The sequence below is a fragment of the Micromonospora phytophila genome, assembly GCF_023656545.1.
GTDB classification, from domain to species: Bacteria; Actinomycetota; Actinomycetes; order Mycobacteriales; family Micromonosporaceae; genus Micromonospora; species Micromonospora phytophila.
Genome location: NZ_JAMOKF010000010.1, coordinates 1 through 44,438 on the forward strand (window position 1 = coordinate 1; position 44,438 = coordinate 44,438).

A 44,438-nucleotide genomic window follows, 5' to 3' on the forward strand; every position below is an offset into this window, starting at 1 on the left:
CCACGTGGGCGGCGACGAAGTCGTCCCGGGCCACCTCGGCGAAGCCGCCCGGCGCGCCCGCGCCGTTGGCCGGATCGGACGCGGCCCAACGGGCCAGCGCGGCGTGCCGTTCGGCCAGCTCGGCCTTGCTCACCCCGGCGTACGCGGCCTCGCGCATCAGCGGGGTGGCGAAGGCGTACCCGGTGCGGGTGCGGTGCAGCATTCGGCGTTGCAGCAGCTCCTCGACGGCCCGGTCGAGTTCGACGGCGACGACCGCCGCCGGACGCCCGTCCCGGCCGGTCCGCTGTTCGCGCAGCGCCTCCAGCGTGCCGGCGGGCACGGTGTCGCCGACCACCGCCGCGTCGCGCAGCACCGACCGGGCGTCGGCCGGCAGCGCGTCGATGCGGGCGGCCAGCACGGCCGCCAGGTCGCGGGAGAGCAGCCGACTGCCGAGCGAGCCGGGCACCAGCCGCCAGCTGCCCGGGTTCGTGGCGTTCCGCTCCGCGACGGTGGTCAGCGCGCCCCGCTCCATCAGCAGGGTGACCAGTTCGGCCAGGTAGAACGGGTTGCCCTGGGCGGTGGCGAGGAGCCGGTCGGCGTCGGCCTGCGGCAGCCGCCCGCCGCCGAGGTAGCTGGTGAGCAGCCGGGCCGCGTCGGCGCCGCGCAGCGGCGGCAGCGCGTGCACCTCGGCGTCCGCGACCCGGGTCAGCGCCCCGGCGGTACGCACCAGCTCGGGGCGGCCGAGCAGCATCACCAGCACCGGACCGGTGAGCCGGGACAGGGTCACCCCGAGCGCCCGGATGGTCTCCCCGGTGGCGTCGTGCAGGTCGTCGACGACGACCACCAGGGGCGCCTCCAGGGCGAGGCCGCTGAGCAGGTCGGCGACGGCGTTCGGCACGGTGTCGGCGTCGGCGGTGGGGTGGGCGGTGCCCCACTCGCCCTGGTCGGTCGCGCCGCCGCTGGGCAGCTCGGCGTATCCGAGCAGGGCGAGCAGCTGGTCGGTGGCGACCGGAGCGGGGCCGGCGCCGGAGCGGGTGAGCCGCTGGCCGAGCCGGCGCAGCCGCTCCTCGACGGCGGGGCGGGTGAGCGCGGTGGCGGCGTCGTTGGGCAGGCCGACGGCGGCCCGGACCAGGTCGGCCAGGGGCGCGAGCCGGCGTCGCTCGCCGAAGGCGGCGCAGCGGACGGAGAGCACCCGGGCGCCGGTGTGCGCGGCGTACCGGCCGGCGCCCACGTCGTAGCCGGCGGCGAGGCGTTCCACCTCGGCGGCGAACCGGGACTTGCCGATCCCCGCCTCGGCGGTCATCAGCAGCACCCGGGGCTCGGCCCGGTCGATCACTTCGGCGAGCCGCCCGGCGATCCGCCCGATCTCGGTTTCCCGGCCGACGAACGGCGCCTCGTCACCGAGGCCGGACCGGGTGCCCGGGGCGTCCAGGAGACCGAGCAGCTCGTACGCCTCGACCGGCTCGCGCTTGCCCTTGAGCCGCAGCGGGCGCAGCGCCCGCCACGAGGCGACGTGCCGGGTGGCGGTGGAGGTCCGCGCCCCGGCGTAGACGGCGCCGACGGCGGCGGCGTCGGCCAGCCGGGCGGCGGTGTTCACGGTGTCGCCGATGACCGTGTATTCGATGGCGGCCTGGATGCCGGCAATCACGTCGCCGGTGTTCAGGCCGACCCGCAGGCCGAGCGGTGCGCCGCCGCCGCGTTCGTCGTCGAGTACCCGGCGGACGGCGCGCTGCATGGAGAGCGCGGCCCGCATGGCCCGCTCGGCGTCGTCCTCGTGCGCCACGGGCGCGCCGAAGACCGCCATGATCCCGTCGCCGGTCAGCTTGTCCACGTGCCCGCCGAAGGTCTTCACGGCGCCGGCCAGGGCGGCGAGCACCCGGTCGGTGACCGCGCCGACCCGTTCCGGGTCGAGGTCCTCCGACCAGGAGGTGAAGTCCGAGAGGTCGCCGAAGAGCACGGTGACGACCCGGCGCTCGGCGGCCGGCAACGTCGCGGCGGCCGGCAGCGCGGCACCGCAGTTGTGGCAGAACCGGGCGCCGGGCACGGCGACGGTTCCGCACACGGGGCAGGTCACGCTTGCTCCAACCCGCTCACCCCGGTGGCGGATTCCCCGGGGTCGACGCCGAGGTGTTCCAGCTGTGCGCGGACGGACCATTCGGCGGCCCACCACAGCGACCGGTCGACGTCCGCGTAGACCTTCGCCACCACCTCGGGCGCGGTGGTGGCGCCCTCGGCGACCGCCGTCCGGACCTGGTCGAGCCGGGCCCGGCGGTGGGCGAGGTAGAAGTCGGCGGCGGCGCCGCAGTCGGCCAGCGCCGGGCCGTGCCCGGGCAGCGCCGGGATCCCGCGGTACGCCGAGAGCAGCTCCAGGCTGGTCAGGTAGTCACCGAGATGACCGTCGGGATGGGCGACCACGGTCGTGCCGCGCCCCAGGATGGTGTCGCCGGTGAGGACCACCCGCTCGTCGCCGTGCTCCACCAGGAAACAGACGGAGTCGGCGGTGTGTCCGGGGGTGGGGAGCAGGTGGATCTCCAACCCGAAGCCGCCGAAGTGCTCGCCCGGGTCGGTCAGCGGTTCGCCGCCGATGGTGTGCGTCGGGTCGGCGGCGAGCACGTGGACACCGCCGAGCAGCTCGTGCAGGCGGGCCGAGCCCTCGGTGTGGTCCGGGTGCCCGTGGGTGATCAGCACGAACCCGACCGGCCCGTGCGCCGCGATCGCGGCCAGATGCTCCTCGTCGGCGGGCCCCGGGTCGACGACGACCGCGTGCTCCGCGCCCGGGACGCGCAGCAGCCAGGTGTTGGTGCCGTCGAGCGTCATCGGCCCGGGGTTGGGGGCCCGCAGCAGCGTTACCCAGGCCGGGAGCTCGTCGGCGAGCGCCGCCGCCGGCGCGGTGATGTGCCCGGTCATGGCTGCGATCGTACGGCCCCGCCCGCCACTCCCCGCGATCTTGCACGGTCGGCCCCCGGTTCGTGCCGGTTCACGGCTTTTGCCGGGGGCGAAGTGCAAGATCGCGGGAGACGGACGCGGGTCAGGCGACCTCGACGATGACCTCGACCTCGACCGGGGCGTCGAGGGGCAGCTCGGCGACGCCCACCGCGGAGCGGGCGTGCCGGCCGGCCTCACCGAAGACGGCGCCGAACAGGTCGGAGGCGCCGTTGATGACGCCGGGCTGCCCGGTGAAGCCGGGCGCGGAGGCGACGAAGCCGGTCAGCTTGACGATCTTGACGACGTTCTCCAGGCCGACCAGCGAGTCCACCGCGGCGAGCGCGTTGAGCGCGCACCGCTGGGCCAGGTCCTTGGCCTGGTCGGCGGAGACGCCGGCGCCGACCTTGCCGGTGGCGAGCAGCTTCCCCTCGGCGATCGGCAGCTGTCCGGAGACGTACACGTGCTGCCCGGACTGCACGGCCGGCACGTAGCTGGCCACCGGCGGGACCACCTCGGGCAGCTCGAACCCGAGCTCGGCGAGCTTCGCGTGCGGGCCGTTGCTCATGCCTTCGGCCGCTTCAGGTAGGCGACGAGCTGCTCCGGGTTCGGTCCGGGAACCACGGAGACGAGTTCCCACCCGTCCTCGCCCCAGTTGTCGAGGATCTGCTTGGTCGCGTGGACCAGCAGCGGGACCGTGGCGTATTCCCACTTCTGCATCGGTGGAGGGCTCCCTCGGTGACTTGACTCTTCCGAGGCACAGCCTACGGTCCGGCGGACGGCCGGGGCGCGGGACGCTGCTCCGGGGCGCTCGACTGTTCCCCGCAGGGCCCGCTGTGCTCGTACGGCTGGGGGCAGCGGGACCGGTTCGGCAGCAGCAGGTCGCAGAAGACCCGGTGCCGGTTGTTCTGGTCGTCGGCGGTGGAGACGGTCGTCTCCCCGGCGTCGAGTTCGGGCAGGAAGCTCAGCGACGTGGCGACCGTCCCGGCCAGCGCGGTGGCCGCCGTCAGGTCGGCCACCCGGATCGGCAGGTGGACGACGTAACCGGGCTCCTCCTCGTCCCGGCCGCGTTCGCCGGGGCGGCCGAGCGGCCGCAGCACCTCGACCGGTTCGGCGATCCGGCGGTACGACCGCTCGTTCATGGGCAGGCCACCGGGCGCACCCTCGGCCTCACCGGAGGAGCCGGGCCCGGTCCGCCGCACCCGGTCACCCGGGAACTGGGCTCGAGGGGTGTTGTCCACGTCGCGCATGCACTGCCTCCGGGCGTTGTACCTGGTCACGTCATCGCCTTGCGGCCCGGGACGTCGCCCCGGGACCGGCCCCCCGCGCCGGTGAGAACGTAGGACCGCGGCCGGAGTCCCGCCAACAGGACGCGCACGCCCGGTCACCAGGAGTCACATATGCGACACAGGCCTGGTAAGCGATCCGCCCCCACCCCGCCGCCCCGCAGCCGCCCGGATCGACCGCTACCCTTCCGGGCGGACGGGCGTTCAGGGCTCGCCTCCAGCTCGATCACGCTCGTCGCCAGGGGAGGCGACGACGCCGCACCCCCGGGGGATGAGATGACCCAACCACCCAGCGGTGGCCCGATCGGCTCGCCGGCCGGCCAGCCGGGCCTTCCGGCCGCTCCCGGCCCCGGCGCCGGCGGGCCCGGGGCGTCACCGACCCAGGACCCGTCGATGATCCCGCCACCCCCCGCCGGGTACCCGCCGTACCAGGCGCCCGGCGCCCCGAAGAAGAAGCGCGGCGTGCTGATCGCCTCGATCGCCCTGGCCGTGGTCCTGCTGCTCTGCGCGGGCGGCGGCGTGGTCGCGTTCCTGACGCTGCGCGACACGGAGACCGGCAAGGGCGCCGAGGAGCCCGCGGTGGCGGTCGAGGCGTTCCTCACCGCCGTCTACAAGGATCGCGACGCCACCAGGGCGGCCAGCCTGGTCTGTTCCTCGTCGCGCGACGAGAAGAAGATCGCCGCGAAGGTGGCCGAGGTGGAGAAGTACGTCTCGGCCTACCAGAACCCCCGGTTCCGGTGGAGCAGCCCGAGGGTGGACAACCAGACGGGCGACCGCGCCACCGTCACCACCAAGGTCACCATGACCACCGCCGACGAGAAGGTCGCCGACCAGGATCTGCGGTTCACGGTGGTGAAGAAGACCGGTTGGTGGGTCTGCGAGGTGGCCTGAGCCCACCCGGTGGATAGGCTCGACGGGTGCGAGCAGCTGAGCGGTCGGCCGACCCGGCCGGTACGGAGTGGCCGGCCCGCCTCCACGTGGTGACCGGCAAGGGTGGCACCGGCAAGACCAGCGTGGCGGCGGCGCTGGCCCTGGCGCTGGCCGCCGGCGGCCGGCGGACGCTGCTGGTGGAGGTCGAGGGGCGCCAGGGCATCGCCCAGCTCTTCGGCACCGAGCCGCTGCCGTACGAGGAGCGGCACCTGGCCGACGCGCCCGGCGGGGGTGAGGTGCGGGCCCTGGCGGTGGACGCCGAGGAGGCCCTCCTGGAATACCTCGACATGTTCTACAAGCTCGGTGCGGCCGGCCGGGCGCTGCGCAAGCTCGGGGCGATCGACTTCGCCACCACCATCGCCCCGGGCCTGCGGGACGTGCTGCTCACCGGCAAGGTGAAGGAGGCGACCACCCGCACCGCCGGCCAGCGGCGCGCGTACGACGCGGTGGTGCTGGACGCCCCGCCGACCGGGCGGATCGGCCGCTTCCTCAACGTGACCGCGGAGACGGCGAGGCTGGCCAAGGTCGGCCCGATCAAGACCCAGAGCGAGGGGGTCTCCGCGCTGCTGCGCTCCCCGATCACCGCCGTGCACGTGGTCACCCTGCTTGAGGAGATGCCGGTCCAGGAGACGGTCGACGCGATCGCCGAGCTGAACCAGCTCGGCTTCCCGGTGGGCCGGGTGATCGTCAACGGCACCCGGCCGCCGCTGCCCGTGGGCCGGGCGGTGACCGCGGCCGAGTTGAAGCGGGGGCTGGTCGCCGCCGGGCTGGCGGCGGACCGGGAGACCGTCGCCGGGCTGGCCGAGGAGGCACGTGACCAGGTGATCCGCCGCGAGCTGGAGGATTCGCTCCGGGGGGACCTGGTGGAGTTGGGGCTGCCGTTGACCGAGCTGCCGCTGCTGCCCGACGGGGTGGACCGGGCCGGCCTGGACCGGCTCGCCCGGGCTCTCGTCGGGGCCGATTGACTCACACCTGCCCTCGGCACGGGCGCGCGGACCGACCGGGCCCGATACGCTCGATTGGTGCCTTCCGAAGACGCGGCGCCGCAACTGGACGTCGACCAGATCCTCGCCGATCCGGGCGTGCGGATCGTGGTGTGCTGCGGGGCGGGCGGGGTGGGGAAGACGACCACCGCCGCCGCGCTGGCGCTGCGGGCCGCGGAGCAGCACGGCCGGCGCACGGTGGTGCTCACCATCGACCCGGCCCGCCGGCTGGCCCAGTCGCTCGGGCTGACCGAGCTGGACAACACCCCCCGCCAGGTCAAGGGGATCGACGTCGAGGTCAGCGGCGGTGAGCTGCACGCCATGATGCTGGACATGAAGCGCACCTTCGACGATGTGGTGCTCCAGCACACCGATCCGGCGAAGGCGGCGGAAATCTTCGCCAACCCCTTCTACCAGGCGATGAGCTCGACCTTCGCGGGCACGCAGGAATACATGGCGATGGAGAAGCTCGGCCAGTTGCACGCCCGGGGCGAGTGGGACCTGATCGTGGTGGACACCCCGCCGTCCCGCTCGGCGCTGGATTTCCTCGACGCCCCGGCCCGGCTCTCCCGCTTCCTCGACGGACGGATGCTGCGGCTGCTGCTGGCGCCGGCGCGTACCGGCGGGCGGAGCATGTTCAGCCTCGTCACCGCCAGCTTCGGGATGTTCTCGAAGGTGGTGCAGAAGGTGCTCGGCGCCCAACTGCTGACCGACCTCTCCGGCTTCGTCGCCGCGCTCGACTCGATGTTCGGCGGCTTCCGGCAGCGCGCGGAGCAGACGTACCGCATCCTGCAGGCGCGGGAGACGGCCTTCCTGCTGGTCGCGGCGCCGGAGCCGGACGCGGTCCGGGAGGCCGCCTACTTCGCGGGGCGGCTGCGGGAGGAGAAGATGCCGCTGGCCGGCCTGGTGGTCAACCGGGTGCACCGCCCGGCGGCGTCCGACCTCGACGCGGCGGAGAGCCTGGCCGCCGCGGAGCGGCTGGCCGAGGCGGGTGGGCACGAGGGCACCGTCGACGTGCTGCGGGCCCACGCCGCCCTGGCCCAGCAGGCGGTACGCGAGCAGCAGGTGGCGGCTCGGTTCACCGAGGCTTTCCCGGCGGTGCCGGCGGTGTCGGTGACGGCGCAGCCCGCCGACGTGCACGACGTCGACGGGCTGCGGACGATCGGCGCGGCGATCAGCCGACCGTGACCGGCGGTCAGCCGGCCGCGGTGACCAGGATCTTGTCCTTGCCGGTCTTGTCCTTGTCGTTCTTCTTCATGGCCGCCTCGAACATCTTGCGCCAGCTCGTCACCTGCGGGTGACGGCGCAGCAGCGCCCGGCGTTCGCGTTCGGTCATGCCGCCCCACACACCGAACTCGATCCGGTTGTCCAGCGCGTCGGCCAGGCACTCGTACCGGACTGGGCAGCTCCGGCAGATCCGCTTGGCCACGTTCTGTTCGGCGCCCTGTACGAACAACGCGTCCGGGTCCCCGTTCTGACACGCCGCCAGCGACGGCCAGTCAGTGATCATGCCCATGTGTACACGTCCCCCCTTGCAGTACCTACCGACCCCGTCGCGGACCAGCCGGCAATTCCCCCCGGTCGCCCGGCCGGCCTTCCCCAAGGCGGCACGGACGACATGTGGCGCTGTCGCCGCCACCATCATGCTCTGTAGTCGCCTGATTACGCAACGTTGTCGGCTAAATCCATCATTCCGGACAACCCCGGCTTCCCGGGCTCTCGATCGCCGGTTACCCCGCCGGAGTCCGTGAAAACGCTGCGGGTCCCCTCGCAGAAGAGGGAGACTCGGCGCCGGGTTCACGCAACCACACACCGGGGGTCGTGCGTTTAGCACAACGAGGTCGGCGCGCGCAGGAAATGGGGAAAGAACGCCCCAGCGCCCCTCGTTCCCTACTCGCGTACCCTGTCGAGGTGACCTGGATGCGGAAACGTGACCACAATGTGCTGACCAACGCCGCATCGCTGCTCGTCTGTGGGCTGCTGGCCGGGGTGGTGGTCGCGGCGGCGGCCTTCCCGGCGGTGGCCATGTCGGGGTTGGCGGCGAAGGCCGGCGCGGAGACGTTCGGCGCGCTGCCGAAGGAGCTGACGGTGGCCCGCGCGCCACAGATCAGCTACCTGTACGCCTCCGACGGCAAGACGCCGCTGGCGACGATGTTCGACGAGAACCGTCGCGACGTGAAACTCAAGGACATCGCGCCGATCATGCAGAAGGCGATCATCGCCGCCGAGGACCACGACTTCTACAAGCACAACGGGGTCGACCTCAACGGCATCGCCCGGGCGTTCGTCAACAACCAGTCCGGCGCGGCCAGCCAGCAGGGCGCCTCGACGCTGACCATGCAGTACGTCCGGCTGGCCATCGCCTACTCGGCGACCCACCCGGCCGACGTGGTCGCGGCGACGGAGGACACCAGCGCCCGCAAGCTGCGCGAGATGCGCTACGCCATCCAGATCGACAAGGAGCTCTCCAAGGACGAGATCCTGGAGCGCTACCTGAACATCGCCGCCTTCGGCAACGGCGCGTACGGCATCCACGCCGCCAGCCAGGTCTACTTCAGCAAGCCGCCGAGCAAGCTCAAGCTCGAGGAAGCGGCGATGCTGGCCGGGATGGTCAAGGCCCCGAGCACCAACGACCCGACCACCAAGAGCGGCTACGCGGCCGCGCTGGCCCGGCGGGACTACGTCATCGAGAACCTGGTCGAGATCGGCGCGGCCACCCGGCAGGAGGCGGACGCCGCCAAGGCGGCCAAGCTGGTGATCACCGGCAAGCGGACCCCCAACGGCTGCGTCGACACCAACGAGAAGGGCTGGGGCTTCTTCTGCGACTACTTCTACCGCTGGTGGATGCAGCAGGAGACGTTCGGCTCGACCTCGTACGACCGGGAGCGGCGGCTCAAGAGCGGCGGCTACTCGATCATCACCACCCTGGACCCGCAGGCGCAGCGCGGCGCGGACAAGGCGGTGCGCAAGGCCAAGAAGGAGACCGCCAAGGAAGCCGCCATGGTCGCGGTCGTCGAGCCGGGCACCGGGCGGGTCCGGGCGCTGGCGGTGAACCGCACGTTCAAGCTGGACGACCCGAGGAAGCCGGCCAACAAGGCGCACAGCGATCCGAAGCAGCGTCAGAAGGGCAAGCTCGGCAACTACCCGAACACCGTCAACCCGCTGCTCACCGGCGGCGACGGCATCACCGGGTACCAGGCCGGCTCCACCTTCAAGATCTTCACCATCGTGGCCGCCCTGGAGAAGGGCATCCCCCTCAGCTACACCATCAACGCCCCGCAGCAGTTCAAGTCGGAATACGTCATCCAGAGGAACTCTCCGGCGGCCTGCCCGGGCACGCACTTCTACTGCCCGACCAACTCCGGCAAGAAGGCCGGTGGCGTGCAGAACATGTGGAGCGCGTTCGCCCAGTCGATCAACACCTACTTCGTGCCGCTGCAACAGCAGGTCGGCGCGGACAACGTGGTGGACGTGGCCAAGCGGCTCGGCATCCAGTTCCGCACGACCGAGGACCTCCGGCTGGGCGGCACCAAGGAGGCGGCGCACGACTGGGGCGCCTTCACCCTCGGCGTCTCGCAGACCACCCCGCTGGAGTTGGCGAACGCGTACGCCACCCTGGCGGCGGACGGCCTGTACTGCGCACCGACCCCCGTGCAGCAGATCACGGACCCGGAGGGCAAGAAGCTCGACATCGCCAAGCCGAACTGCGAGCAGCGCGTCACCAAGGAGGTGGCCCGCGCCGCCGTCGACGCGGCCCGCTGCCCCGTCGGCGACAACTCCTCCACCAGCAGGTGCGGCGGCAACCGCACCGCCGCCGCGGTGAGGGGCATCGTCAAAGCGCCGGTGGCCGGCAAGTCCGGCACCACCGACTCGGAGAAGACCGCCTCGCTGGTCGCGATGACCAAGCAGTACGCGGTGGCCGGCATCATGGCCGACCCGGACTGGCCGCAGACCAACGTGAAGATGAAGCACAGCCCGCGCGACGGCATCAACCCGCCGGTCTACGAGACGCTGCGCGACGCGATGCAGGGCAAGGATCGGAAGAACTTCGAGCCCCCGGGCAAGAAGATCTCCGAGGGTGACCAGCGCCGGATCCCCGACGTGAAGTGCCTGGACGTGGACCAGGCGAAGTCCCGGATCAAGGCGGAGGGCTTCGACGCGGTGGTCTCCGACGTCAAGGTCCCGTCGAGCTGCCCCGTCGGGAAGGCCGCCGGCACCAGCCCGGACGGCCGGACCATCAAGGGCGGCGTGGTCACCATCCAGATCAGCAACGGTGGCGGCGCCACGGGCACCGGCACCACATCCGGCACCCAGGGCAGGCCGACCACTCCGGGCCGCCCGCCGAGCCGCCCCGGCGGCTGAGCCGGCCCGACACACGCACGGGCGGGCACCCCTCGCGGGGGTGCCCGCCCGTTTCGCGTACGCGGGTGGGTGAAGCGGCGGTCAGAGACCGAGCTGCCGGCGTACCTCGGCGGCCACCCGACCGCCCTCCGCCTGGCCGGCCACCGCGGCCTGGGCCGCCTTCATGGCCGGGCCCATCTGCGCCTTTCCGGTGAAACCGCCCGCGGCGAGCGCCCCCGAGACCAGCTCCGCCAGCTCCGCGTCGGAGAGCTGCTTCGGCAGGTAGCGCTCCAGCACCTCACCCTCGGCGGTCTCCTTCGCGGCCTGCTCCACGCGCCCGGCGTCGGCGAAGGCGACGGCGGCCTCCCGGCGCTTCTTCGCCTCCTTGGTCAGCACCGCGAGCACCTCGTCGTCGGTGAGCTCGCGCTTGGCCTTGCCGGCGACCTCCGCCGTGCCGACGGCCGCGAGGGCCATCCGCAGGGTGGAGGTGGTCAGCTCGTCGCGCGCCTTGAGCGCGGTACGCATGTCGACGGTCAGACGGTCCTTCAGCGTGCTCATGGACGGTCAAACTACCCTGATCGGCATGCGAAAGCGCACACTATTCCGGCTCGCGGCCGGAACCACCGCGATCGGCGCGGCAACCCTGGCGTACGCGTCGCTCGTCGAGCGCAACATGTTCACCCTGCGGCGGTACGACGTGCCGATGCTGCCGGCCGACGCCGAACCGCTGCGCATCCTGCACCTGTCGGATCTGCACATGATGCCCGACCAGCGGCGCAAGCAGGGCTGGGTGGCCTCGCTGGCCGCGCTCGACCCCGACCTCGTCGTGGTCACCGGGGACAACATGGCCCACCCGGGGGCCGTGCCGGGCGTGCTGCGCGCCCTGCAGCCGCTGCTCGACTTCCCGGGAGCCTTCGTCTTCGGCTCCAACGACTACACCGGGCCGGTCTGGAAGAACCCCTTCACCTACTTCCTGCCCCACCGGGAGTACACCGAGGGCGTCCAGCTGCCCTTCGAGGAGCTGCGCACCGTCTTCAGCGGCGCGGGCTGGGCCGACCTGAACAACGCCCGGACGACCCTGAAGGCGGGCGGCCGGCTGATCGAGCTGGTCGGCGTGGACGACCCCCACGTCGAGCGGGACGACTACCCGTCGGTGGCCGGGGCGGTGTCGTCCTCGGCCGACCTGTCGATCGCGCTCAGCCACTCTCCGGAGCCGCCGGTGCTCGACCAGATGGCCGCCGACGGCTTCGGGCTGATGCTGGCCGGGCACACCCACGGCGGGCAGGTCTGCGTGCCCGGTGTCGGAGCGCTGGTGACCAACTGCGGCCTGCCCCGGTCCATGGCCCGCGGCCTGCACCGCTGGCCCGGGTCGGACTCCTGGCTGCACGTCTCCGCCGGCCTCGGCACCCACCCGACCGCGCCGGTCCGGTTCGCCTGCCCGCCGGAGGCGACCGTGCTCACCCTCATCCCCCGCTGACCGCCGATTTGACCGTGCCGTGCTGACGGTGGGTCAGTTGGGGTGCCGCGCGCGCCGCCGAGGGCTGAATGGTCAGCGGAGGCGGCGGGCGCGTCTCCGGGTTCGGTGACGGGGGCGAGCCGGCCGCCGGCGGGCCCGGAGCCGGTGGGGGTACCGAGTTTGACCCTCGGAGGAGGTGGGCTACTATTTGTCGGCACGCCTCGGGGTGTGGCGCAGCTTGGTAGCGCGCTTCGTTCGGGACGAAGAGGTCGTCGGTTCGAATCCGGCCACCCCGACCAGAGGCCAAAAGGCCAGGTGAGATCACCTCTCACCTGGCCTTTTTGTTATGCCCTCGACACTCTGCCCCATCGGCTCAGGCCGCTGGCTCGTCGGCGCTTTCGTCCTCGTCAGCCCCGAAAGTCAGCGGAAAGTCAGCAAACGAGTCCCCTGACCTTCTCCGCGTCGGCCTCGAAGGCGTGCGTGTACCGGTCCGACCGCGGCGGTGGTGTGGTCATCCCGGTGCGGGTCGAGAACGGCGGCCACCCACCAGCCAGCCGCGTCCCCAACCTCACTGGGCAGAACACCTAGCGGTCATCGAGTTCGACCGTCGGTGAGAGCTCACGACACTGCCGAATTCCGCTCTTATGAATCAAGGCGGCCCGCAAGCGGGCCGCGCCGGCCCGGCCCCGGCCTGCTGGCGACCTCCGGCCGGCATCGGCCGGGCCGGCCGGCCACGCTGACGGACGACCAGGGCCTAGAAGACCTCGGGGCTCCGCCCCGAACCCCGACCCTCCTCAGAGATGCCGCCCACGGATCCCCTCGCCGGGCACCACAAGGGCTACCAGCCTCCCCGGACGGGGCCAATGTCGTTCGGCTGGTGACGCGCTCCACCTTGTCCCCGTCCGGGGAGGTGGACGGTCTGGCGACTGCCCGACGAGGAGATCCGCTACCTAGCCTTGGAGCCGCTGCGCCCAGTACACCTGTCCGTCGGGGCCCATGTAGACCAGGGACAACAGCAGGTCCGACATCGCAACCGGCGCGGTGGCTATCGTCTCCCGACCCGGATTTTCGGGGTACGGGAAGCGCGCGACGAACGTCAGCGGCGAAGCATTCTCGTCGGTCACGCCAAGTCTGTTGCCGTTGGTCCGCCCACCGGTCTCCCCGACTTTGATATAGCCTGCGCCTTCCAGCCAGGGATAGCGCTGGGCGATCTTGTTCTCGACTCCGGCGGTACCGACGCTGACGGCCTCCTCCCCTGGCGCAGACACGCCGAACGTCCCCGGCTTGTGCTTGGTGCGCTTGTCGATGAGGAAGATCGCGAAATAGCCGCCATCGAGTGGCTTGGGCGGGGCCTGCCAGGAAACCCGGCCGAGCACCAACTGGTCGCGTCCGGAGGCCAACGGCGCATGCGTCTCCTCACCGAGCGCAGCCTGAGCCTCCTCGTAGCTGACGAACCTGAGCGAGGACTCGATTACCAGCGCTTCCGGACCGTACGGCGGGTGGTTGTGCCACCACCGCCAAGCGACGACGGCCACCACCGCCAGGGTGATCGCCACCAGCGGTCGAGTTCTTCGCCACGTCACGCGCGATAGTGAACCACGCGATCACCAGATCCCGGGGGGCGCCCAAGCTGACAGTTGAGGCGCGCCTGGCACAGAAGGACTCCTGTCAGCCGACCGCAACCGAACAATCCTCGGCCATGATGCCAAGAAGATCGCAGATCGCCGCGTCAGCTTCCCCTTGGATGGGTGCTGCTTGATCACCGCTGCCGCCGCGCGCCTCCCCGCGCCAAAGCATGTCGGGTTCTGCTGCACGACCTCGGCGAGAATCTTGCTTTGCGCCTCATCGAGGGTGTTGTCCCGCGCGTTCACTTCGAGCCCACGCTGCTGCATCTGCTTCCGGAGCTGGCTGGCACGACTTGCGAACTCTTGCTCGGCCTGCTCACACATCGCAGACTGCTTGGTTGCGCCAACATGGCCGGCCGCGCCGACGGCGTACCCGCCCACCGCAAGAGCAACTGCCCCGGCGCTCACCAACGCGATCATCGATCGTCTCATTGCGCGGGATCGTATCGGCCCAGGTCTGGGCAACACATCTGCCCTCTCTGTTACTTGCCGCACGGGCCTCCACGGGCCAGTAGCCACGAGGCCGAGCGGTCACCAGCGGGCACGAGAGGTCTGCCGGCGCGTGGCCGCAGGCAGGCTTTTCGGGGCTTCACGTCCGGTTGAGCACGGTCTTTCAAACTGACGGTGCTGAGCAGGGGGATATGGACGGGGCGCGGGACGCCTACCAGCGGGTCCTGGGCGGCGGGGCGGCTCCTGGCCGGCGGGGTGGGGGCGTAGGCAGCGCGGCGGGCGGCTCTCGCGTCAGGGTCGCACCGTAATGATCCTTGCGGTCGACCTTTGCGCCAGCACCACGCGGCCGTCGGGGTTCGCCGCCATCAGCCAGATGTCGGTGGGGGTGCGACTGGGCACGTTGCTGAAGCTCGGGGGAAGCTCGACCAGGGGGGTCCGTCGGGGGTGGCGGCACAGGTAGTCGGCGCAGCTCAGCAGGACGGCCCGGCGAGGCTGCGGGGCCGACTGGCCGACCTGGACGCCCACGCGCTGCGGGGGGTTGCGCTCGATCCCTACGCCGTAGACGCCGCCCTGGGGGCGGTCGATGGTGGCCACCGGTTCGTCGCTGCCGCAGGTGTCCTTCAGGCAGTCGAACATGTCGTCGAAATGGAGCAGTGCCAGCTCTTCGTTGCTCGGCATGCCGGGTTGTCGGGGGTCGGACGGCGGCGCGAGGTGGGCGGAGTCGCAGGCCGTTGTCGTACACCAGCCGACCGAAACGGCGCCGGTGGACGGGGAGCGGAAGGCGATGACCGGCCGACCCGCGCGATCCGTGCCGACCGCGAGCAGTCTCTCCCGCCACGCCTCCTGCGTCCATTTCAAGGAGGTCTGCACAACCCCGAAGCTGATGACCGTGGGGCGCACGCAGAAGACGTCACGGCAAAGGCGCAACCCCAACTCGACCGCCGCCGGCTCCCGGGCCACGGACCCACCCCCCGACTTCTGGGGTCCCACCGGTATCGCGGTGCCGATGAGGATTTCCCCGCTGGGGGCCAGGGCGATCGCCGACGCCCGCGACCCGATGAGTGCCCTGTCCATGCCGTCCCGCCGCCGGCAGACCCGCTGCGCGTCGCAGTGCTCCAGTTGGTAGTCGCCGAGGGCGAACACCGAGCCGTCGGGTGCGACCACGGCGCCTCCCGTCCGATCGTCCACCGTCACCGACAGCTTGGTCCGCTGGATCGCACGGCACCAATCGTCGAGGCAGTCGTAGACGGTGGAGTGCCCCACGATCACCGGATGCCGACCCGCCGGCCAGCCCACGGCAAAGAGTTGGGTGAAGACCGGTAGTAGGCCGGGTTGCGATGCGCTGGGGTCGCGTGACTCCTGGACGGCGACCTCGGGCAGGCGCTCCGAGGCGACGACGCCACCGGCGAGCACCGTCGGCAACAGCAGCGCGGCGAGGGCGATCGGCAGGGCCATCCGGCGGAAGCGCCCCTGCACACGGCTCGTCTGCCATTCCTCCTGCTTCGCGCCCCAGAGCAGTTGGCCGGCGGGAAGCTTGCGGTATGCGGCTACCAGGGTGGACGCCTGTAGCGCGACCAGCGCGACCAGCACCACGTCCTTGATCAACCAGAGTGCCAGCCCGACCAGGTGTCCCTCAGCGGCGCGCTCGGTCCACGCCAGGGCCCAGCCGGCGAGCTGCGCCGGCGCGGCCAGACCGAGCAGCAGCAGAAAGCCGATGCGCCACACTCTGCCCCGCACGAGCGCCGACGCCGTCCGGTAAGCCGTCATGCCGCGGATGCCGTCGAAGACCGCGACCGGAACCACGAGCGCGAGTCTCACCAGGATCGGGGCGACAGACAGGGCGAGACCGACGGCGACCGCACCGAACACCGCGGGGTCAGCCGGTAGGGCAAGACCCAGCAGAAGAATGCCCGCCACTACTACCGCACCGGCTACGAGCAGGGCGCCGAAGGCGGTGGGCAGCACCGGCAGGGCCCGACGCAGCGGTCGGGGGGCTCCACGGCCGAGGACGAACACGCCCGCCGTCAGTGCCCAGGTCCAGAGAAGCGCGGTGACGGCAACCTCGGGCCAGCCGGCCGGCGCGAGAACGAGGATGCCGTTGATCACCTGCGAGGTCTCGGAACCGGTGGAGAGCCGCCAGATCGTCTGGAAGAGCGACAGCGGCACGAGCACCAGCACAAGTGACACAAGAAGGGCGCGCCGTGGCGTATGGATCACCAGCGCAGGGTACGAAGCCCGGCGCAACCGCGCTGTCCCGCAGGCGGCCCGCGCTCAGCGGTGTCAAACGTCGAGAGGCGTGACCAGCTCGGTCAGGCCCGGCCGGTCTCTGCCCGGGTTAGGTCTGCGCCAGGCGGCTTTGCGGCATTGGGGTTCCGGTCCCCTCGTGCTGCGCCTTCCCCGCGGCCGATGGCACATCGAAACACGCCAGCGCTCATGGCCGCCACAGAGACGAAGACGAGCGGGCTACGCGTCAGCGAAAAGTCAGCGAACGCCTGACACCGGTTCACCATCAACGAGGCGGAGACGGCTGCCGGCCCTGGGTCACCGCGAACGAACGACAGCAGCCGACAGGGGTAGTCAGCACCGACGACTGTTCGGGACGAAGAGGTCGTCGGTTCGAATCCGGCCACCCGACCAGAGGTAAGCAAAGTCGAGGCCCCTCCACGGAGGGGCCTCGACTCGTTCTCTGGCAGGACTGGCGGTGGCCGGCGTTGTTCCGCCAGGCCGCGGAAGGACATTCCGCGGCCCACGACCGCGCTCCCGCTACTTCATGTCGATGGTGATCGCCTCGATCTGGCGGTTCTGCCCGACCGTGCCGGCCAGCTCACCGCCGCAACGCTGCCCCTGCCAGCCGATGTTCTGCACGTGGGCCTCGTAGCAGATCCGGTAGAGCCGGGCGGTGATTTTGATCCCCTCGACCTGGAGGTTTCCGCCCATGGTGCCGGCCATCTCGTTGTCGCAGCGCTGTTCCTGCCAGCCGATGCTCTGCACGTGCGCGAAGTAGCAGACGTCGCCGCCCGAGCCGTAGACCGCGAACGCCTCAAGCTGTCGGTTCTGGCCGACTGTGCCGGCGATCTTCCCGTCGCAGTACGGGTACAGCCAGCCCTGGATGTTCTGCAGGTGGACGGCGTAGCAGACGGAACCCTGCGCGGTCAGCGTCTCACGCTGGGCCACCTCCGCCCGCAGCGCCTGCTGCATCGCCAGAGTCTCCTCATCGGTGACCAGGGCGGACTCCCCTGTGGTCACGCCGGCCGCCGACGCGCTGCCAGGCGTCGCCGGCCAGACCAGCGTCAGCGCCAGCATGGCGGCCCCGATCGCTAGCTTCGTCCTGTGCAATGCCATGAGACAACCCCCGTGGTGTCGATGGGACCTTGCAGGTGCGGCGCTCGCCGCACCATGTGTGGATAGATCGCAGGCGATATGATCCGCCGAGACGTGCCCGTTGCGTGCCCCATCTGACGTCGCTCAGGGCCAGCCTTTGCCACGACCGCCGGTCGCCACGGAATTCGTGAGCGCCTCAGTCGCCGGACCAGCCCCAGAAGTAGATCTCCTCGGGCCGGCCGGCCCCGTCGTGCAGCACGGCGCAGCGGCCGAACCAGCGGCGTTCGGCCAGGTCGTCGATGGCCTTGAGGTGGTCGCGGGTCAACACCTCCGTGCCGGCGCAGCGCAGGGCTTCGGCGCCGCTCACGGGTTGGACCGTGCCGTAGTCCGGCTTCTCACCGTCGGCCAGGACGTGGGACATGTCCAGGATGGAGTGGGTGCCGGACTCCTGGACCCACTCGTCGGCGAACAGCTCCCGCATGGTCGCCGGCCGGTGGGGGTGCGCGTTGGCGGACTCACCGATCTCGCCCCGCGCCCACCAGTAGTCGCCGTCGGCGAAGACCTTCTCCCGCAGCGCGTTTAGGGCGGTGTCGAGATCGGGTTGGTAGGCGACGAAGTATCTCCAACTGGACGCACCCATGGCTGCCCCTCCTGTGCCGAACCGGACGGGCGGAACCGTAGCGGGGGCCACCGACACCGCCGCCGATGCGGGCTTCGGTGGCCCCTCGGGCTCAGTCCTGCCGCTCGGTGCGGGCGATCTCGGTGAACGCGGCGGTCAGGTAGCCGTCGAGCGGCCGCCCCGTCGCGGCGAGCAGGTCGGCCACGAGCAGCGGCGCGTGCCGCGCCACGGCCGGCGGGTCGGGCGGGGACTCGTCGCCGTCCGGGTCGTACACGCCTAGGGCGCCGGCCAGCAGGACGAGCACCACGTGCGGGTCGACGTCCGGCCGCCAACCCGCCGCACCCCGGACGCAGCGTTCGAGCACCTGCCGGACGTCGTCGCCGTCCAGGCCGTCCGGGTGGCTCTCCTCGAGCAGCAGCCGGACCACCGCGCCGAGGACCAGGCCGGACCGTTCGGCCGTGCCGAGCCGGGCGACGGCCCCGTCGTACGCCTCGGGGTCGCGCTCGCGGGCGGCGGCGACCGCGTCGGTGGCGGCGACGGCGATCTCGCGGGCCGGTGCGGGCAGGTGTCGCCAGGTCGTGGTCATCGGGACCAGCATCCCAGACACCACCGACACGGCCGGTGGCGTTGGTCACCGGTCGGCTGGCGGCCACGCGGGCGCGCCGGTAAACGGCTCGCTCGACGTCGTACCCGGGGCAGAGAATCGCGGGATGCTGCGTCGCGCCCTGCCCCGCCGTCCGGAAGCCCGGCGGATCCTCGTCGGCACCCTGCTGTCGGCCGTCGGGCGCGGCCTGACCCTGCCGTTCCTCTTCATCTACCTGACCGACGTCCGGGGTCTCACCGACACCCGTGCCGGCCTGGTGATCGGCTGGTACGGCGCGGTCACCCTGGCGCTGTCGCCGCTCGGCGGAACGCTCATCGACCGGTTCGGCGCGCGTCGGGTCGTCCTGCCGTGCCTGCTGGTCGAGGCGGTGGGCACCGGCTCGCTGGCGCTGGTCGACTCGACGGCCTCGGCCTTCTTCGTGATCACCCTGGTCGCCGTCGGCAGCTCGGCGATCTGGTCCGGGCAGAACACGATCCTCGCCTCGCTCACCGACGACGGCGAACGGCAGCGGGTCTTCGGTTTGAACTTCGCCCTGCTCAACCTCGGCATCGGCATCGGTGGCCTGACCTCCGGCGCGATCATCGACACCGCCCGCCCGGTCACCTTCCAGGCGGTCTACCTGATCGACGCGGTGAGCTACCTGATGCCCGCGCTGATCCTGCTGAGCCTGCCGCGGGTCGGCCACCGGCTGGCCGCCGCTCCGCGCGGCGACCGCCCGCCGGCCGGCGGCTACCTCACGGTGCTGCGGGACCGGCCGTTCCGCCGGCTGGTCATCTTCGGCCTGGTCCTGACCACCTGCGGCTACGCGCAGATCGAGGTGGGCTTCGCCGCGTACGCCGTGCGGGTGGCGGACGTGACGCCGCGCGTGGTGGCCTGGGCGCTGGCCGGCAACACGCTGATGATCGTGCTCTGCCAACTCCTGGTCATCCGCCGGATCGAGGGCCGGAGTCGGACGGGCGCGCTCGTCGCCGTGGGCGCGGTCTTCGCGGCGGCCTGGCTGGTCCTCGGCGCGGCCGGCCAGATCGGTACGGGCAACGCGCTGGTCGCGGCGCTCGGTGTGGTGGCCTGCGCGACGATCTTCGGCTTCGGCGAGACGATGCTGGCGCCGGTGATGCCCGCGCTGACCAACGCGCTCGCCACCGACGAGCTGCGGGGCCGGTACAACGCGATGAGTTCGATGATCTTCGGCATCAGCGGCGTGATCGGCCCGGTCACGGCCGGCCCGCTGATCGGCGCGGCCGACGGCCGGATCTGGGTGGCGGCGGTGGTCAGCGGCTGCCTGGTCGCCTCCCTGGTGGCGCTCTCGCTGCGCCGCCTCCTCACCCCCGCCCAGGACGGCCGCATCCCCACCCCCACCACGCCCCCGGCACCCGCCCACGCCCCCGCCTGACGCTCCCCTAGACGCGGAAAGAGTGGCTGTCCCACTAGGGACAGCCACTCTTTCCGTTGGTGCGCTCGCTGCCGCGTCAGGCGGCGGGAACCTCCGCGGTGGTGCGGATGCGGTCCAGCGCCGGGGCCGAGACGGGGGACTTCGCGGTCAGGTACGCCACGAACGCGTCCAGGTCGATCATGCCGGTGACCGGGTTCGTGCCGCCCTTGAGGACGGTGAAGCCGTCGCCGCCGCCGGAGAGGAAGTTGTTCACCGTCACCCGGTAGGTGCCGGCCGGGTCCACGGCGACGCCGCCGAGGGTGAGGCTGCCCCGGACCACCCGGGTGCCGGCGCACGCGTCGGCCGTGGTGCCGGTGGTGCCGGCCGGGTCGACGACGTAGCCGACGGTCGAGGACGGGTAGAGCGTGCGGCCCGTGACGAACTGCTGCTCGAGCAGGCAGTAGAGCTGCGCGCCGGTGAGGTCGAGCGTCACCAGGTTGTTGGCGAACGGCTGCACCGTGAACGCCTCCTCGTAGGTGACCGGGCCGGCGTCGAGGTCGGCGCGTACGCCACCGGGGTTCATGAAGGCGGCGACCGCGCCCTGCTCGTCGTCGGTGGCGGCGAGCTGCGCGTCGGCGATCATGTTGCCCAGCGGGGACTCGCCCCTGGCCGTGCCGAAGAGGGTCTCCTGGGTGCGGGTGATCGCCTCGGTGGTCTGGCCGACGACCTTGGTGGCGACGGGGCCGAGCACGGCCTTGTAGCGGGTGATCAGCTCGGTCTGCGCCGGGTCCTTGGCGACGGTCCGGTCGACCACGACGTTCTCGGCCGTGGCGGTGAGCACGTCACCGGTGCGCCGGTCGATCTTCAGGTCGATGTCGGTGACCAGGCGACCGAACGAGCTGGCGCTGGTGACCAGCTTGCCGTTGACGTTGCAGTTGTACGCCTGGTGGGTGTGGCCGCTGACGATCACGTCGATCGACGGGTCCATCCGGTTGGCGATGTCCACGATCGGGCCGGTGAAGCCGGTGCAGTCGTTGATGCCACCGGTCGAGTCCTGGGTGCCACCCTCGTGCAGCAGGATGACGATCGCCTGGACGCCCTGGCGGCGCAGCTCGCGGGCGTACCGGTTGGCGGTCTCCGCCTCGTCGGAGAAGGTCAGGCCGGCGACGCCTTGCTGGCTGACGATCTGCGGGGTGCCCTCCAGGGTCATCCCGATGAAGCCGACCTTGACGCCCTGCACCTTGTGGATGGCGTACGGGGCGAGCAGCGGTTGGCCGGTCGCGGTCTTGAACGCGTTCGCGGACAGGTACTGGAAGTCGGCGCCCTCGTACGGGGTGCCGTCGGCGCAGCCGTCGACCGGGTGGCAGCCGCCGTTCTGGATGCGGAGCAGCTCGTCGGCGCCCTCGTCGAACTCGTGGTTGCCGACGCTGGCGTAGTCGAGCCCGGCCAGCGACAGCGACTCGATGGTCGGCTCGTCGTGGAACGCGGCCGACAGCAGCGGGGAGGCGCCGATCAGGTCGCCGGCGGCGACGGTGATGGCGTTCTCCTCCTCGACGGCGCGCTTGCGCAGCTCGGCGAGCTGGGTGGCGAGGTACTCGGCGCCGCCGGCGGGCTGCCCGGCGATGGTGCCGCTCGAACCGGACGGCGGCTCGAGGTTGCCGTGGAAGTCGTTGAGGGCGAGCAGCTTGACGTCGACCGGCGGGGGACCGGCCGGCTCGGCCTGGCTGGGGGTGGCGGCGACCGTGCTCAGCGCGGTGACCGCGAGCGCGGCGAGGCCGATGGCGGCCCGACGCATCCCGGGGACGGACATGGAACTCCTCGTGAGGTTCGGCGTTGGACTCCCCGGACGACTCTTCGTCCGGTGACCCTGATCCGTGCCGTGACAGGGGTCGTTGCAGGTGGCGGCGATCGGGGTGTACGCCGCCGCCCCACCGAAGGACAGCCTCTCATCTACGGCGCGATCGGTCGACCGGGGAAGTCCAGCAGAGCTGGGGATACGGCAGAGGTCTGCCGGATCATTCGGACATGACGACCGGATGACGTTCCGCATGCTGGCTTCTGTCGGTGGCGCCGACTAGACAGAGGACGTCACCTGCGACGAAAGGACGACACGGATGAACGGGGCAACCCCGACGGTCGGGACGGTGCGGTCCGCCGACGGCACCACCATCGCGTACGAACGGTCGGGTGAGGGCCCGCCGATCATCCTGGTTGGTGGGGCCTTCAACGACCGCTCGACCACCCGCCCGCTGGCCGCCGCGCTCTCGTCCCACTTCACCGTCCACGGCTACGACCGGCGGGGCCGGGGCGACAGCGGCGACACCGCCCCGTACGCGATGCAGCGCGAGATCGAGGACGTGGCCGCCCTGATCGGGGCCGCCGGTGGCTCGGCGTACGTCTACGGGCTCTCCTCGGGCGCGATCCTCGCCGCCTACGCGACGTCGGAGGGGCTGCCCGTCGCCGGGCTCGCGCTCTTCGAACCGCCGTTCCAGGTGGGCGAGGGCGACGGCGCGAAGGCGGGGCTGGCGGGCCGGCTGACCGAGCTGGTGTCGGCGGGTCGGCGCGGCGACGCGGTCGAGCTGTTCCTGACCGCCGCGGTGGGGCTGCCCGCCGAGGCGGTCGAGCCGATGCGCGGCCAGCCGGAGTGGTCCTGGTTGGAGGGTATGGCGCACACCCTGCCGTACGACACCACCGTCACCGGCGAGGGCGCGCTCCCCACCGACCGGCTGGCGGCCGTCACGGCGCCGACCGTGCTGATCGACAGCACGGGCAGCCCGGCCTGGCTGCGGGACGCGACCCGGGCCGCCGCGGCGGCGATCCCCGGCGCCCGGCACGTCAGTCTCGACGGCGGCTTCCACGAGGTGCCGCCCGACGTCCTCGCCGCCGAGCTGCGACGCTCCCTGCTGGGCTGAGCGCCCCGGTCACCGGTCGGGGTCGCGTTCCCCGGAACGCGACCCCGCCGGCTCGACGCCCGGGGCCACCCCGTCAGCACGAGCCGACGTGGGCGGGTGGCTTCCGCTGGGGTTGCGGCAGGCCGGCGACCAGTTCCGCGACGGCGGCCGGTGTCCAGTGCCCGGCCACCCCGGGCAGGCCCGACAGGTAGCCGGCGGTGCGGGCCGCGCCCCAGCCGTGCGCCTCCCGGATCCCGCTGGCGATCATGGCGAGATAGACGGGGGCCGGCGGATTCCACGGCACGTCGGAGGCTCGGCCGGGAGCGGTGAAGGTGAGCAGCGGGATTCCGTCCAGCCGCCCCGGGCAGACCAGCGTCTCGTACCGGCCGGGGCCGAGGGTGGCCCGACCGGTGGCGACCGCCTCGTCGATCAGGTCGAGGTCGCCGCCGGGCTCCCGGTACATCTCCTGGGCGGCCACGTCGGCGAACTGCCCGACGTCGAGCAGGTACGCCCGCGCAGCCGCCGCGCCGGGCAGCGTCGGGTCGAAGAAGGCCATCCCGCCGGTCCAGGCCCGGGACTCGCCGGCGAAGTAGACGCCCCCGGCCAGCGACGCCGGCGCCGTACGCCTCGGTGGTCGCGGGTCACGGCAGCCCGGGTAGGTCCGACGCCCGCCCGGCGGGCAGCCCCCGGACAGGTAGAACCCAAGCCGGGCGGCGTGCATGTTGGACCCGTATGCGACGTACCAGACCTCCCGCACCGGGTCCTGGTCCGCGACCCGGAGCTGCGGAGCCGGTGCCACGAGGACGTCCGCTCCGGGTGACTCTCCCGGCCCGGTCCCGGCGTCCTGCGGGCGGATCCGGTGGTGGTCCGTGGACAGGCTCAGCTGCTCGACCATGGCGACCATCCTGCCGGCCCGCTCCGACAGCGCCCCGGCCGGCAGAGCCAGCGGGCGGGGCCCCGACGGGCGGAGACGGCAGGCGGGGGCGGCGGGCAGTGACGGCAGGCGGGGGCGGCGGGCGGGGCCGACGGGCGGGGCGGCAGCTCGCCGCAGCGGCGCGCGGTGCCGTCGGCCACGGCCGCCCGCCCGCAGCCTGTCAGTAGCCGCAGGTCATGCCGGCGGTGTGACTGACCTGCACGACATGCGTGACGCAGCCGTCCCCGTCCACCCGGTGCAGCAGCAGGGCGGTGGGCTCGGCGACCCAGCCGATCTGCTCCTCGGGGCTCATCGTGAGCGTGCTCTGCCGCCACGTGCTCGGCGCGACGGTGAGCACCGTGCCGGCGAAGGCCGTCGTCACCGGGCGGTGCACGTGACCGGCGAGCACCCGTACGACATGGGGGTGCCGGCCGATCACCTCGGCGAGCGCGTCGCCGTCGGCGAGCCGGACGGCGTCGGCGGCCGGGATGCCGACCGGGACCGGCGGATGGTGCAGGCAGACGACGGCCGGCACCTCCGGCCGACCGGCCAGCACGCCGTCCAGCCAGCCCAGCTGCTCCTCGCCGAGCCGCCCGCCACCGGCGCCGGGGATGAGCGAGTCGAGCACCACGACCGTCACCTCCGGGTGGTCGACGTGGTAGTACGCGGAGAAGCCGCCGCCCAGCCACGGCGTGCCCCCGAAGGCGTCGAGCATCGACTCCCGGTCGTCGTGGTTGCCCACGACCAGGTGCACGGGGAGCGGGAACCGTCCGATGATCTCGCGAAGCGCGGCGTACTCGTCGGGGCGGCCCTGGTCGACCAGGTCGCCGGTGACGACCACGCAGTCCGGGCGGGGGTTCAGCGCGAGCACCCGGCCGAGGGCGCGGTGCAGCCCGACGGCGGGTTCGGCGGCGAGCGCGCCGGTGGTCACGTGCGGATCACTGAGCTGGGCGATGAGCATCGGTGCCTCCACTCGGCCGGGAACCTCACGCTATCGCCGCGACCCCCCGTCGCGGGGCCCTGCTTACCCACAGGCCGTGTCCACAGGCTGTGGATGGCACATGTGTACGAAGAACCGTGGACGATCTTGCTCCCCGGCGGGCCGGCACCCGGCTGAGTACCCTTGATCGCGGGCCCGGTGCCGGCCGGATCCCCTCCCTACCTGGAACGACGTGCGAGTGGATCACCAACGAGTCATCCGTGACGTCACGGTCCGCCTTCCCATGGCGTCGACCGCCGTCGAGGCGTGCCAGTGGACCGTCACCGCCCTCGCCCGGCACGCGCCGGCCACCATCTCCGTGCTGCTCCAGGTCCACGACCGGCTCCGCTGCGTCGCCGCCACCGGCTCCTGGCAGGTCTTCTCCACGGTGCCCCCGAAAACCGGCATCGTCGGCCGCGTCTACGCCTCCGGCGAGACCGCCGTCGTTCCCGACGTGGCCGACGACCCCGACTACCTGCCGATCCGCCCCGACGTCACCGCCGAGGTGTGCGTACCGGTGCTGGACCCGGCGGGCCGGCCGATCGGGGTGCTCGACCTCCAATGGTCCGATCCGGTCGACCTGGCCCCGTGGCGGGAGACCGCCGAGCGGTTGGCCGCCCGGCTCGGCGCCCGGATCGTGGCGCTCGGCGGCCCACCCGCAGAGAGCCGCAGCGAGAAGCTGCTCCGACACGCCAGCGCGCTGACCTCCGCGCCGACCGAGTGGGACCTGATGGCCGCCGCGCTCGCAGCGGCCCGGGACGTGTCGACCCTCTCCGCCGCCGTACTGGTGCTCGTTGGGCGGCAGGGGCCCCGGCTCGGCGCGCCGACGGCCACCCCCGGCGACCTGGAGTCCCGGATCCGGGCCGAACTGGCCGAGGCGGGCACCGCGGCGCTCGGCGGGATGATCAGCCGCGCCCAGGGCAACGGCGCGGGCTACACCCTCGGCGAGGCGGGTCACCCGCCCACGGTGGACCACGAGCCCCTGGCCCGCGCCGGCGTACGCACCCTGATCTCGGTGCCCGTCGGCACACCGGCCGCCGGTGGGGTGCTGCTGGTCGCCGACGAGCGGCTGCTGCGCCCCGACCCGACCACGGTCAACCTGATGGAGCTGCTCGCCGGCCAGGCGTGGAGCTGCCTGGACCGGCTGCGCACCCTGGCCCGGCTGCGCGAGCAGGCCAGCTCCGACCCGCTGACCGGATTGCGGCACACCGGGCCGTTCGGCCAGCGGATCGCCGCGGCCACCCCCGGGCGTACGGCCCTGCTGGCGATCGACGTGGACGGCTTCAAGCACGTCAACGACACCTACGGCCACCAGGCCGGCGACCGGGTGCTGGTCGGTCTGGCCCGGGCGCTGGAGGGGGCGTTGCGGCACGGCGACGAGCTGTACCGGATCGGCGGCGACGAGTTCGTGGCGGTGATCGAGGTGAGCCGCCCGGAGGAGGCGGTCCGGATCGCGGAGCGCCTGACCGAGGCGGCGAGACGCATCGGCCGCACGATCAGCGTGGGCGTCGCCCTCCCCCGCGCCGGCGAGTCCCCCGAGCTGACCCTGCGCCGCGCCGACCAGGCCCTCTACGCGGTCAAACGCCACGGCCGCGACGGCGTCCGCCTAGCCGCCGCCTGACCCCAACCCCCACCCCACGGTCGCGCCGATCACGCAGTTGTGGTGCCCCGTAAAAGGGACGACTCGCCACCTTCCGCCCACCACGACTGCATGATCGACGTGGTTGGGCGGCACGGACGGGGGCGTCAGGGGCGGGTCAGTTCCTTGGCGAGGAGTTCGGCGATCTGGGCGGTGTTCAGGGCGGCGCCCTTGCGGAGGTTGTCGCCGGTGACGAAGAAGTCCAGGGCACGGGGGTCGTCGACGGCGCGACGGATCCGGCCGACCCAGGAGGGATCGGTGCCGACCGCGTCGATCGGCATCGGGAACTCGCCGGCGGCCGGGTCGTCGACCACGATCACGCCGGGGGCGTTGCGGAGCACCTCCCGGGCTCCCTCGGCATCCACCTCGGTGGCGAAGACGGCGTGCACCGCCACGGAGTGGCCGGTCACCACCGGCACCCGTACGCAGGTGGCGGAGACCTTCAGGTCGGGCAGCCCGAGGATCTTGCGCGACTCGTTGCGCATCTTCATCTCCTCGGACGACCAGCCGCCGTCGGCCGGCGAGCCGGCCCAGGGCACGACGTTGAGCGCGAGCGGCGCCGGGAAGGGGCCGAGCTCGTCGCCGACCGCCTGGCGCACGTCGCCGGGCCGGGATCCGAGCACCCGGTCACCGGCGATCTTGGCGAGCTGGGTGTGCAGGGTGTCCACGCCGGCCTGGCCGGCCCCGGAGACCGCCTGGTAGGAGGCGAGCACCAGCTCGCGCAGCCCGTACTCGCGGTGCAGTGGGGCGACCGCGACGATCATCGCCAGGGTGGTGCAGTTGGCGTTGGCGATGATCCCCTTCGGCCGGTTGCGCGCCTGCTCGGGGTTGATCTCCGGCACCACCAGCGGGACGTCCCGGTCCATCCGGAAGGCGCCGGAGTTGTCCACCGCGACGGCCCCGCGGCTCACCGCGATCGGCGCCCACCGCGCGGAGACCTCGTCCGGCACGTCGAACATCGCCACGTCGACGCCGTCGAACGCCTCCGGGGTCAGCGCCTGGACGGTCAGCTCCTCGCCCCGGCAGCGCAGCCGCCGCCCGACCGACCGTTCGGAGGCGAGCAGCCGGATCTCGCCCCAGACGTTCTTGCGCCCGGTGAGCAGCTCGCACATCACGGTGCCGACGGCACCGGTCGCTCCGACCACGGCCAGGGTGGGCAGCGACGCCATGGGCGCTACCGCCCCGTCCCCGCGTAGACGACGGCCTCGGTGTCGCCACCGAGGTCGAAGGCGTCGTGGATGGCGCGCACCGCGGCGTCCAGGTCGGTGTCGCGGCAGACGACGGAGACCCGGATCTCCGAGGTGGAGATCATCTCGATGTTCACGCCGGCCGCGCCGAGGGCGGCGAAGAAGCCGGCCGCGACACCCGGGTGCGAGCGCATGCCGGCGCCGATCAGCGAGACCTTGCCGACGTGGTCGTCGTAGAGCAGGCCCTTGAACTTGACCGACTCCTGGATCTTGCTGAGCGCGGCCATGGCGGTCGGGCCGTCGGTCTTGGGCAGGGTGAAGGAGATGTCGGTGCGCCCGGTGCCCTCGGTGGAGACGTTCTGCACGATCATGTCGATGTTGATCTCGGCGCCGGCCACGGTGTCGAAGATCCGCGCGGCGGCGCCCGGCTCGTCGGGCACCCCGACGATCGTGATCTTGGCTTCACTGCGGTCGTGGGCGACCCCGGTGATCAGTGCTTGCTCCACGGGAAGGTCCTCCATCGATCCGGTGACCATCGTGCCGGTGTTGGTCGAGTATGACGAACGGACGTGGATCGGCAACCCCGCCCGGCGGGCGTACTCCACGCTACGCAGGTGCAGCACCTTCGCGCCGCAGGCGGCCAGCTCCAGCATCTCCTCGTAGGTGATGTGCTTGATGTGCCGGGCGTTCGGCACGATCCGCGGATCGGCGCTGAAGATGCCGTCGACGTCGGTGTAGATCTCGCAGACGTCGGCGTGCAGCGCGGCGGCGAGCGCCACGGCGGTGGTGTCCGAGCCGCCCCGGCCCAGCGTGGTGACGTCCTTGGTGTCCTGCGAGACGCCCTGGAAACCGGCGACGATGACCACGGCGCCCTCGTCGAGCGCCCCCTTGAGCCGGCCGGGCGTGACGTCGATGATCCGCGCCCTGCCGTGCACCGAGGTGGTGATGACGCCGGCCTGCGAGCCGGTGAACGAGCGGGCCTCGTACCCCAGGTTGTGGATGGCCATGGCGAGCAGCGCCATGGAGATCCGTTCCCCGGCGGTGAGCAGCATGTCCAGCTCGCGGCCCGGCGGCAGCGGGCTGACCTGGTTGGCCAGGTCGAGCAGCTCGTCGGTGGTGTCCCCCATCGCGGAGACCACCACCACGACGTCGTCGCCGGCCTTGCGGGCGGCGACGATGCGCTCGGCCACCCGCTTGATCCGTTCGGCGTTGGCGACGGAGGATCCGCCGTACTTCTGCACCACGAGTGCCACGACAGTGCACTCCCTCCCAGCGACGGCCCTGAGCGTGCCGACGCCGCCGGGTTGGCCTCCGGCGGCGCGTGTCAGACGGCTTCAGGGTATCGGGCGGCCCGCATCGCCGGGTCAGGTGATCCCACCATCCGGCCCGGCCGGCCCGGCGGCGTGGCGCGCGACACGCCGGGCTGGTGGCCCGACGGGGGTGTCCGCGTGTCGGCCCCGGGCCGCAGAATGGCCCCGTGCACGCCCACCTCCGCCCGACCGGCCCCGCCGGGAACGCGACCCGTCCGCCGGCTCGCCCGCTCCGGCGCCTGACCGGCCCGCTCGCGCTCGCCCTGCCGGCGCTTCTCGTCGCCTGCACCGCCGATCAGCCGGCCGACCCCCCGCAGACGCCCGCGACGACCCCGGTGCCGGCCGGGTTGGACGCGGCACGGGACGAGCTGGCCGCGCTCGCCGCGGCCGCGCAGGACCGGCACCTGGTCGCCACCTACACGCTGCGCTCCCCCGGCGCCCCGGACCGCGCGATCCTGGTGACCAGCGCGAACGACGGCACCTGGCGGGTCGACGTCCCGGGCGGCGCGCTCGGCGGCACCGCGGACGTCTCGCTCGCCGCCACCGCGGACGGGCTGTTCCAGTGCGGCCTGCCGTCCGCCGGCCGGCCCGAGCCGGCGGCCTGCGTACGCCTCGGCGACCCGGACGACACGGTGCCGCGCCGGCTGGACCCCCGGGTGCAGCACCCCTTCACCGACTGGCTGGCCGTGCTCACCGACCGGCGGGCCCCGCTCGCCGTGTCACCCGCGCAGCCACCGCCCGGGGCGGCCGGCGCCTGCTACTCCGTCGAGACCACCTCGGCCTCGATGAACGCTCCGCTCGACGTGGGGATCTACTGCTACGACCCGGACGGCACGCCCACCGCGGTACGCGCCGCGTTCGGCACGCTGACCCTGGCCGGGCCGCCCGCGCCGGCCCCGGCCACGGTGCAGCTGGCCGGGCCGGTGGTCGACGGCGAGCCGCTCGGCTCGGCGACGCCGGAGCCGAGCGGCACCCCGAGCGCGGGAACGTCCTGACCCCGGCGAGCGTTACGGGTGGTTTTCCCCACATTTCGGCACCCCTGGCCGAATGCACGAAACGCCCATACGGGACGCTCTTCCCATGGCCCACCTCACCCCGCTGCTGGCGTTCCGCTGGAGCCCCCGGTCCTTCGACCCGACCGCCGAGCTGGCCCCGGCCGAGGCGTCCGCGCTGCTCGAGGCGGCCCGCTGGGCGCCCTCGGCGGGCAACGCCCAGCCCTGGCGCTTCGCGCTCGGTCGCCGCGACGACGAGACGTGGAAGCGGATCCTGGTCAACCTGCCCGGGCGCGACCAGCGGTGGGCGGCCCGCGCGTCGGCCCTGGTGCTGGGCGCCCACCTGACGGCCGGGCCGGGCTCGACCGGCCACGCCCCGTACGACCTGGGGCAGGCCGTCGCACACCTGACCGTGCAGGCCACCGCGCTGGGGCTGCACGTCCGCCAACTGCACGACCTCCACGCGGCCGGCCTGACCGCCGACCTCGACCTGCCGGTCGGCGTACGGCCGCACGTGGTGGTGGCGGTCGGGCAGGTCGGCGACCCGCTCAGCCTCCCCGCCGACCTGCTGGCGTCGGAGACCGGCCTGCGCCGTCGACGCCCCCTCGCCGAACTCCTGCTCGCCTGAGGCCTGCCGCCCCCACTCGCCGGCCGGGCCGGCCACCCCTGGCCGGCAGCCGCTCCACCGGCTGCGAGTCGGGTCTCATACTCCGGACCTGCCTTCCCACACCCCGTCTCACCACGTAGGGTGACCCTGTCATGTGGCGGGCGTACCTCCTCCTTGGTCGCCGCGACGAGGCCTGACCGGCCGGCACCTCGTCGCGGAGTTGAACCGCGCCGTCCAGCACATCCGAACTTCTTCTCGGCACCGCCCGGGCATCGTCGCCCGGCACCTCGCCGACACCTTCCGATTGCTGACGCCCGACATGACCCACGGGAGCACTCCGCCATGGCTCAACCAGCCACCGACGCCGAGACCGATCCGATCGCCCGGCAGCGCCCCAGCCGGATGCCGTACCACCGCTACCAGCCCTACCGAGAGCAGTTCGGGATCGACCTGCCGGACCGGCGCTGGCCGACGCGGCACGTCGACGTGGCGCCGCGCTGGTGCGCGGTGGACCTGCGCGACGGCAACCAGGCGCTGATCGACCCGATGTCCCCGGAGCGCAAGCGCCGGATGTTCCAGCTGCTGGTGCAGATGGGCTACAAGGAGATCGAGGTCGGCTTCCCCTCGGCCAGCCAGACCGACTTCGACTTCGTCCGGCAGCTGATCGAGCAGGACCTGATCCCGGAGGACGTCACCATCCAGGTGCTGACCCAGTGCCGGGAGCACCTGATCGAGCGGACCTTCGAGTCGCTGCGCGGCGCGCGCCGGGCGATCGTGCACTTCTACAACTCGACCTCGACGCTCCAGCGCCGGGTGGTCTTCGGGCTGGACCGCGACGGCATCACCGACATCGCCACCCAGGGCGCGCGGCTGTGCCAGAAGTACGCGGAGATCCACACCCCGGACACCGAGATCCACTACGAGTACTCCCCCGAGTCGTACACCGGCACTGAGCTGGAGTACGCGCTGGAGGTCTGCGCCAAGGTCATCGAGGTGGTCGACCCGACCCCGGACCGCAAGCTGATCGTCAACCTGCCCGCCACCGTCGAGATGGCCATGCCGAACGTCTACGCCGACTCGATCGAGTGGATGCACCGGCACCTGCCCCGCCGGGACAGCGTGGTGCTGAGCCTGCACCCGCACAACGACCGGGGCACCGGGGTGGCCGCCGCCGAGCTGGGCCTGCTGGCCGGCGCGGACCGGATCGAGGGCTGCCTGTTCGGCAACGGTGAGCGCACCGGCAACGTGGACCTGGTGACGCTGGGCCTGAACCTCTTCTCCCAGGGCATCGACCCGATGATCGACTTCTCGAACATCGACGAGGTCAAGCGGGCCGTCGAGTACTGCAACCAGCTGCCGGTGCACGAGCGCCACCCGTACGCGGGCGACCTGGTCTACACCGCCTTCTCCGGCTCGCACCAGGACGCGATCAAGAAGGGCTTCGACGCGCTGGCCGTGGACGCGGCGGCGGCCGGGGTGCCGGTCGACGAGCACACCTGGGCGGTGCCCTACCTGCCGATCGACCCGAAGGACCTGGGCCGCACCTACGAGGCGGTCATCCGGGTCAACTCGCAGTCCGGCAAGGGCGGCGTCGCGTACATCATGAAGAGCGAGCACCAGCTCGACCTGCCGCGCCGGCTCCAGATCGAGTTCTCCGGGGTGGTCCAGCAGGTCACCGACCACGCCGGCGGCGAGGTCGACCCGGGCACCATGTGGGAGATCTTCGCCGGCCACTACCTGCTCGACCACCAGGCCGACCCGGCGCTCACCCTGGACGGCTACGCCATCGGCACCGTCGAGGGCAAGGTCGAGATCGAGGCCGAGGTCGGTCTCGGTGGGGAGCGCCGGTCGCTCGCCGCGGTCGGCAACGGCCCGATCGACGCGTACGTCAACGCGCTCCAGTCGGTCGGCGTGGCGGTACGGGTGCTCGACTACCACGAGCACGCGCTCTCCTCGGGTGGGGACGCCCAGGCCGCGGCGTACGTGGAGTGCGAGGTCGACGGCCGGACGGTCTGGGGCGTCGGCACCGACGCCAACATCGTCACCGCCTCGGTGAAGGCGGTCACCAGCGCCGTCAACCGCGCCCGCGCCGACCGGGGCTGACCAACCCGCAGTCCCGCGCATCGGGGTGTCGGACCGGCTCCGACACCCCGATGCCGGTCTCGTCGGGGTCGAGGGCGTGCGCGACCGGCGTTCAGACCGGGATGACCTCGACGGGCCGGTCATCGGCGAGCACCACCGCCTGGGCCACCACCACCCGCTGGCCGTCGAAGGTCATCGCCGGGGAGCCGTGCAGGCGGTAGCCCTCGGCCAGCGCCTCGCTGACCCGCCGGCAGAAGCTGGCGTCGTCCGGGCCGGTGAGGAGGCGGTAGCGGAGGCGGACGCCGTCGTGATCGGTCATCCGGTGACCGTAACAAGGCCACTCCGACCCGTTTCCGGGCGACGATCAGCGGCCGGCAGGGTCAGCGGCGTCGCCCGGGTGGGGTGGACGTGGGCACGGCGGGGGCACGGCTACGACGGGGGCGCCTGGCGCGGTGGGCGGTGGATGAGCAGGCCGGCCAGGGCCGCGCCGGCCAGCAGCAGCCCGGCGCACCAGAGCATCGCGCCCCGGTAGGCGCTGGTCAGCTCGTCCCGCTGCGCGTAACCGGTGCCGGAGAGCCCGACCAGCAGCGGGAGGGCGGCCACCGCCAGCAGACCACCGGCCCGGGACGCGGCGTTGTTGAAGCCGCTCGCCACCCCGGCGAACCGGTCGGAGACCGCCGCCAGCACCGAGGCGGTCAACGGCGCCACCACCAGGGTCAGCCCGGCCCCGAAGAGCAGCACCCCGGGCAGCACGTCCCGCCAGTACGAGGCGCCCTGACCCACTTCGCGGAGCAGCAGCAGCCCGGCGGCGGCGATCACCGGCCCGACGGCCAGCGGCAGCCGGGGACCGATCTTCGCCGACAGCGCGCCGGCCCGGGCGGAGCCGGCCAGCAGCAGCACGGTCATCGGCAGCAGGGCGATCCCGGTGAGGAGCGCCGACCAGCCGACCACGTTCTGCAGGTAGACGGCGAGGAAGAAGGTGAACCCGCCGAGCGCCGCGTAGACCAGCACGGTGAAGAGGTTCAACACCGAGAAGAGCCGGCTGCCGAACAGCCCGGTGGGGAGCATCGCGCTGTCGCCCCGGCGGTGCTCGACCAGCACGAAGAGCACCGCGGCGACGACCCCGACCAGCGCCGCCACCAGCACCGGCGCCGAGTCGACGCCGCGTGCCGGGGCGTCGATCAGCGCGTACGTCAAGCCGGCCAGGGCGACCGCGCCGAGCAGCGCGCCGGCCACGTCGAACCGGCGGCGCCGGTGCCCCGGGCCCTCGGTCCGGGAGGCCGCCTCGTCGCGGCTCTCCGGCACCCAGCGCAGCGCGTCCAGCATCACCAGCACGGCCACCGGCAGGTTGATGAAGAAGATCCACCGCCAGGAGAACGCGTCGATCAGCCAACCACCGATGAACGGGCCGAGCGCGGTGGAGACACCGGAGAGGCCCGCCCAGGCCCCGATCGCCCGGCCCCGGTCGTCGGGGTGGAAGCTGGCCTGGAGCACCGCGAGCGAGCCCGGGGTGAGCAGCGCGCCACCGGCGCCCTGGAGGAAGCGGGCCGCGACCAGCTGGGTGGTGTCCTGGGCCAGACCGCAGAGCAGCGAGGCCGCGGTGAACCAGACCACCCCGAGCAGGAAGATCCGCCGCCGGCCGAAGCGGTCCCCGAGCGCCCCGCCCAGCAGCACGAACGCGGCGAGCATCAGCAGGTAGCCGTTGACCGTCCATTGCAGACCCGGCACGGTGGCCCCGAGGTCCTCACCGAGCCGGGGCAGCGCCACGTTGACCACGGTGCTGTCCATGAAGACGATCCCGGAGGCGAGGACCGCCGCGAACAGGGTGCCCCGTCCGGCGTTCGTGCCCATCCGCAGCCCTGGACCGGATTCAGTCATGGCGTCCAATCTTCCCTGCACGATATGAGAGACGCCACGAAACGCCGAAAGCCCGTCCGGGTACTGTGCGGGATCGCCGGGAGCCCCCAAGCTGGAGAGGTGTCGACTGTGCGTACCAGATCAGGACCGCGCGCCGCGGTGACGGCCGCGCTCGCCGCGGCGCTGGCGCTCGGTGCGGCCGGCTGCGTTCCGGTCGACGAGCCGGAGCCTCCGCCGAGCAGCAGCGGGGGCAACGCGGCGCAGAAGCTGGGCCAGCTCACGGTGGCCGGCGCCGGGTCGATGCGGGGCTACAGCCGGGAACGCTTCCCGCACTGGCGGGACACCGGCAAGAACTGCGACGTCCGCGACACCGTGCTGCGCCGCGACGGCGAGGACATCAAGCTCTCCGGCTGCAACGTGGTCGCCGGCCGCTGGGAGAGCGTCTACGACGGCCGGGCCTTCACCGACCCGTCCGACGTGGACGTGGACCACATGGTGCCGTTGGCCAACGCGTGGCGCTCCGGCGCCGACGAGTGGGACGACGCCAAACGCGGTGATTTCGCCAACGACCTCGACCAGCCGCAGCTCATCGCGGTTTCCGCGAGCTCCAACCGGGCAAAGGGTGACCAGGATCCGTCCCAGTGGAAGCCGGCGAATCGGTCGTACTGGTGCCAGTACGCCGAAAACTGGGTGACGGTCAAGCACCACTGGCGGCTCACGGTGACCAGCGCCGAGAAGGCCGCCCTGACCGACATGTTGGAGGGTTGCACATGGGCGAGCAAGCCGTGACCGGAGCCGGGGCGACTCCTGCCCCGGAGCAGGTGCCGGACGCCGGCGGCGACGACGCGGCGGCGGCCACCGGCAGCCCACCGGCCGGCGCGACCTCGGCCGGCATGAGCGCGGACGGTGCGACCGCCCCCGCCGTGCCGGGCGCCGGGATGAGCGCGGACACCCCGGACGCGCCCTCGGCCGCGGTGCCGGGTGCCGGGATGAGCGCCGACGCCTCGGGGGCAGGTGGACCGCAGAGCCGGACGGCCGACATCGTGCCCGGCCCGGGCGGGGTGATGACCGACGAGGTCGGCGTGGTCACCGGCGAGCTGACCCTGCGTACCGAGCAGGCCGACGGCCAGGTGACGCTGAAGGTGCAGTACAAGGACGCCGACGAGTGGTACGCGGTCACCGGCGGCCGGGCGGCACTGGCCGACCCGGCGGGGCTGGACGCGGTGCACACCGTCGCGGTCGCCCTGCTGCACCGCCCCGAGGGCTGACCACCCCGGTCGGCGGCCAGCGGGCCGCCGACCGGCGAGTGGGTCAGACGTACGAGCCGGGCTCGCTGGGGGCGGAGACGACGTGCGGCTCCTCGCCCTCGCCCGCCGGACGGGTGATCTGCGCGCTGACCTTGTGCGGACGCAGCTCGCCGGTCGCGATCTGCTCGGCCCAGTGGCAGGCCACCCGGCTGGCGCCGATCTCCCGCAGCACCGGCCGCTCGTCGGCGCAGCGGGTCGGCTGCGCCCACGGGCAGCGGGTGTGGAACCGGCAGCCCGACGGCGGGTTGGCCGGTGAGGGCAGGTCACCGGCGAGCAGGATCCGCTCCCGGCGGTCCTCGACGTCCGGGTCCGGCACCGGCACCGCCGACATCAGCGCCCGCGTGTACGGGTGCAGCGGCTCGGTGTAGAGCCGGTCGCCCGGCGCCTCCTCGACCAGCGCGCCGAGGTACATCACGCCGATCGTGTCGGAGATGTGCCGGACCACCGCGAGGTCGTGCGCGATCACCAGGTAGGTCAGGCCGAGGCTGTCCTGGAGTTCGTCGAGGAGGTTGACCACCTGGGCCTGGATCGACACGTCGAGCGCGGAGACCGGCTCGTCGGCGACGATCAGCTCGGGCCCGAGCACCAGCGCCCGGGCGATGCCGATGCGCTGCCGCTGACCGCCGGAGAACTCGTGCGGGTAGCGGGAGAGCGCCCAGCGGGGCAGCCCCACCGCGTCCAGCGTCTCGCCGATGATCTTCCGCCGCTCGTCGCGGCTGCCGCCGATCCCGTGGGTCTGCAACCCCTCGGTGAGGATCGACTCGACGTTCTGCCGGGGGTCGAGGCTGGACATCGGGTCCTGGAAGATCATCTGCATCCGGCGACGCATCGTGCGCAGCCGGCCCGCCGGCAGCGTGGTCAGCTCGACGCCGTCGAAGCTGACCTCACCGGAGGTGGGCGGGGTGAGCTGGAGCAGCGCCCGGCCGAGCGTGGACTTGCCGCAGCCGGACTCACCGACCAGCCCGTAGGTCTTGCCGCGCGCGATGCGCAGGTCGACCCCGTCGACCGCCTTCACGTGGCCGACCGTCCGGTCGAAGATCACCCCCCGCTTGATCGGGAAGTGCACCTTCAGGTCGCGGACCTCGACGAGGATGTCGCTCTCGGTCACGGCTTCTCCTCCTCGCGCGGGGCGGGCACCGGGCTCGCGGTCGCCTCCGCCGCGGCGGAGGCGAGCGGGTCGTCCACGACCGGGGCGGTCGCGGCCGGGGTGGGCACGGTGCCGGGCGCCGGCGCCGGGTTGACGCAGCGGTAGCTGCGACCGTCATGGGCGAGGACCAGCGCCGGGGGCTCGCCCACGCACTCGTCCACGCGGCGGGCGCAGCGCGGGGCGAAGGCGCAGCCGTCCGGCCAGGGCAGCACGTCGCGGACCGACCCGGGGATCGGGTTGAGCCGCTCGCCACGCCCGGCGTCCAGACGCGGCACCGAACCGAGCAGCCCCACGGTGTACGGGTGCCGCGGCTCACGGAAGAGCGGCCGACGGCGGGCCGTCTCCACCACCCGACCGGCGTAGAGCACGTTGACGGTGTCGCACATGCCGGCGACCACACCGAGGTCGTGCGTGATCATGACGAGTGCGGTGCCCGAGTCCCGGACCAGGTCCTTGAGCAGCTCCAGGATCTGCGCCTGGATGGTGACGTCCAGCGCGGTGGTCGGCTCGTCGGCGATCAGGAGCCGGGGCTGGCAGGCCACCGCCATGGCGATCAGGGCCCGCTGCCGCATGCCACCGGAGAGCTGGTGCGGGTACTCCTTCAGCCGCCGCTTCGGGTCGGGGATGCCGACCCGGTCCAGCAGCGCCGCCGCCTCCTTCTCGGCCGCCGCGCCCTTCATCCCCCGGTGCCGGGTGAGCACCTCGGTCACCTGCAACCCGATCGGGATCACCGGGTTCAGGGAGGAGAGCGGGTCCTGGAAGATCATCGCGATGTCCCGGCCGCGGATGTCCCGCCGCGACCGGTCGTCGAGCTGGAGCAGGTCGGTGCCGTCGAAGACGGCCTTGCCGCCGACCCGCAGCCCCGGCTGCTTGGGCAGCAGGCCCATCAGGGCCAGCGACGTGACGCTCTTGCCGCAGCCGGACTCGCCGACCAGGCCGACCACCTCGCCGGCGTCGACCGAGAAGGAGACTCCGTCGACGGCGTGCACGGTGCGCTGACCGCGCCGGGCGAAGGTGACGGAGAGATCTTCCACATCAAGCAGCGCCATGCTCTGCCGGCCTTTCGTTCGCGACTGCGGGGCTCGCAAGCTCACTTCTCGTGCTCATGCGGCACCTACTTCCGCAGCTTCGGGTCGAGGGCCTCGCGCATCGCCTCGCCGAGCAGGGTGAAGCCCAGCGCGGTGACGATGATGGCGAGGGCGGGCAGGACCGCCAGCCGGGGAGCGGAGTCGAGGTACTGCTGCGCGTCGGCGAGCATGACGCCCCACTCGGGGATGGAGGCGTCGTTGTTGCCGAGCCCCAGGAAGGAGAGCGCCGCGGCCTCGATGATCGCGGTGGCCAGGGTCAGGGTGGCCTGCACGATGACCGGGGCGAGCGAGTTCGGCACCACGTGGGTCAGCGCGATCTTCGGCTTCTTCACGCCCAGCGAGACGGCCGCCAGGACGTAGTCGCTGTTGGCCTGGGAGATCATCGAGCCGCGCAGCAGCCGGGCGAAGACCGGCACCGACACCACACCGACCGCGATCATGACCGTGGTCAGGCCGGCGCCGAGCAGGGCGGCGATGCTGATCGCCAGTAGCAGGCTTGGCATGGCCAGCAGCATGTCGATGAAACGCATCAGCACGTTGTCGACGGCCCGGCCCCAGCGGCCACCGAGGCCGGCGGCGGCGCCGGCGACGCCACCGATCAGCGAGCCGACGGCCAGACCGATCAGGGTGGAGACCACGCCGACCAGCAGGGTCTGCCGGGCACCGACGATCATGCGGCTGAACTCGTCGCGGCCGATGTGGTCGACGCCGAACCAGTTCTCCGCCCGTGGTCCGGGGAAGTCGCCGAGGCGGATCTCGCCCTTCCAGAGCTGGGCGTCCGGGGCGTACGGGACGAAGAACGGCCCGAGGACGGCGACCAGCAGGAACAGGCCCAGGATGACCGCGCCGACGATCGCCGCCGGGTTGCGCCGCAGCCGGCGGAACGCCTCCTTCCAGAGGCTGACGCCGCGCTCGTCGTCCCGGGCGGCCAGCTCGGAGAGCCGGTCGATCTTTTCCTTCTTCTTGCCGGTGGTGATCGTCATCGGACCCTCACCCTCGGGTCGATCAGGCTGTAGGAGAGGTCGACCAGGAGATTCACCAGCACGTACACCACCGCGATGATCAGGATGAAGCCCATCAGCACCGGATAGTCGCGCTGGCTGATCGCCTCGTAGATGAAGGCTCCGATGCCGCTGAAGGCGAAGACGGTCTCGGTGAGCACCGCGCCGGAGAGCAGGCCACCGGTGAGCAGGCCGATCGAGGTGACCACCGGCAGCATGGAGTTGCGCAGCACGTGCCGGCGCCGGACGGTGCTCTCGGTCAGGCCCTTGGCCTCGGCGGTGCGGACGAAGTCCTCGTTGAGCACCTCCAGCACGCTGGCCCGGGTGATCCGGACGATGATCGCGAGCGGGATGCTGGCCAGCGCGACGGCGGGCAGCACCAGGTGCCAGAGCGCGTCGGCGGCGGCGTCCCACTCGCGGGTCATCAGCCCGTCGAGGACGAAGAAGTTGGTGATCCGGGTCGCGCCGAGGGTCGGGTCCTGCCGGCCGCTGGCCGGGAACCAGCCGAGGTTCTCCGCGAAGATCGCCTTCAGCACGTACGCCAGGAAGAAGACCGGGATGCAGATGCCGATCAGCGAGCCGCCGACCGAGGCGTGGTCGAGGAAGCGCCCCCGCCGGCGGGCGGCCAGGTAGCCCAACGGGATGCCGATCCCGATCGCGAGCAGCATCGCCGCGATGGACAGCTCCACCGTGCCGGGGAACCGCTCGACGAACTCGGTGACGACGGTCCGCTTGGTGGAGGTGGAGGTGCCGAGGTCGAGCCGGATCAACCGCCGGACGAACCGGCCGTACTGCACCAGGATCGGCTCGTCCAGGCCCATGTTGCGGCGGATGGCGGCACGCATCTCGGGCGTCCCGCGCTCGCCGAGGATGGCGGTCTCGGGACCGCCGGGCAGTCGACGGAGCCAGATGAAGAGCAGGAGGGAGAGCCCGAACAGCGTGGGTATCAGCTGCAGCAGGCGTCTGACGATGAACCGGAACACGGCGGCCTCGAAGTGGGTGCGGAGGGTTGCGGGCGGACGCCGTCGAAACGGCGCCCGCCCGCGTTCCTTGCGTGCGTCAGATCAGGACTTGAACTCGATGGTGGCGTACCGCTCGTCGGTCAGCGGGCTCGCCTTGACCCCGGTCACGTCCTTGCCGAACACGATCGCCGGCGGCGAGTGCGACACCGGGACACCGGGCAGGAAGTCCATCACGGCCTTGTTGAGGGCCTTGTACTTCTCGGTCCGGGCCGCCGCGTCGGCGGTGGTGTCGGCGTCCTTGAACTGGTCGAACAGGGCCTTGTTGGTGTAGCCCCACTCGTCCTTCGGCCGGTCGAAGAAGGTGCCGATGAAGTTGTACGCGTCGCCGTAGTCACCGGTCCAGCCGAGGAAGTGCAGGTCGTGCTTGCTGCCGGAGGTGGTGGCGTTGAGGTAGTCCGGGCTCCACTTCAGCGGGATGGCCTGGACGTTGATGCCGACCGCCTTGAGGTCCGCCGAGAGCAGCTCGAAGATGTCCTTCGGGTTCGGCATGTACGGCCGGGTGACCTCGGTCGGGTAGTGGAACCGCAGGGTCAGGTTCGTCGCGCCGGCCTCGGCCAACAGCTGCTTGGCCTTCTCCGGGTTGTAGTCGTACTTGGTGACGTCGCCGTTCCAGCCCTCGACGGTGTCCGGCATGAAGTTCTCGGCGACCTTGGCGCCCGGGGGCAGCTTCGAGTCGACCAGGGCCTGCCGGTTCAGCGCGTGCGCGATTGCCTGCCGGACCTTGACGTCGGCGAGCTTCGGGTTCCCCTTCTGGTTGATCGCCAGGTAGAGGATGTTGAAGGCCGGGCGGGTCAGGACGTTGAAGCCCTCGCCCTTCAGCGGCTCGACGTCGGCCGGGCCGACCAGGTCGTACCCCTGGATGTCGCCGGAACGCAGCGCCTGCTTGCGCGCGTTCTCGTCGGAGATGGTCTTGAAGATGAGGGTCTTCAGCTTGGCCTTGTCGCCGGCGTAGTCCTCGTTGCGCTCCAGGGTCAGCGTCTTGTTCGCGACGTCCCAGGACTTGAACTTGAACGGACCGGTGCCGGTCGGGTGCTCCGTCGCGTAAGACGGGTACTTGATGTCCTCCGCGGTGCCGCCCACGTTGCTGGCGTCGTACTGCTCCAGCGCCTTCGGGCTGTGGATGGAGAACGACGGCAGCATCAGCGCGGCCGGGATCTTGCTGGAGACCCGGGTGAAGGCCAGGTCGACCGTGGTGGCGTCCTTGGCGGTGCAGGACTTGAAGAGGCTCGGCGGCAGCTCCGGGTCCTCGTTCTTGGCGAAGCCGCCCATGACGTCCTGCCAGTAGGCGGTCACGTCCGGGCTCTGCATGAGGCCCTTGGCGTTGTACCAGCGGTCGAAGTTCTTGCAGACCGCCTCGGCGTTGAACTCGGCGCCGTCGTGGAACTTCACGCCGGACCGCAGCTTGAAGGTCCAGGTCGTGCCGGCGGCGTCCGGAGTCCAGGACTCAGCCAGACCGGGGGTGACCTTGGTGCCACCCTCCTCCGGACGGACCAGCGTCTCGAAGACCTGACGCGCCACACGCAACGACTCACCGTCGCTGGCGAAGCTCGGGTCGAGCACCTTCGGGTCTCCGGCTACGCCGAAGACGAGAGTGTCCTTCTTGCTTCCACCGGAACTGTCACCGCGGTCGCTCTCGGCGCAGCCTGCTACCGCGAGGGCCGCGACCGCGACGGCCGCGATCGCGGCCTTCGGCCTGGATGCACGCATGGTGCTTCTCCTTGGGGGTACGGACAACGTGGTGACAGGGGTCACCGATGGCGGTGACCTTAGCCCCCGTTCGGACCGCCGGGAAACCAGCGAAGAAGCGGTTGGTACCGGATCGTGTCTTTCCTGTTGCGGCCAGCGCCGACAGCTGCCGCAGACCACCATCAAAGGGGCAGTTTGTCCGGGTTCAACGATGCAGATTTGTTACATCGATCGGCACCTGGCTCGTTCACATGTCAGAGCACAAAGTGGACGAAACGGGCCGCGTACGACGGTGGCCGGCACCGGGGGATCCGGTGCCGGCCAACGACCGCGACTCAGACGGCCCGACGGCCCTCGAAGGCCCGGCCGAGAGTAATCTCGTCGGCGTACTCCAGGTCGCCGCCGACCGGCAGGCCGCTCGCCAACCGGGTCACCGCGATGCCCATCGGCTTGACCATCAGCGCCAGGTAGGTGGCGGTCGCCTCGCCCTCGGTGTTCGGGTCCGTCGCCAGGATCAGCTCCCGCACCACGCCACCACTGAGCCGGGTCATCAGCTCGCGGATGCGGAGATTGTCCGGCCCGATCCCCTCCAGCGGGTTGATCGCGCCGCCGAGCACGTGGTAGCGGCCCCGGAACTCACCGGTCCGCTCGATCGCCACCACGTCCTTCGGCTCCTCGACCACGCAGAGCACCTCGTCGGTGCGGCGCGGGTCGCGGCAGATCCGGCACTGGTCGGACTCGGCGACGTTGTAGCAGGTGGTGCAGAACCGCACCAACTCCTTGACCTTGCGCAGCGCACCGGCCAGCCGGTTGACGTCGGCCGGGTCCGCGGACAGGACGTGGAAGGCGATCCGCTGGGCGCTCTTCGGGCCCACGCCCGGCAGCCGACCCAGCTCGTCGATCAGGTCCTGGATGGCACCTTCGTACATCTGCCGGCTCAGAAACCGGGCAGGCCGAGGCCGCCCATGCCGCCGGTGACCGGGCCCATCTTCTTCTCGGTCAGCTCCCGGGCCGCCTCGGCGGCGTTGTGCAGGGCCGCGACGACCAGGTCCTCCAGGGTCTCCACGTCCTCCGGGTCGACCGCCTTCGGGTCGATCTTGATGCTCTTGATCTCACCGGAGCCGGAGACGGTCGCGGTGACCAGGCCGCCGCCCGAGGTGCCGGTCAGCTCGGCCTCGGCCAGCTCGGCCTGGGCCTTGGCGATCTGCTGCTGCATCTTCTGCGCCTGCTTCAGCATCTGCTGCATGTTCGGCTGTCCACCTGGGCGCACGGATGGCTCCTTCTCGCACTCGTCTGCTCGCTCGGCCGCCGACCAGCCTAGCGGCTGTGAGCAGCCTCGCCCCGCCCGGTGCTTTCCGCGCCGGGCGTCGCCGCCGGATGATCGCAGGACCGACCGGAGGGAGCCCGAGGATGTCCGTCGAGCACGCCGTCACCGTCCTGCGACAGCAGGCCCGGTCCTGCGCGGCCATGGACGCCGGCCTCTACCACGACCTGCTGGTCCGCGCCGCGGACGACGTCCGGGCGGGCGGCCCGACCGCCGCGGTGATCCAGGGGTACGACACCCTGCCCGTCGACGCGGTCGTGCCGCTGCGGATCCTCGGCGGCGTGCACGCCCTCGTGCTCACCGGGCAGGCGCCCGACCTGACCCGCTTCTACCCGTCCGCCGGCGGCACCTACTTCCCGGCGGACGCGGACGCCGCCTGGTCCGCGTTCCGGGCGCTCCTCGCGCAGCGGCGGGACGCCGTACGAGGTTGGCTGCCCCGGCCCCCGCAGACCAACGAGGTCGGGCGGGCCAACCTGCTGCTGGCCGGGCTGCTGCACGCCCTGGCCGGAACGGGTGACCTGCCGGTCCGCCTGATCGAGTTGGGAGCCAGCGCCGGGTTGAACCTGCGCGCCGACCGGTTCCGGGTCGAGGCGGACGACTTCGCCTGGGGCCCCGTCGACTCCCCGGTGCGGCTGCCGGGCGCCTGGCGGGACGGCGTGCCCGACTGGCTGCGGGACGCCGCACGGGCGTACCCGGAGCTGACCGTGGTGCAGCGGCTCGGCTGCGATGTCACGCCGCTCGACCCGGGCAGCGCCCAGGGGGCGCTGGCGCTGCGCGCGTACCTGTGGCCGGAGCACACCGCGCGGGCCCAACGGCTGGACGGTGCCCTGGAGCTGGCCCGGCGGGTGCCGGCGCGGGTGGAGGCGGTCGGCGCGGCGGACTTCCTGGCCGGCGTCGCGCCGCGTTCCGGCACGCTGACCGTGGTGTGGCACTCGGTGATGCGGCAGTACGTGCCGGCCGACGAGTGGACGCGGGTCACCGCCGAGCTCGACCGGCTGGCCCGCGCCGCGACCGCGGACGCGCCGGTGGCCCACCTGCTGTTCGAGCCGTACCCGACCGAGGGTCGGCACCACTTCCAGCTCCGCGCCCGGCTCGGCGCAGGTGACGAACGGCTGCTCGCCGTCGCGCACCCGCACGGGCTTCCCGCCTGGGTCGCCTGATCCGACCCGGGGTCACGTCAGCGGGCGTCGACCTCGTCGATCTTCTCGGCGCCGAACGCCTCCCGGAGCAGTTGCACCGCCTGCTCCTCGCTGGACTGCCGGGCGGTGCGCTCGTCGATCACCTCGTCCAGCGGCTCGTCGCCCGGGTCGAAGCCCTCGTAGGACGGGGCTGCCGGCTGGGCGCCGCCGGGGCGTCCCCCACCGCCGCGCACCGGGCCGTCGAAGTCCGGGTCGTACGGCGGCTCGCCCGCCCACTCGGCGTCCGCGGTCTTCCGGGTCGCCTGGGCGGTACGCGGACCCTTCGCGGCCGCGGTCCCGGCCGCCGCGGCGGCGGCCCGCGCCGCCGCGATCGCGCTGCTCA

Annotated in this window: 41 protein-coding genes, 1 tRNA gene and 1 pseudogene; 15 read left to right on the top strand and 28 right to left on the bottom strand. The window is 72.3% G+C overall.

Features of this window, described 5'->3' with window-relative positions; all coding sequences use genetic code 11:
- The 5 genes from NCC78_RS03240 to NCC78_RS03260 all read right to left on the bottom strand — a co-directional run.
- Positions 1-2,053 (bottom strand): adenylate/guanylate cyclase domain-containing protein (locus tag NCC78_RS03240; RefSeq protein WP_250791658.1); only part of this gene is annotated, 2,053 nt, incomplete at its 3' end.
- Positions 2,050-2,886, bottom strand: a complete 837-nt coding sequence (locus tag NCC78_RS03245; RefSeq protein ID WP_250791659.1) for an MBL fold metallo-hydrolase — start codon at positions 2,884-2,886, stop codon at positions 2,050-2,052. The genes NCC78_RS03240 and NCC78_RS03245, both read right to left, overlap by 4 nt.
- A 121-nt stretch (positions 2,887-3,007) precedes the next feature.
- Positions 3,008-3,469 carry a RidA family protein gene (locus NCC78_RS03250; RefSeq protein WP_250791660.1) on the bottom strand — a complete coding sequence of 154 codons (462 nt, stop codon included), beginning with the start codon at positions 3,467-3,469 and terminating at the stop codon, positions 3,008-3,010.
- A complete protein-coding gene (gene sp36 / locus NCC78_RS03255) occupies positions 3,466-3,621 on the bottom strand; it encodes a Sp36 family protein (RefSeq protein ID WP_013736319.1) in 156 nt (51 codons plus the stop codon). The genes NCC78_RS03250 and sp36 overlap by 4 nt, the downstream gene beginning before the upstream one ends.
- A gap of 44 nt (positions 3,622-3,665) precedes the next feature.
- Positions 3,666-4,151: a hypothetical protein gene (locus tag NCC78_RS03260; protein WP_250791697.1), complete on the bottom strand. Its 486-nt coding sequence runs from the start codon at positions 4,149-4,151 to the stop codon at positions 3,666-3,668.
- Positions 4,152-4,463: 312 nt separating this feature from the next.
- Here NCC78_RS03260 and NCC78_RS03265 point away from each other — a divergent pair, with 312 nt between their 5' ends.
- Genes NCC78_RS03265 through bagB form a run of 3 tightly spaced genes read left to right on the top strand, consistent with a single transcriptional unit; the run spans position 4,464 to position 7,288 of the window.
- Positions 4,464-5,078, top strand: coding sequence for an Rv0361 family membrane protein (locus tag NCC78_RS03265; protein ID WP_250791661.1), 615 nt, complete (start codon positions 4,464-4,466; stop codon positions 5,076-5,078).
- Between the two features lie 26 nt (positions 5,079-5,104).
- Positions 5,105-6,082 (top strand): ATPase BagA, encoded by a 978-nt coding sequence (gene bagA, locus NCC78_RS03270; RefSeq protein ID WP_250791662.1) that lies wholly within the window; start codon positions 5,105-5,107, stop codon positions 6,080-6,082.
- A 54-nt stretch (positions 6,083-6,136) separates the two neighbouring features.
- Complete coding sequence (gene bagB / locus NCC78_RS03275) at positions 6,137-7,288, top strand: ArsA family ATPase (protein WP_250791663.1); 1,152 nt, start codon at positions 6,137-6,139, stop codon at positions 7,286-7,288.
- 7 nt (positions 7,289-7,295) lie between these two features.
- Here the strand turns inward: bagB and NCC78_RS03280 are convergent, their stop codons facing one another.
- Complete coding sequence (locus NCC78_RS03280) at positions 7,296-7,616, bottom strand: WhiB family transcriptional regulator (protein WP_250791664.1); 321 nt, start codon at positions 7,614-7,616, stop codon at positions 7,296-7,298.
- 404 nt (positions 7,617-8,020) lie between these two features.
- On the opposite strand from NCC78_RS03280, the gene NCC78_RS03285 reads away from it, so the two are divergent.
- Entirely contained in the window at positions 8,021-10,462 is a 2,442-nt protein-coding gene (locus tag NCC78_RS03285; RefSeq protein WP_250791665.1) for a penicillin-binding protein, read from the top strand.
- Positions 10,463-10,543: 81 nt separating this feature from the next.
- Here the strand turns inward: NCC78_RS03285 and NCC78_RS03290 are convergent, their stop codons facing one another.
- Positions 10,544-10,999 (bottom strand): GatB/YqeY domain-containing protein, encoded by a 456-nt coding sequence (locus NCC78_RS03290; protein ID WP_250791666.1) that lies wholly within the window; start codon positions 10,997-10,999, stop codon positions 10,544-10,546.
- 25 nt (positions 11,000-11,024) lie between these two features.
- Between NCC78_RS03290 and NCC78_RS03295 the strand changes: the two genes are divergently transcribed.
- Both NCC78_RS03295 and NCC78_RS03300 read left to right on the top strand, forming a co-directional pair.
- Positions 11,025-11,918 carry a metallophosphoesterase gene (locus tag NCC78_RS03295; RefSeq protein WP_250791667.1) on the top strand — a complete coding sequence of 298 codons (894 nt, stop codon included), beginning with the start codon at positions 11,025-11,027 and terminating at the stop codon, positions 11,916-11,918.
- A gap of 201 nt (positions 11,919-12,119) precedes the next feature.
- Positions 12,120-12,196: transfer RNA gene (locus tag NCC78_RS03300), tRNA-Pro, on the top strand.
- Between the two features lie 651 nt (positions 12,197-12,847).
- On the opposite strand, the gene NCC78_RS03305 is transcribed toward NCC78_RS03300, so the two are convergent.
- The 6 genes from NCC78_RS03305 to NCC78_RS03330 all read right to left on the bottom strand — a co-directional run bounded on the left by NCC78_RS03305 (position 12,848) and on the right by NCC78_RS03330 (position 18,498).
- Positions 12,848-13,453, bottom strand: coding sequence for a hypothetical protein (locus NCC78_RS03305; protein ID WP_250791668.1), 606 nt, complete (start codon positions 13,451-13,453; stop codon positions 12,848-12,850).
- Positions 13,454-13,501: 48 nt separating this feature from the next.
- On the bottom strand, positions 13,502-13,942 hold the full coding sequence (locus NCC78_RS03310; protein WP_250791669.1) for a hypothetical protein: 441 nt from the start codon (positions 13,940-13,942) through the stop codon (positions 13,502-13,504).
- Positions 13,943-14,263: 321 nt separating this feature from the next.
- On the bottom strand, positions 14,264-16,189 hold the full coding sequence (locus NCC78_RS03315) for a hypothetical protein (protein ID WP_250791670.1): 1,926 nt from the start codon (positions 16,187-16,189) through the stop codon (positions 14,264-14,266).
- Positions 16,190-16,735: 546 nt separating this feature from the next.
- The gene (locus NCC78_RS03320) at positions 16,736-17,314 is read right to left on the bottom strand and encodes a hypothetical protein (RefSeq protein WP_250791671.1); all 579 of its coding nucleotides are present in this window, start codon (positions 17,312-17,314) and stop codon (positions 16,736-16,738) included.
- Positions 17,315-17,489: 175 nt separating this feature from the next.
- Positions 17,490-17,933 carry a hypothetical protein gene (locus NCC78_RS03325; RefSeq protein ID WP_250791672.1) on the bottom strand — a complete coding sequence of 148 codons (444 nt, stop codon included), beginning with the start codon at positions 17,931-17,933 and terminating at the stop codon, positions 17,490-17,492.
- Positions 17,934-18,024: 91 nt separating this feature from the next.
- On the bottom strand, positions 18,025-18,498 hold the full coding sequence (locus tag NCC78_RS03330) for a hypothetical protein (protein ID WP_250791673.1): 474 nt from the start codon (positions 18,496-18,498) through the stop codon (positions 18,025-18,027).
- 124 nt (positions 18,499-18,622) lie between these two features.
- Here NCC78_RS03330 and NCC78_RS03335 point away from each other — a divergent pair, with 124 nt between their 5' ends.
- The gene (locus NCC78_RS03335) at positions 18,623-19,906 is read left to right on the top strand and encodes an MFS transporter (protein ID WP_250791674.1); all 1,284 of its coding nucleotides are present in this window, start codon (positions 18,623-18,625) and stop codon (positions 19,904-19,906) included.
- A gap of 76 nt (positions 19,907-19,982) precedes the next feature.
- Here the strand turns inward: NCC78_RS03335 and NCC78_RS03340 are convergent, their stop codons facing one another.
- Positions 19,983-21,695, bottom strand: a complete 1,713-nt coding sequence (locus tag NCC78_RS03340; RefSeq protein ID WP_250791675.1) for a bifunctional metallophosphatase/5'-nucleotidase — start codon at positions 21,693-21,695, stop codon at positions 19,983-19,985.
- Between the two features lie 304 nt (positions 21,696-21,999).
- On the opposite strand from NCC78_RS03340, the gene NCC78_RS03345 reads away from it, so the two are divergent.
- Positions 22,000-22,797 (top strand): alpha/beta fold hydrolase, encoded by a 798-nt coding sequence (locus tag NCC78_RS03345; protein WP_250791676.1) that lies wholly within the window; start codon positions 22,000-22,002, stop codon positions 22,795-22,797.
- Between the two features lie 73 nt (positions 22,798-22,870).
- Here the strand turns inward: NCC78_RS03345 and NCC78_RS03350 are convergent, their stop codons facing one another.
- Together NCC78_RS03350 and NCC78_RS03355 are read right to left on the bottom strand one after the other, a co-directional pair.
- Positions 22,871-23,671 carry a histone deacetylase gene (locus NCC78_RS03350; RefSeq protein WP_250791677.1) on the bottom strand — a complete coding sequence of 267 codons (801 nt, stop codon included), beginning with the start codon at positions 23,669-23,671 and terminating at the stop codon, positions 22,871-22,873.
- 199 nt (positions 23,672-23,870) lie between these two features.
- On the bottom strand, positions 23,871-24,650 hold the full coding sequence (locus NCC78_RS03355; RefSeq protein ID WP_250791678.1) for a phosphodiesterase: 780 nt from the start codon (positions 24,648-24,650) through the stop codon (positions 23,871-23,873).
- Positions 24,651-24,867: 217 nt separating this feature from the next.
- On the opposite strand from NCC78_RS03355, the gene NCC78_RS03360 reads away from it, so the two are divergent.
- Entirely contained in the window at positions 24,868-26,289 is a 1,422-nt protein-coding gene (locus tag NCC78_RS03360; protein WP_250791679.1) for a GGDEF domain-containing protein, read from the top strand.
- Positions 26,290-26,414: 125 nt separating this feature from the next.
- On the opposite strand, the gene NCC78_RS03365 is transcribed toward NCC78_RS03360, so the two are convergent.
- Together NCC78_RS03365 and NCC78_RS03370 are read right to left on the bottom strand one after the other, a co-directional pair.
- A complete protein-coding gene (locus NCC78_RS03365) occupies positions 26,415-27,476 on the bottom strand; it encodes an aspartate-semialdehyde dehydrogenase (RefSeq protein WP_250791680.1) in 1,062 nt (353 codons plus the stop codon).
- Between the two features lie 5 nt (positions 27,477-27,481).
- Entirely contained in the window at positions 27,482-28,747 is a 1,266-nt protein-coding gene (locus NCC78_RS03370; RefSeq protein WP_250791681.1) for an aspartate kinase, read from the bottom strand.
- A gap of 224 nt (positions 28,748-28,971) precedes the next feature.
- Here NCC78_RS03370 and NCC78_RS03375 point away from each other — a divergent pair, with 224 nt between their 5' ends.
- The 3 genes from NCC78_RS03375 to leuA all read left to right on the top strand — a co-directional run bounded on the left by NCC78_RS03375 (position 28,972) and on the right by leuA (position 32,506).
- Complete coding sequence (locus NCC78_RS03375) at positions 28,972-29,799, top strand: hypothetical protein (protein WP_250791682.1); 828 nt, start codon at positions 28,972-28,974, stop codon at positions 29,797-29,799.
- 85 nt (positions 29,800-29,884) lie between these two features.
- Entirely contained in the window at positions 29,885-30,424 is a 540-nt protein-coding gene (locus NCC78_RS03380; RefSeq protein ID WP_250791683.1) for a nitroreductase family protein, read from the top strand.
- A gap of 321 nt (positions 30,425-30,745) precedes the next feature.
- Positions 30,746-32,506 (top strand): 2-isopropylmalate synthase, encoded by a 1,761-nt coding sequence (gene leuA, locus NCC78_RS03385; RefSeq protein WP_250791684.1) that lies wholly within the window; start codon positions 30,746-30,748, stop codon positions 32,504-32,506.
- A gap of 91 nt (positions 32,507-32,597) precedes the next feature.
- Here leuA and NCC78_RS03390 read toward each other — a convergent pair whose 3' ends face one another.
- Positions 32,598-32,804 (bottom strand): DUF1737 domain-containing protein, encoded by a 207-nt coding sequence (locus tag NCC78_RS03390; protein ID WP_250791685.1) that lies wholly within the window; start codon positions 32,802-32,804, stop codon positions 32,598-32,600.
- Between the two features lie 110 nt (positions 32,805-32,914).
- Positions 32,915-34,363: an MFS transporter gene (locus NCC78_RS03395; protein ID WP_250791686.1), complete on the bottom strand. Its 1,449-nt coding sequence runs from the start codon at positions 34,361-34,363 to the stop codon at positions 32,915-32,917.
- A gap of 108 nt (positions 34,364-34,471) precedes the next feature.
- On the opposite strand from NCC78_RS03395, the gene NCC78_RS03400 reads away from it, so the two are divergent.
- Positions 34,472-35,131 (top strand): HNH endonuclease family protein, encoded by a 660-nt coding sequence (locus NCC78_RS03400; RefSeq protein WP_250791687.1) that lies wholly within the window; start codon positions 34,472-34,474, stop codon positions 35,129-35,131.
- Positions 35,113-35,610 carry a hypothetical protein gene (locus NCC78_RS03405; RefSeq protein ID WP_250791688.1) on the top strand — a complete coding sequence of 166 codons (498 nt, stop codon included), beginning with the start codon at positions 35,113-35,115 and terminating at the stop codon, positions 35,608-35,610. Before NCC78_RS03400 ends, NCC78_RS03405 begins: the two co-directional genes overlap by 19 nt.
- A 43-nt stretch (positions 35,611-35,653) precedes the next feature.
- On the opposite strand, the gene NCC78_RS03410 is transcribed toward NCC78_RS03405, so the two are convergent.
- The 7 genes from NCC78_RS03410 to NCC78_RS03440 all read right to left on the bottom strand — a co-directional run bounded on the left by NCC78_RS03410 (position 35,654) and on the right by NCC78_RS03440 (position 42,839).
- Positions 35,654-36,757: an ABC transporter ATP-binding protein gene (locus NCC78_RS03410; protein WP_250791689.1), complete on the bottom strand. Its 1,104-nt coding sequence runs from the start codon at positions 36,755-36,757 to the stop codon at positions 35,654-35,656.
- Complete coding sequence (locus NCC78_RS03415; RefSeq protein WP_250791690.1) at positions 36,754-37,845, bottom strand: ABC transporter ATP-binding protein; 1,092 nt, start codon at positions 37,843-37,845, stop codon at positions 36,754-36,756. The genes NCC78_RS03410 and NCC78_RS03415 overlap by 4 nt, the downstream gene beginning before the upstream one ends.
- Positions 37,846-37,910: 65 nt before the next feature.
- On the bottom strand, positions 37,911-38,867 hold the full coding sequence (locus NCC78_RS03420; protein ID WP_250791691.1) for an ABC transporter permease: 957 nt from the start codon (positions 38,865-38,867) through the stop codon (positions 37,911-37,913).
- Positions 38,864-39,868, bottom strand: coding sequence for an ABC transporter permease (locus NCC78_RS03425; RefSeq protein WP_250791692.1), 1,005 nt, complete (start codon positions 39,866-39,868; stop codon positions 38,864-38,866). Before NCC78_RS03425 ends, NCC78_RS03420 begins: the two co-directional genes overlap by 4 nt.
- A gap of 81 nt (positions 39,869-39,949) precedes the next feature.
- A complete protein-coding gene (locus tag NCC78_RS03430; protein WP_250791693.1) occupies positions 39,950-41,614 on the bottom strand; it encodes an ABC transporter substrate-binding protein in 1,665 nt (554 codons plus the stop codon).
- A 314-nt stretch (positions 41,615-41,928) separates the two neighbouring features.
- Positions 41,929-42,522 (bottom strand): recombination mediator RecR, encoded by a 594-nt coding sequence (recR, locus tag NCC78_RS03435; RefSeq protein WP_250791694.1) that lies wholly within the window; start codon positions 42,520-42,522, stop codon positions 41,929-41,931.
- Positions 42,523-42,530: 8 nt separating this feature from the next.
- Positions 42,531-42,839 carry a YbaB/EbfC family nucleoid-associated protein gene (locus NCC78_RS03440; RefSeq protein ID WP_250791695.1) on the bottom strand — a complete coding sequence of 103 codons (309 nt, stop codon included), beginning with the start codon at positions 42,837-42,839 and terminating at the stop codon, positions 42,531-42,533.
- 164 nt (positions 42,840-43,003) lie between these two features.
- Here NCC78_RS03440 and NCC78_RS03445 point away from each other — a divergent pair, with 164 nt between their 5' ends.
- On the top strand, positions 43,004-44,077 hold the full coding sequence (locus tag NCC78_RS03445) for a DUF2332 domain-containing protein (RefSeq protein ID WP_250791696.1): 1,074 nt from the start codon (positions 43,004-43,006) through the stop codon (positions 44,075-44,077).
- Positions 44,078-44,094: 17 nt separating this feature from the next.
- Here the strand turns inward: NCC78_RS03445 and NCC78_RS03450 are convergent.
- Positions 44,095-44,438: pseudogene (locus NCC78_RS03450) on the bottom strand (DNA polymerase III subunit gamma and tau); the annotation flags it as partial.

Excerpts from the sequence above, each read along its gene's own strand:
- NCC78_RS03380 (WP_250791683.1), top strand. The coding sequence starts at position 29,885 with ATGGCCCACCTCACCCCGCTGCTGGCGTTCCGCTGGAGCCCCCGGTCC.
- NCC78_RS03350 (WP_250791677.1), bottom strand. The coding sequence starts at position 23,671 with ATGGTCGAGCAGCTGAGCCTGTCCACGGACCACCACCGGATCCGCCCG.
- NCC78_RS03420 (WP_250791691.1), bottom strand. The coding sequence starts at position 38,867 with ATGACGATCACCACCGGCAAGAAGAAGGAAAAGATCGACCGGCTCTCC.
- NCC78_RS03355 (WP_250791678.1), bottom strand. The coding sequence starts at position 24,650 with ATGCTCATCGCCCAGCTCAGTGATCCGCACGTGACCACCGGCGCGCTC.
- NCC78_RS03310 (WP_250791669.1), bottom strand. The coding sequence starts at position 13,942 with ATGATCGCGTTGGTGAGCGCCGGGGCAGTTGCTCTTGCGGTGGGCGGG.
- NCC78_RS03295 (WP_250791667.1), top strand. The coding sequence starts at position 11,025 with ATGCGAAAGCGCACACTATTCCGGCTCGCGGCCGGAACCACCGCGATC.
- NCC78_RS03245 (WP_250791659.1), bottom strand. The coding sequence starts at position 2,886 with ATGACCGGGCACATCACCGCGCCGGCGGCGGCGCTCGCCGACGAGCTC.
- NCC78_RS03330 (WP_250791673.1), bottom strand. The coding sequence starts at position 18,498 with ATGACCACGACCTGGCGACACCTGCCCGCACCGGCCCGCGAGATCGCC.
- NCC78_RS03260 (WP_250791697.1), bottom strand. The coding sequence starts at position 4,151 with ATGCGCGACGTGGACAACACCCCTCGAGCCCAGTTCCCGGGTGACCGG.
- NCC78_RS03325 (WP_250791672.1), bottom strand. The coding sequence starts at position 17,933 with ATGGGTGCGTCCAGTTGGAGATACTTCGTCGCCTACCAACCCGATCTC.
- NCC78_RS03440 (WP_250791695.1), bottom strand. The coding sequence starts at position 42,839 with ATGCAGCAGATGCTGAAGCAGGCGCAGAAGATGCAGCAGCAGATCGCC.
- recR (WP_250791694.1), bottom strand. The coding sequence starts at position 42,522 with ATGTACGAAGGTGCCATCCAGGACCTGATCGACGAGCTGGGTCGGCTG.
- NCC78_RS03395 (WP_250791686.1), bottom strand. The coding sequence starts at position 34,363 with ATGACTGAATCCGGTCCAGGGCTGCGGATGGGCACGAACGCCGGACGG.
- NCC78_RS03320 (WP_250791671.1), bottom strand. The coding sequence starts at position 17,314 with ATGGCATTGCACAGGACGAAGCTAGCGATCGGGGCCGCCATGCTGGCG.
- NCC78_RS03365 (WP_250791680.1), bottom strand. The coding sequence starts at position 27,476 with ATGGCGTCGCTGCCCACCCTGGCCGTGGTCGGAGCGACCGGTGCCGTC.
- NCC78_RS03390 (WP_250791685.1), bottom strand. The coding sequence starts at position 32,804 with ATGACCGATCACGACGGCGTCCGCCTCCGCTACCGCCTCCTCACCGGC.
- NCC78_RS03345 (WP_250791676.1), top strand. The coding sequence starts at position 22,000 with ATGAACGGGGCAACCCCGACGGTCGGGACGGTGCGGTCCGCCGACGGC.
- NCC78_RS03405 (WP_250791688.1), top strand. The coding sequence starts at position 35,113 with ATGGGCGAGCAAGCCGTGACCGGAGCCGGGGCGACTCCTGCCCCGGAG.
- NCC78_RS03415 (WP_250791690.1), bottom strand. The coding sequence starts at position 37,845 with ATGGCGCTGCTTGATGTGGAAGATCTCTCCGTCACCTTCGCCCGGCGC.
- NCC78_RS03445 (WP_250791696.1), top strand. The coding sequence starts at position 43,004 with ATGTCCGTCGAGCACGCCGTCACCGTCCTGCGACAGCAGGCCCGGTCC.
- leuA (WP_250791684.1), top strand. The coding sequence starts at position 30,746 with ATGGCTCAACCAGCCACCGACGCCGAGACCGATCCGATCGCCCGGCAG.
- sp36 (WP_013736319.1), bottom strand. The coding sequence starts at position 3,621 with ATGCAGAAGTGGGAATACGCCACGGTCCCGCTGCTGGTCCACGCGACC.
- NCC78_RS03430 (WP_250791693.1), bottom strand. The coding sequence starts at position 41,614 with ATGCGTGCATCCAGGCCGAAGGCCGCGATCGCGGCCGTCGCGGTCGCG.
- NCC78_RS03340 (WP_250791675.1), bottom strand. The coding sequence starts at position 21,695 with ATGTCCGTCCCCGGGATGCGTCGGGCCGCCATCGGCCTCGCCGCGCTC.
- NCC78_RS03265 (WP_250791661.1), top strand. The coding sequence starts at position 4,464 with ATGACCCAACCACCCAGCGGTGGCCCGATCGGCTCGCCGGCCGGCCAG.
- NCC78_RS03335 (WP_250791674.1), top strand. The coding sequence starts at position 18,623 with ATGCTGCGTCGCGCCCTGCCCCGCCGTCCGGAAGCCCGGCGGATCCTC.
- NCC78_RS03285 (WP_250791665.1), top strand. The coding sequence starts at position 8,021 with ATGCGGAAACGTGACCACAATGTGCTGACCAACGCCGCATCGCTGCTC.
- NCC78_RS03290 (WP_250791666.1), bottom strand. The coding sequence starts at position 10,999 with ATGAGCACGCTGAAGGACCGTCTGACCGTCGACATGCGTACCGCGCTC.
- NCC78_RS03280 (WP_250791664.1), bottom strand. The coding sequence starts at position 7,616 with ATGGGCATGATCACTGACTGGCCGTCGCTGGCGGCGTGTCAGAACGGG.
- NCC78_RS03250 (WP_250791660.1), bottom strand. The coding sequence starts at position 3,469 with ATGAGCAACGGCCCGCACGCGAAGCTCGCCGAGCTCGGGTTCGAGCTG.